The sequence below is a fragment of the Lactobacillus sp. ESL0701 genome (assembly GCF_029433445.1).
Lineage (GTDB): Bacteria > Bacillota > Bacilli > Lactobacillales > Lactobacillaceae > Lactobacillus.
Genome location: NZ_JAQTIC010000009.1, coordinates 1 through 57,671 on the forward strand (window position 1 = coordinate 1; position 57,671 = coordinate 57,671).

At 36.8% G+C, this 57,671-nt stretch carries 46 protein-coding genes, 6 tRNA genes and 1 riboswitch (1 of these 53 running past the window's edge); of the genes, 43 read left to right on the forward strand and 9 right to left on the reverse strand.

The genetic code is table 11. From position 1 onward, the window contains the following. Positions 1–85 precede the first annotated feature (85 nt). The 7 genes from PT281_RS07165 to PT281_RS07195 all read left to right on the forward strand — a co-directional run bounded on the left by PT281_RS07165 (position 86) and on the right by PT281_RS07195 (position 4,087). A tRNA-Asn gene (locus PT281_RS07165) sits at positions 86–158 on the forward strand. A gap of 6 nt (positions 159–164) precedes the next feature. Further along, positions 165–256: transfer RNA gene (locus PT281_RS07170), tRNA-Ser, on the forward strand. A 654-nt stretch (positions 257–910) separates the two neighbouring features. After that, positions 911–983 (forward strand) — tRNA-Val (locus tag PT281_RS07175). Between the two features lie 135 nt (positions 984–1,118). Then, positions 1,119–1,190, forward strand: a tRNA-Glu gene (locus PT281_RS07180). A gap of 4 nt (positions 1,191–1,194) precedes the next feature. Continuing rightward, positions 1,195–1,267 (forward strand) — tRNA-Val (locus PT281_RS07185). Positions 1,268–1,333: 66 nt separating this feature from the next. Beyond that, positions 1,334–1,421, forward strand: a riboswitch (SMK box riboswitch). Further along, positions 1,419–2,618 (forward strand): methionine adenosyltransferase, encoded by a 1,200-nt coding sequence (gene metK, locus PT281_RS07190; RefSeq protein WP_277153313.1) that lies wholly within the window; start codon positions 1,419–1,421, stop codon positions 2,616–2,618. Its footprint overlaps the riboswitch before it by 3 nt. A 17-nt stretch (positions 2,619–2,635) precedes the next feature. Further along, on the forward strand, positions 2,636–4,087 hold the full coding sequence (locus PT281_RS07195) for an MDR family MFS transporter (RefSeq protein ID WP_277153315.1): 1,452 nt from the start codon (positions 2,636–2,638) through the stop codon (positions 4,085–4,087). Positions 4,088–4,130: 43 nt separating this feature from the next. On the opposite strand, the gene PT281_RS07200 is transcribed toward PT281_RS07195, so the two are convergent. Continuing rightward, the gene (locus tag PT281_RS07200; RefSeq protein ID WP_277153317.1) at positions 4,131–4,769 is read right to left on the reverse strand and encodes a phosphatase PAP2 family protein; all 639 of its coding nucleotides are present in this window, start codon (positions 4,767–4,769) and stop codon (positions 4,131–4,133) included. 286 nt (positions 4,770–5,055) lie between these two features. Here PT281_RS07200 and leuS point away from each other — a divergent pair, with 286 nt between their 5' ends. Together leuS and PT281_RS07210 are read left to right on the forward strand one after the other, a co-directional pair. After that, positions 5,056–7,470, forward strand: a complete 2,415-nt coding sequence (gene leuS, locus PT281_RS07205; RefSeq protein ID WP_277153319.1) for a leucine--tRNA ligase — start codon at positions 5,056–5,058, stop codon at positions 7,468–7,470. A 97-nt stretch (positions 7,471–7,567) separates the two neighbouring features. After that, positions 7,568–9,211, forward strand: coding sequence for a polysaccharide biosynthesis protein (locus tag PT281_RS07210; protein WP_277153321.1), 1,644 nt, complete (start codon positions 7,568–7,570; stop codon positions 9,209–9,211). Positions 9,212–9,335: 124 nt separating this feature from the next. Here PT281_RS07210 and PT281_RS07215 read toward each other — a convergent pair whose 3' ends face one another. Together PT281_RS07215 and PT281_RS07220 are read right to left on the reverse strand one after the other, a co-directional pair. Beyond that, complete coding sequence (locus PT281_RS07215) at positions 9,336–9,557, reverse strand: PspC domain-containing protein (protein ID WP_277153323.1); 222 nt, start codon at positions 9,555–9,557, stop codon at positions 9,336–9,338. A gap of 69 nt (positions 9,558–9,626) precedes the next feature. Beyond that, positions 9,627–9,710 (reverse strand) — tRNA-Leu (locus PT281_RS07220). 100 nt (positions 9,711–9,810) lie between these two features. On the opposite strand from PT281_RS07220, the gene PT281_RS07225 reads away from it, so the two are divergent. The 10 genes from PT281_RS07225 (at position 9,811) to PT281_RS07270 (ending at position 19,664) form a co-directional block, all read left to right on the forward strand. Continuing rightward, positions 9,811–11,100: a serine hydrolase gene (locus PT281_RS07225; RefSeq protein ID WP_277153325.1), complete on the forward strand. Its 1,290-nt coding sequence runs from the start codon at positions 9,811–9,813 to the stop codon at positions 11,098–11,100. A 2-nt stretch (positions 11,101–11,102) separates the two neighbouring features. Beyond that, positions 11,103–11,945, forward strand: coding sequence for an NAD(P)H-hydrate dehydratase (locus PT281_RS07230; RefSeq protein WP_277153327.1), 843 nt, complete (start codon positions 11,103–11,105; stop codon positions 11,943–11,945). A gap of 63 nt (positions 11,946–12,008) precedes the next feature. Next, on the forward strand, positions 12,009–12,653 hold the full coding sequence (locus PT281_RS07235; protein ID WP_277153329.1) for a L,D-transpeptidase: 645 nt from the start codon (positions 12,009–12,011) through the stop codon (positions 12,651–12,653). A 258-nt stretch (positions 12,654–12,911) separates the two neighbouring features. Continuing rightward, positions 12,912–14,597: an arginine--tRNA ligase gene (gene argS, locus PT281_RS07240; protein ID WP_277153331.1), complete on the forward strand. Its 1,686-nt coding sequence runs from the start codon at positions 12,912–12,914 to the stop codon at positions 14,595–14,597. 107 nt (positions 14,598–14,704) lie between these two features. Beyond that, complete coding sequence (gene fba, locus PT281_RS07245) at positions 14,705–15,619, forward strand: class II fructose-1,6-bisphosphate aldolase (RefSeq protein WP_277153333.1); 915 nt, start codon at positions 14,705–14,707, stop codon at positions 15,617–15,619. Between the two features lie 194 nt (positions 15,620–15,813). Then, entirely contained in the window at positions 15,814–16,569 is a 756-nt protein-coding gene (locus PT281_RS07250) for a MerR family transcriptional regulator (RefSeq protein WP_277153334.1), read from the forward strand. A gap of 247 nt (positions 16,570–16,816) precedes the next feature. Next, positions 16,817–17,362 carry a histidine phosphatase family protein gene (locus PT281_RS07255; RefSeq protein ID WP_277153336.1) on the forward strand — a complete coding sequence of 182 codons (546 nt, stop codon included), beginning with the start codon at positions 16,817–16,819 and terminating at the stop codon, positions 17,360–17,362. 208 nt (positions 17,363–17,570) lie between these two features. Then, positions 17,571–18,326, forward strand: a complete 756-nt coding sequence (locus PT281_RS07260) for a hypothetical protein (RefSeq protein WP_277153338.1) — start codon at positions 17,571–17,573, stop codon at positions 18,324–18,326. Then, complete coding sequence (locus tag PT281_RS07265) at positions 18,326–18,967, forward strand: ABC transporter ATP-binding protein (RefSeq protein WP_277153340.1); 642 nt, start codon at positions 18,326–18,328, stop codon at positions 18,965–18,967. The genes PT281_RS07260 and PT281_RS07265 overlap by 1 nt, the downstream gene beginning before the upstream one ends. Beyond that, positions 18,960–19,664 (forward strand): hypothetical protein, encoded by a 705-nt coding sequence (locus PT281_RS07270; protein WP_277153342.1) that lies wholly within the window; start codon positions 18,960–18,962, stop codon positions 19,662–19,664. The genes PT281_RS07265 and PT281_RS07270 overlap by 8 nt, the downstream gene beginning before the upstream one ends. A 66-nt stretch (positions 19,665–19,730) precedes the next feature. Here PT281_RS07270 and PT281_RS07275 read toward each other — a convergent pair whose 3' ends face one another. Then, positions 19,731–20,585, reverse strand: coding sequence for an RluA family pseudouridine synthase (locus PT281_RS07275; RefSeq protein WP_277153344.1), 855 nt, complete (start codon positions 20,583–20,585; stop codon positions 19,731–19,733). An 87-nt stretch (positions 20,586–20,672) separates the two neighbouring features. Between PT281_RS07275 and PT281_RS07280 the strand changes: the two genes are divergently transcribed. Genes PT281_RS07280 through PT281_RS07300 form a run of 5 tightly spaced genes read left to right on the forward strand, consistent with a single transcriptional unit; the run spans position 20,673 to position 27,770 of the window. Then, positions 20,673–22,730 carry a PBP1A family penicillin-binding protein gene (locus PT281_RS07280; protein ID WP_277153346.1) on the forward strand — a complete coding sequence of 686 codons (2,058 nt, stop codon included), beginning with the start codon at positions 20,673–20,675 and terminating at the stop codon, positions 22,728–22,730. 17 nt (positions 22,731–22,747) lie between these two features. Then, the gene (locus PT281_RS07285) at positions 22,748–23,098 is read left to right on the forward strand and encodes a YlbF family regulator (RefSeq protein ID WP_277153348.1); all 351 of its coding nucleotides are present in this window, start codon (positions 22,748–22,750) and stop codon (positions 23,096–23,098) included. Between the two features lie 8 nt (positions 23,099–23,106). Beyond that, positions 23,107–24,318 (forward strand): DNA repair exonuclease, encoded by a 1,212-nt coding sequence (locus PT281_RS07290; protein WP_277153350.1) that lies wholly within the window; start codon positions 23,107–23,109, stop codon positions 24,316–24,318. After that, complete coding sequence (locus PT281_RS07295) at positions 24,305–26,800, forward strand: AAA family ATPase (RefSeq protein ID WP_277153352.1); 2,496 nt, start codon at positions 24,305–24,307, stop codon at positions 26,798–26,800. The genes PT281_RS07290 and PT281_RS07295 overlap by 14 nt, the downstream gene beginning before the upstream one ends. Next, positions 26,793–27,770: an HD domain-containing protein gene (locus tag PT281_RS07300; RefSeq protein WP_277131444.1), complete on the forward strand. Its 978-nt coding sequence runs from the start codon at positions 26,793–26,795 to the stop codon at positions 27,768–27,770. Before PT281_RS07295 ends, PT281_RS07300 begins: the two co-directional genes overlap by 8 nt. Before the next feature lie 307 nt (positions 27,771–28,077). On the opposite strand, the gene PT281_RS07305 is transcribed toward PT281_RS07300, so the two are convergent. The 4 genes from PT281_RS07305 to PT281_RS07320 all read right to left on the reverse strand — a co-directional run bounded on the left by PT281_RS07305 (position 28,078) and on the right by PT281_RS07320 (position 30,295). Continuing rightward, the gene (locus PT281_RS07305; RefSeq protein WP_277153354.1) at positions 28,078–28,239 is read right to left on the reverse strand and encodes a hypothetical protein; all 162 of its coding nucleotides are present in this window, start codon (positions 28,237–28,239) and stop codon (positions 28,078–28,080) included. Positions 28,240–28,505: 266 nt separating this feature from the next. Continuing rightward, a complete protein-coding gene (locus PT281_RS07310; protein ID WP_277153355.1) occupies positions 28,506–29,405 on the reverse strand; it encodes a peptidylprolyl isomerase PrsA in 900 nt (299 codons plus the stop codon). A gap of 115 nt (positions 29,406–29,520) precedes the next feature. Next, positions 29,521–29,853 (reverse strand): hypothetical protein, encoded by a 333-nt coding sequence (locus PT281_RS07315; protein WP_277153357.1) that lies wholly within the window; start codon positions 29,851–29,853, stop codon positions 29,521–29,523. A gap of 10 nt (positions 29,854–29,863) precedes the next feature. Continuing rightward, a complete protein-coding gene (locus tag PT281_RS07320; RefSeq protein ID WP_277153359.1) occupies positions 29,864–30,295 on the reverse strand; it encodes an HIT family protein in 432 nt (143 codons plus the stop codon). Between the two features lie 91 nt (positions 30,296–30,386). On the opposite strand from PT281_RS07320, the gene PT281_RS07325 reads away from it, so the two are divergent. From PT281_RS07325 to ytpR, 5 genes are read left to right on the forward strand one after another with little or no spacing between them, the layout of a single operon-like run. After that, positions 30,387–31,127 carry an ABC transporter ATP-binding protein gene (locus PT281_RS07325; RefSeq protein WP_277153361.1) on the forward strand — a complete coding sequence of 247 codons (741 nt, stop codon included), beginning with the start codon at positions 30,387–30,389 and terminating at the stop codon, positions 31,125–31,127. Beyond that, positions 31,120–32,319, forward strand: coding sequence for an ABC transporter permease (locus PT281_RS07330; protein ID WP_277153363.1), 1,200 nt, complete (start codon positions 31,120–31,122; stop codon positions 32,317–32,319). The genes PT281_RS07325 and PT281_RS07330 overlap by 8 nt, the downstream gene beginning before the upstream one ends. Positions 32,320–32,322: 3 nt before the next feature. Next, the gene (gene trmB, locus PT281_RS07335) at positions 32,323–32,982 is read left to right on the forward strand and encodes a tRNA (guanosine(46)-N7)-methyltransferase TrmB (RefSeq protein ID WP_277153365.1); all 660 of its coding nucleotides are present in this window, start codon (positions 32,323–32,325) and stop codon (positions 32,980–32,982) included. A 35-nt stretch (positions 32,983–33,017) separates the two neighbouring features. Continuing rightward, the gene (locus tag PT281_RS07340; protein WP_277131460.1) at positions 33,018–33,338 is read left to right on the forward strand and encodes a thioredoxin family protein; all 321 of its coding nucleotides are present in this window, start codon (positions 33,018–33,020) and stop codon (positions 33,336–33,338) included. A 16-nt stretch (positions 33,339–33,354) separates the two neighbouring features. Beyond that, complete coding sequence (gene ytpR / locus PT281_RS07345; RefSeq protein ID WP_277153367.1) at positions 33,355–34,002, forward strand: YtpR family tRNA-binding protein; 648 nt, start codon at positions 33,355–33,357, stop codon at positions 34,000–34,002. Positions 34,003–34,064: 62 nt separating this feature from the next. On the opposite strand, the gene PT281_RS07350 is transcribed toward ytpR, so the two are convergent. Then, positions 34,065–34,898, reverse strand: coding sequence for an Rgg/GadR/MutR family transcriptional regulator (locus PT281_RS07350; RefSeq protein WP_277153369.1), 834 nt, complete (start codon positions 34,896–34,898; stop codon positions 34,065–34,067). Positions 34,899–35,706: 808 nt separating this feature from the next. On the opposite strand from PT281_RS07350, the gene PT281_RS07355 reads away from it, so the two are divergent. From PT281_RS07355 to thrS, 14 genes are all read left to right on the forward strand, one after another. Next, positions 35,707–37,431 (forward strand): ABC transporter ATP-binding protein, encoded by a 1,725-nt coding sequence (locus PT281_RS07355; RefSeq protein ID WP_277153371.1) that lies wholly within the window; start codon positions 35,707–35,709, stop codon positions 37,429–37,431. A gap of 14 nt (positions 37,432–37,445) precedes the next feature. Beyond that, positions 37,446–40,055, forward strand: a complete 2,610-nt coding sequence (gene lanKC, locus PT281_RS07360; protein WP_277153373.1) for a class III lanthionine synthetase LanKC — start codon at positions 37,446–37,448, stop codon at positions 40,053–40,055. Positions 40,056–40,187: 132 nt separating this feature from the next. Then, positions 40,188–41,504 carry a UDP-N-acetylmuramate--L-alanine ligase gene (murC, locus tag PT281_RS07365; RefSeq protein WP_277153375.1) on the forward strand — a complete coding sequence of 439 codons (1,317 nt, stop codon included), beginning with the start codon at positions 40,188–40,190 and terminating at the stop codon, positions 41,502–41,504. A gap of 131 nt (positions 41,505–41,635) precedes the next feature. Next, a complete protein-coding gene (gene polA, locus PT281_RS07370; RefSeq protein WP_277153377.1) occupies positions 41,636–44,308 on the forward strand; it encodes a DNA polymerase I in 2,673 nt (890 codons plus the stop codon). 12 nt (positions 44,309–44,320) lie between these two features. Further along, entirely contained in the window at positions 44,321–45,151 is an 831-nt protein-coding gene (mutM, locus tag PT281_RS07375; protein ID WP_277153379.1) for a bifunctional DNA-formamidopyrimidine glycosylase/DNA-(apurinic or apyrimidinic site) lyase, read from the forward strand. After that, positions 45,148–45,762 (forward strand): dephospho-CoA kinase, encoded by a 615-nt coding sequence (gene coaE, locus PT281_RS07380; protein WP_277153381.1) that lies wholly within the window; start codon positions 45,148–45,150, stop codon positions 45,760–45,762. The genes mutM and coaE overlap by 4 nt, the downstream gene beginning before the upstream one ends. Further along, entirely contained in the window at positions 45,749–46,228 is a 480-nt protein-coding gene (gene nrdR / locus PT281_RS07385) for a transcriptional regulator NrdR (protein WP_277153383.1), read from the forward strand. Before coaE ends, nrdR begins: the two co-directional genes overlap by 14 nt. Then, the gene (locus tag PT281_RS07390) at positions 46,221–47,570 is read left to right on the forward strand and encodes a DnaD domain protein (RefSeq protein ID WP_277153385.1); all 1,350 of its coding nucleotides are present in this window, start codon (positions 46,221–46,223) and stop codon (positions 47,568–47,570) included. Before nrdR ends, PT281_RS07390 begins: the two co-directional genes overlap by 8 nt. A 10-nt stretch (positions 47,571–47,580) precedes the next feature. Beyond that, a complete protein-coding gene (dnaI, locus tag PT281_RS07395) occupies positions 47,581–48,480 on the forward strand; it encodes a primosomal protein DnaI (protein ID WP_277153387.1) in 900 nt (299 codons plus the stop codon). Positions 48,481–48,603: 123 nt separating this feature from the next. Further along, on the forward strand, positions 48,604–50,175 hold the full coding sequence (locus PT281_RS07400) for a type I restriction-modification system subunit M (RefSeq protein ID WP_277153389.1): 1,572 nt from the start codon (positions 48,604–48,606) through the stop codon (positions 50,173–50,175). Positions 50,176–50,193: 18 nt separating this feature from the next. Next, the gene (locus tag PT281_RS07405; RefSeq protein ID WP_277153391.1) at positions 50,194–52,020 is read left to right on the forward strand and encodes a restriction endonuclease subunit S; all 1,827 of its coding nucleotides are present in this window, start codon (positions 50,194–50,196) and stop codon (positions 52,018–52,020) included. An 18-nt stretch (positions 52,021–52,038) separates the two neighbouring features. Beyond that, complete coding sequence (locus PT281_RS07410) at positions 52,039–53,178, forward strand: AAA family ATPase (RefSeq protein WP_277153393.1); 1,140 nt, start codon at positions 52,039–52,041, stop codon at positions 53,176–53,178. Then, complete coding sequence (locus tag PT281_RS07415) at positions 53,171–56,209, forward strand: type I restriction endonuclease subunit R (protein ID WP_277153395.1); 3,039 nt, start codon at positions 53,171–53,173, stop codon at positions 56,207–56,209. The genes PT281_RS07410 and PT281_RS07415 overlap by 8 nt, the downstream gene beginning before the upstream one ends. A gap of 287 nt (positions 56,210–56,496) precedes the next feature. Beyond that, a protein-coding gene (thrS, locus tag PT281_RS07420; RefSeq protein WP_277153397.1) for a threonine--tRNA ligase crosses the window boundary here: on the forward strand, positions 56,497–57,671 show its 5' portion. Its footprint extends 757 nt past the window's final position; 1,175 of the gene's 1,932 nt are visible here — the first part of the coding sequence; its start codon is at positions 56,497–56,499; its stop codon lies off the right edge, out of view.

Below are 57,671 nucleotides of genomic sequence, written 5' to 3' on the forward strand. Positions count from 1 at the left end.
ACACAGTAGTTAAGCTTCTTCACGCCGAGAGTAGTTGGTGGGAGACTGCCTGCGAGGGTAGGACGCTGCCGTGCTTTTTTAATATTCCGGCTTAGCTCAGTTGGTAGAGCGCTTGACTGTTAATCAAGATGTCGTCAGTTCGAGTCTGACAGCCGGAGTATTTTGGAGCGTTGTCCGAGTGGCTTAAGGAGCATGATTGGAAATCATGTATACGGGTTTTAATCCTGTATCGAGAGTTCAAATCTCTCACGCTCCGTCATTGATTTTAAAAAGGCAGTTAAAATAATTAACTGCCTTTTTTATTTGTTTTTAATATAAATGGTGTACAAGGCAATGAATCGGGATTATTAGTATTAATCGTAAAAATGAAGTCATGCAAAAAGATCAGGGAAGACGTTGACCCGCATGAAGATTTTACCACGATTTTATCGCTTAGTTAGGATGCTTACCCAAGTCCAAGTAATGATAAATTAAAGTATAGTTTGCCAAATTAGGATAGGCAATAATCTCAAGCTTATCTAATATTGAGTAAAACATATTACGGTTGACATCCAAATATTCTACTTAAGATTAGTCAAAATCAATGTTTCTGATGAAAAATATTTTTTATTATCTGCAATTTTTGCTGGTTAATTTTTCAAGCGATTTTTTAGTCGTTATTTATGATATTTTATTATAATAATATTATGCGTTATAACTAAATCTTCCTTGAAAAACATGCTAACAGTCAATATTATTGCTGCTGATTGCTCTCTTTACTAGTGTTGTTAAATTATGTCAAGCTTACTAATTTTTTAATTATAGTGCAGTAAAAAATTACGAATTTTGCAAAAAAATGCTAAAAAAAGATAGACAAGACCACAACCTTTTGCTATAGTATTAAGAGTAGTCATGAGATGACAACGACCTCGGAGGATTAGCTCAGCTGGGAGAGCATCTGCCTTACAAGCAGGAGGTCACAGGTTCGAGCCCTGTATCCTCCATAATAATGGTGGTGTGATAATTGCACCGCCATTATTTATGGGATTAATTAAATATTATTTTTCCCAATTAAAAAAGAATTCTTGCATTTTACAATGTATCTAGTATACTAGTAAAAGTGCTTTGATTCAGGCTATGACCCGTTGGTCAAGTGGTTAAGACATCGCCCTTTCACGGCGGTAACATGGGTTCAAATCCCGTACGGGTCACTTTGGAGGATTAGCTCAGCTGGGAGAGCATCTGCCTTACAAGCAGGAGGTCACAGGTTCGAGCCCTGTATCCTCCATCGTTCTAAGACTACCGAATCTACGGTAGTCTTTTTTTATACAAAAGAACGAAAAAATTTAATATTTATCGGTTCAAGTCCTGAGAGGATCCACTAGATAAGTGGAGATGCCTTGTAACCGAATAGCTGTTGTCTATACAGGGGGACTATTATGGAAAAACGTTTATTTACTTCGGAATCTGTTTCTGAAGGACATCCGGATAAAATTGCGGATCAAATTTCAGACGCGATTTTAGATGCGATTATTGCTCAAGATCCAGATGCGCATGTAGCTTGTGAAACTATCGTTACCACGGGCATTGTGTATGTATTTGGTGAAATATCAACTAGTGCTTATGTTGATATTCAGTCGATTGTTCGCAAAACCGTTTTGCGAATTGGTTATGATAAGCCAGAGCTTGGTTTTGATGGCAATAATTGTGCGGTGTTAGTTGATATTGACGAACAATCGTCGGATATTGCTGAAGGTGTCGATCATTCGTTAGAAACACGTGAAAATCAGTCTGATGAAGATAATTTGGACCAAATTGGTGCAGGTGATCAAGGACTAATGTTTGGCTTTGCTGTTAAGGAAACGCCAGAGTTAATGCCTTTGCCAATTTCACTTGCGCATCGGTTAATGCGCCAAGTTGCTCAACTTCGTAAAGACGGAACATTAACGTGGCTGCGTCCAGATTCTAAGGCACAAGTTACTGTTGAATATGATGAAGCCGGCAAGCCAAAGCGGGTTGATACGGTTGTTATTTCAACTCAAACTGATGACCAAGTTACTAATGAAGAAATTCGCCAAGCAATGATTGATTTAGTCATTAGCAAAGTGATTCCTGCTAAATATTTGGATGAGCAAACCAAGTTCCTGATTAATCCATCAGGTCGGTTTGTTATTGGTGGACCTAAAGGTGACTCCGGATTAACTGGTCGTAAAATTATTGTTGATACTTACGGTGGCTATGCTCGTCATGGTGGTGGTGCTTTTTCAGGTAAAGATCCGACTAAGGTCGATCGCAGCGCTAGTTATGCGGCACGCTATGTAGCCAAGAACATTGTGGCTTCTGGTTTAGCAGACCGTTGTGAAGTACAGCTGGCTTATGCGATTGGTGTTGCCCATCCAGTATCCGTAATGATTGATACAGCAGGTACTGGAAAGGTTAGCGATGAGCTGCTAACTAAGGCAGTTCGTGAAATCTTCGATTTACGACCAGCCGGTATTATCAAGATGCTTGATCTGCGACGCCCAATTTATGAGCAAACCGCTGCTTATGGTCATTTTGGTCGTACCGACATTGATTTACCATGGGAGAAAACCGATAAAGTTCAAGCAATCTTGGATTTTGTAAAGAAAAATAAATAATTTTAAGGAGGAGCATTATGAAAAAAACAAACGTACCAGTTGTTACGCTTGCGATTTTTATGACAACTTTTATGGCTGCGATTGAAGGAACGATTGTTTCAACTGCAATGCCAACCATTGTTTCTGACCTCAACGGTTTAGAAATTATGAACTGGGTCGTTTCAATTTTCTTATTTATGACGGCTGTATCGACTCCTTTATACGGAAAACTGGCAGATAGCATTGGTCGCAAGCCAGTTTTTTTGTTTGGTATTGCGTTGTTTGTCATTGGGTCAGCTCTTTGCGGTCAGGCACACAATATGATGGAGTTAATCTTATTCCGGGTTATTCAGGGCCTTGGCTCTGGTGCAGTTCAGCCTGTTGCGATGACAATTATTGCTGATTTGTACACTTTAAAAAAGCGGACCAAGATGCTCGGACTTAATTCCGGCTTCTGGGGTGTAGCATCTGTTATTGCACCGCTTCTAGGTGGTTTTATTGTTCAAAACCTGTCTTGGCACTGGGTCTTTTATATCAATGTGCCGATCGGTTTAATTGCCTTTTTACTGGTTGTGTTATTTTTACATGAACCAAAAGAAAGAGTAGCAGTTAAACTGGATATTAAGGGGACTTGCTGGTTAACGATTTTATTATTAACTCTGATGTATGTACTGCAAGAATTAGGTTCGCTTAATTGGCTGATAACTGCTGCTCTGGTGGCTTTAATTGTTATTAGTGCAATTGCCTTTTATCGTGTTGAAAAGAAGGCAGACGACCCAATATTGCCGCTCTCGATGCTCAAAGGCAGAGAGTTCTTATCTTTGAACTTAATTACCTTGTTTATTGCCGGAGTTGTAATTGGTTTTGAATTTTACATTCCGACTTGGATGCAGGGAATTAAAGGAACAAGTGCCACAATTGCCGGCTTTGCGGTTACGCCAAGTTCTGTCATGTGGGTTGTTGGCTCATTCTTAATTGGTGGCATGCTCGGGCGCTTTGGCGTTAAGAAAACTTTCTTTGGCATGTTGGGATTATTAGTAATTGCAGACTTCCTATTGCTGATTGTGCCGCTGCAAACACCATTTTGGGTATTTTGTGTAATTGCAGCAATGAATGGTGTAGCTTTTGGGGCGATTTTAACCGCATCACAAGTTCGTTCACAAGTTCTGGTAGCCCCTGAAAATGTGGGTGTGGCAACCTCCTTTAATACGCTGATGCGGTATTTAGGGCAAACAATGATGGTTTCAATCTATGGAATTACCTTCAATACGATTGTTGCTGGTAAACTTGCTAAGCATCCGAATTTGACACAAGGCATGATGAATAAGATTGTGTCATCGGTTAAGGCTAAGGAGCTTGCTGCTAATCTTGTTCCGCAACTACGGCAAGTATTGTTTAGTGCCTTAAAGGGTGTCTACGTTGTTTCAATGGTGGCAATTGTGATTTCAATTTTGATTAACTTTTGCTATAAAAAACAAGAAGAAAATTAAGTAATAAAAAAAGTCGACTAAAGTCGACTTTTTTGTTAGCAATTTATTCTTTTAAGTAGTAATGATAGAGGACGGAATAACCAATTAAAACAAAGGTAATTCCCTCTAAGAATCCGCCCAAAACATCCGACGGATAATGAACATGTGTAAAAATTCTGGTGTAACCAATTAACAACGGAAAACAAGTCCAAATAATGCAAAGAATAGTTTTACCAGTTTTATTTTTGACCAATAAAATTGTTAAAACAATTAAGATTCCGAATAGCGTAGCACTACCAACTGAGTGACCGGATGGGAAACTATAACCGTGGGCTGTAACTAAGTGGTGCACATAAGGTCTATGGCGCGCAATCGCATGCTTGATAATCCAATTGTAACCGTTGGCTGCAATCATTGTTCCCGCCGTAAAGCAAGCGTAGGCGTACTTTTTAAAGACCACCAGAATGATAAATAAGACAATCGTCTCAAGCACGATGACACTTGTATTCCCCAAATTGGTAAAGGTCGTGGCGAATTTAATGTTAGCCGGATTGGTATTACAGATAATTCCAATTACAGCTTGGTCAAATTGGTGAATAATTTGTTTACCTGAAGAAACTAGAATTGCCCAAATTGTATAAAGAGCCAAAAAGATTGTTGCGGGCACAATTGTATCTTTTTTGGCATGTATTGTATTACTCAAATGTTTTTCTCCCCTTGTTTTTTTTAGCATTTGTGGTAAATTATAATCATTATTGATAAAAAAATAAAGGTCAGGAACTAGTAGCAAGGTTGTTTTTCCTTAGAGAAAAGTCGGTTGGTGCAAGACTAAAAAAACTAATTGTGAACTGAGCCTGAGAATAACCTTTCGTTGTGCTGCCGCGTTAAGGAGCGTTAGAGGGTCATGCTGCGGCATGAAACTTAGGTGGTACCGCGATTATTCGTCCTATGATTAGTTTCATAGGACTTTTTTTATGAGGTGAAGATAGATGTACAATCACAAAGTCGTCGAAAAAAAATGGCAAGATTATTGGGCCAAGAATGATACTTTCAAAACGGGCAACGATCCGAAAAAGAAAAATTATTATGTAATGGATATGTTTCCGTTCCCGTCAGGTAAGGGATTGCATGTTGGTCACCCAGAAGGCTATACGGCAACTGATATTACCGCCAGAATGAAACGGGCACAGGGCTATAATGTTTTATACCCAATGGGCTGGGATGCCTTTGGATTGCCAACAGAGCAATATGCGTTAAAGACAGGTAAGGATCCGGCTGTTGTTACTAAAGAAAATATCGCTACTTTCAAAAAGCAGCTGCATAAGCTGGGCTTTTCTTATGATTGGGACCGGGAAATTGCGACCTGCGATCCGAAGTATTACAAGTGGACGCAATGGACATTTGAGCAAATGTACAAGAATGGTCTTGCTTATGAAGCTGAAGTACCAGTTAACTGGTCGCCAGATTTAGGAACTGTTGTTGCTAATGAAGATATTGTTGATGGTAAAACTGAGCGGGGTGGTTTCCCAATTTATCGCCGCAATATGAAGCAATGGATGCTCAGGATTACGGCTTATGCTGATCGACTGCTTGCTGGTCTGGACAATCTTGATTGGCCGGAAAACGTCAAGGAAATGCAACGTAACTGGATTGGTCGTTCAGTTGGTGCGCAGGTTACCTTCAAGATTAAGAATTCTGATAAGACCTTTGATATTTTTACCACACGTCCTGATACTTTGTTTGGTGCCAGCTATGCTGTGTTAGCTCCAGAGAACAAGTTGGTCGAAGAAATTACGACAGCTGAACACAAGGCTGACGTTGATGCATATGTTAAGGAAATTGAATCTAAGTCTGATTTGGAAAGAACAGACTTGAACAAGCATAAGACTGGTGTCTTCACAGGTGCGTATGCAATTAACCCTGTTAACAATGAAGAAATTCCAATTTGGATTTCAGATTATGTCTTAGCAACTTATGGTACGGGTGCTGTTATGGCAGTTCCGGCTCATGACGATCGTGATTACGAATTTGCGCAAAAATTCAACTTGCCAATTAAGGCTGTAATTAAGGGTGGCGACATTACTAAGGAAGCTTATACCGGTGATGGTGTTCACTTTGATTCTGAGTTCTTAAATGGTCTGAATGTTGAAGATGCCAAGAAGAAAATGGTTGCTTGGCTGGAAGACCATAATGTTGGTGAAAAGAAAGTCAACTACAAACTGCGTGATTGGGAATTTGGTCGGCAACGTTACTGGGGTGAGCCAATTCCTGTCATTCATTGGGAAGACGGCGAAACAACCTTAGTTCCAGAAGATCAATTGCCATTAGTTTTACCACATGCAACTGATATTAAGCCATCTGGTACGCCTGAAAGCCCGCTTGTTAACTTGACAGATTGGGTGAACGTGGTTGATGAAAATGGTCGCAAGGGTAAACGTGAGACTAACACAATGCCTAACTGGGCTGGTTCATCATGGTACTTTATTCGTTACGTTGATCCGCATAATGACCAAAAACTTGCTGACTATGACCTGCTTAAAAAGTGGCTGCCAGTTGATTTGTATATTGGTGGGGCAGAACACGCTGTTCGGCATTTACTTTACGCTCGTTTTTGGAACATGGTTCTCTATGATTTGGGTGTTGTACCAAATGAAGAACCATTCCAACGTCTGTATAACCAAGGTTTGATTTTAAAGAACCACGAGAAGATGTCTAAGTCAAAGGGTAACGTTGTTAATCCAGATGATGTGATTGACGAATATGGTGCAGATAGCCTGAGAACTTATGAAATGTTCATGGGACCACTTGATGCTTCGATTGATTGGGATGACAACGGTCCTGCTTCAACTAAGAAGTTCTTAGATCGCGTTTGGCGATTATTTGTCAATGATTTAGATTTGAAGCCAATTCCACAAGAAAATATTGTTCCAGAAAATGATGGTGAGCTGGATAAAGTTTATGCGGAAACGGTTAAGAAGGTAACCGAAGACTTTGAGTCGCTGCATTTTAATACTGCAATTTCACAAATGATGGTCTTTGTTAACGCAGCCCAAAAGGCTAAGACAATTCCACAAGAATATGTAGAAGGCTTCATTACCTTAATGGCACCAGTTGCACCACATATGATGGAAGAAATCTGGCAGATCATGGGTCATGACGAATCAGTTACCTTTGCTAAATGGCCAACTTATGATCCTGCCAAGTTAGTTGAATCAACAGTTGAGATTATGGTTCAAGTAAATGGTAAATTACGTGGCAACTTCAAGGCTGCTAAAGATACAGCTAAAGATAAATTACAAGAGCAAGCTTTAGCATTGCCGCATGTTCAAAAGTTCTTGGAAGGCAAAGATGTTAAGAAGGTAATCGTTGTTCCTAACAAGATTGTTAACATTGTTGCAAAATAAAATTTAATTTTTCCTAAAATGGATAGTTATCTGATTGAGAATTATCAACTTTGCTTGCAAAATAGGATAGTTAGTACACTAGATTTAGGGAAAATTAATGAAAGAAAATAATTTAAAAGAGCAAAACACGCAGGATACCTTTATTAAGGGTAGTGCATGGATGACTTTTGGCTCGATTACGTCACGGATTTTGGGCGCACTATACATCATTCCGTGGTTTATCTGGATGCAGCCGTATGGTAACATTGCTAACGCGCTGACAGCTAGAAGTTATAATATTTATAGTATTTTTATCTTGATCTCAACGGCGGGAATTCCTGGGGCAGTAGCTAAGCAGGTTGCCAAGTATAATGCTCTTAATGAATACGGTGTTGGTCGCAAATTATTTCGTAAGGGTCTAATGTTAATGGTGGCGCTAGGGATTGTTTCGGCAATTATTATGTATGTTGCATCGCCGCTTCTGGCTTCTAATGGGTCACGCAGTGATCCGCGCCAAGTTGCGGTGATGCGCAGTCTGTCTTACGCCATCTTGATTATTCCAATTTTGAGTATTATGCGGGGCTACTTTCAAGGGTATGCGGATATGATGCCATCGGCAGTATCGCAGTTTATAGAACAGCTTGCCCGCGTTGTCTGGATGCTGTTAACGGCCTATGTGATTATGCAGGTGCAGCATGGCTCTTTTGTTGACGCGGTTGTGCAGTCAAACTTAGCAGCAGCGATTGGGGCTGTCTTTGGGATTGCAATTCTAGTTTGGTTTTTGTTCTCACGAAGACATAAACTTAATGACCTTGTTGCTAACTCAAATAATGAAATTGAAGTTTCAACAATGGGTCTGTTTGGTGAAATTGTTGCTCAAGCAATTCCGTTTATTATTATTGATGCGGGTATCCAGCTATTTTATTTAGTTGATCAGTATACTTTTCACCCAATGATTGCCAGCTTAGTGAAGGTAAGTTATAACACGATTGAAACCTGGTATGCCTTGTTTGCACTCAACGCTAATAAGTTAATTATGATAATTGTGTCGCTTGCTAGTGCAATGGCAGTTACGGCAATTCCGCTGCTTTCAGCAGCCCATGCTAAGCATGATTTCCACGGGATTTCAGAGCAAATTGGCAATACACTGGACTTGTTTTTATTTGTCATGATACCAGCGGCATTTGGGATGGCAGCAATATCGACACCGATTTATACAATCTTTTATGGCTATGATAAATTAGGTTCGAATATTCTGTATTTGTCATCATTTACAGCGATTTCGCTGGGGCTGTTTACGGTTTTAATGGCTGTTTTACAAGGCTTGTCAGAAAATGGCTTGGCAATAAAGTACCTCGTGCTGGGGTTAATTATTAAAATAATTGCGCAGTACCCAATGGTTTATATTTTCAAAGTCTACGGACCGTTAGTGGCAACCAACTTGGGGATGCTGGTGATTATTTTCTTGGCTTTGAAGCATTTGCAGGTAAGTTACAACTTTAATAGTAATCGAACCAGTCGTCGTTTTATCGGCATTACTTCCTTTTCTGTCATTATGTTTCTGCTTGTTTTAGCAGTTGAAAAGGGCTTGGAATTGGTGCTAAATCCGGCAGTTCGCTGGCAAGCATTATTAATTGTTGGTGTAGCTGTTTTTATTGGTGGTATTTTCTATGTCTTTGCGGCAATTAAATCTGAGTTAGCGCAAAAGATTTTGGGCGACAAGATTGTGCCTATTTTAAGAAAATTACATATTCAAGCGTAGAAAAAGACGCTATCACAATTAAGTGATAGCGTCTTTTTTGGTTACAAAAGTAGCTGATGAGCTATTTTTGTGCGCCCCTGCCAAGGAACCTTATTGTAACATAATACCGGGATTAATTACTGAATTAACGCTTAGTGTACTCGCCATTTAAGACATCGTCGTGTTGTCCTTTTTCTGGAATTGCAAAGGCGGCAATAATGTAAAGGATAAGTCCCCAACCAGTGAAGCAAATCAAAGCACCGCCAATAATTCTTGTCCATGCTTTGTCCCAACCGAAATATTCAGCAATGCCACCTAAGACACCAGTTAAAATTTTATCGCGTGACTTTGTTAAATGCTTTTTCATTATTTTGCTCCTTTGCTACAATTTTGTTTAATAAAAAAAGCTAATCATTACAGATTAGCTTCTACTTGATGCCCCGAAAAAGATTCGAACTTTCACTTAGTTACCTAAACAGCGACCTGAACGCTGCGCGTCTGCCAATTCCGCCATCGGGGCTTAAATATTTTTAACACAGTAATAATAATACCAAAAATTTGGTAAAATGTAAGCATAAAACGAAAAATATCTGAAAATTTTTTCTAACTAAGGAGGATTTATGACTTTTAAGCATAAATTTAACAAAATTATGGTTGCTCTGATAGCGGCGATGCTACTTATTTTGCCGGTAACACCGGTTTCTGCGGCAACACAAGTACCAAGTGATTATCATACTAATCAGCTGAAGTTAAATGTTAAGTCGGCGATTGCAATTGATAGTAAGACTGGTCAGTTATTATACGGTAAAAATATTAATCAGCCGTTGCCAATTGCTTCGATGACCAAACTAATCACGGTTTATTTAACCTTGACAGCAATCAAAGAGGGAAAATTAACTTGGCAAACTAAGGTAAAGCCAACCGATGCGATTATTCGGGTTGCAAACAATAAGGACTTTTCTAATGTTCCACTGCATGTTGGTCACGAATATAGCATTAAGCAGCTCTATCAGGCGACTTTGATTGAGTCAGCTAATGGTGCCGCAATGCTCTTAGCGCAAGCTGTCAGCGGTGCTCAAGAACCGTTTGTCAAGCAGATGCGTCAGCAGTTAAGCAAATGGGGCATTACTGATGCCCAAATCTATACGACTTGTGGACTACCAAATAAAAATGTGGGTGCAGATGCTTATCCTGGTGCTTCTGATAATTCAGAAAATGAGCTCTCAGCTAAAGATATGGCAATTGTGGGGCAACATTTGATAGCTGATTTTCCGCAAGTAATTAAGACGACTAAGATTGCTCACTTAGCTTTTGTTGATCAGAATACTAAGACGCCGATGGCTAACTTTAACTGGATGCTTAAAGGATTATCGCAGTACAATCCTCAATTAAAGGTCGATGGTTTAAAGACCGGTACAACCGATGCGGCTGGTGCGTGCTTTATTGCAACAGCCAAGCATAACGGAGCACGGATTATTACGGTGGTAATGGGGGCGGAGCACCGCGATGGCACCGATCCGTCACGGTTCATCCAAACCAAGAACCTATTAAGTTATCTTTATCGTAATTATCGACCAATTATTTTTAATAAAAATGAAGTAATCACGGGTCTTACCAATATGAAGGTTCACAATGGTAAGGCGCGGCAGATTAATATTGGAATGAAAGAAAATAGTGAAATCTGGGCACCAATGACAGGTTCTAAATTGCACGTTGAACTAGCCGATAAACAAGTCGAAGCACCTGTAACCGCCGGACAAACAGTAACAAATTACAAGTTTAAGGCGGGCACAGAGCAATTAATCTCACTGACTAATCCTGCTGGCATGCACCTGCCAGCTAAGTCATTTCAAGAAACAACACGGGTTAACTTTCTAGTTCGCTTCTGGCGCTGGCTCTTTGGAGGTTAAAGATGGTTGCAATTCCTGCAGATATTTTAACTAAAGTAATTAAAAAAAGACCAAGTGATACCCATAAGGGTAATTACGGTCGCGTGTTATTAATTGGCGGTTGTGAAAATTATGGTGGGGCAATAATTATGGCAACTGAGGGCACTTTAAATAGTGGTGCTGGTCTAGTGGCAGTGGCAACGCACTCGCTTAATTTATCAGCTCTGCACGCGCGTGATCCAGAAGCAATGTATATTGATTGGCATGACCATGATTTACCAGCGTTGATTAAAAAGATGGATGTGGTTGTCTGTGGTCCCGGGTTAGGACTAAGTAATTTTGCGCGAGAGTTAATGCAAATGTTGTGTAATACTTTAACCAATGAACAAACACTAGTTTTAGATGCCAGCGGTCTTGATTTAATTGCTGAAAAGCGAAGTTTAATTCCCCAGCATGTTGGCAAAATTATTTTGACACCGCACCAAATGGAATGGCAGCGATTGAGCCAGATTAAGATTGCCTTTCAGACTGATAGTGCTAATTTAACAGCGCTAAATGAGTTATTCCCGAAGAAAAATGCAATTTTAGTTTTAAAATCTAATCACACACATGTTTATTGTGGGGATGGATCGATCTTTGTTAATCCATTAGGCAATCCGGGGATGGCAACTGGGGGCATGGGCGATACGCTTGCCGGAATTATTGGCGGCTTTTGTGCTCAATTTGGTAATAATCTTGATTCGATTATGGCTGCTGTTTACATTCACTCTTTGGCTGGTGATCAGATTGCTCGAACAGATTATGTAGTCCGTCCGACTAAGGTTAGCAACGTGTTACCACAGCTAATGAAAAAATATGCAGATTAAAATAGTTATATAGAATTGGTTTTGTTGTAAAATAGGACTGCGTATTAGAAAGAAAGGATGAAAATGAAAAAAAGTCTATTGAAGCCGCTTACTTTTTGCTTTATAATTTTAATTTGCGTCATTAGTTTAGCTCGAATTTCAATGCCGCAAACTCATAAAGAAACAAGTAATGCCAAGCCAAAAGAAACTGTAGTTAAAAAGACAGCTGCTTCTTTTCGTCCTTATCAAGATCCTAGCGATTTGCGCCGGCCATATAATTGGCGAAAGTCAAGTGAACTTAAGCCATATCCTAAGATTAAGCGATTGGAAAATGATATTACGATTCGTGTTTCGCTTAAGGGCAATCGGGTATATATTTTGCGTAATAACAAGCGAGTCTATACTATGCTGGCCAGCGGCGGGATATTCAAAAAGGGCAAGTCGTTAACGCCAACAGGTACTTTTAAGATTCAAGATAATCGCGGGGAATCATTTTACAATCCTAATTTAAATGAGGGTGCCAACAATTGGACCAGTTGGGACAAAAATGACGTTTATCTTTTCCATTCAGTGCCAACTAAAGATAATGGCAAATATAATTTAAAAGAAGCTAAGAAGTTGGGGAAGCAGCAGGGGTCACATGGCTGTGTCCGTCTAAGTGTGCCTGATTCGCAATGGATAATGAATAATATTAGATCAGGTACCAAAGTAATTGTGAAGAATAATTAAATAAAAAGAGTTGGCGAAGACTCTTTTTCCTGTTATAATTTGTGCTGAGAACGATTAGAAGTAGTAGGCAATTTTCCATTTAGCGAGTCTGCAGATGGTGTAAGGCAGGTTGGTAAAATTGCATGAAGGCGTGTCTAACCGATAATTCAGTAAATTTAATAAGCGGATACTTTGTATCAAATAGAGTGGTACCGCGGGTAAGAACTCGTCTCTTTCTGCATGAGCAGAAAGGGACTTTTTTTGTAAAGTGAGGTAAAAATGAATTTCAAAAATGAAGTAGTCGAGCTATTGGCACCAAAAGTTGACTTGCCAAAGGAAAAAATCACGGCATTAATTGAACGACCAAAAAATGAAAAGATGGGTGATTATGCCTTTCCAGCTTTTGCATTAGCTAAAGTAATGCATAAAAATCCTGCTGAAATTGCTAAAGAAATCGCAGCCCAATTGTCTAGTCCAGCTTTTTCTAATATTCAAGCAGTTGGTCCGTACGTCAACTTTGCAATTAATCATGAAAAATTAATTGCACAGACATTGACTGAAGTTTTAACCCAAAAAGAACATTTTGGTGACCAAGAATTAGGTAAGGGTAATGTTCCAATTGATATGTCTAGTCCTAACATTGCCAAGCCAATGTCAATGGGTCACTTGCGGTCAACCGTAATTGGTAATTCAATTGCCAAAACCTTGCAAAAGGTTGGCTACACACCAGTAAAAATTAATTTCTTGGGTGATTACGGTACGCAATTTGGTAAATTAATTGCGGCTTATAAGCATTGGGGCAATGAAGAAGACGTTAAAAAAGACCCAATTATGAACTTGTTTAAGTACTACGTTAAGTTTCACGCTGAAGCTGAAAAGCATCCAGAACTTGATGATGAAGGTCGTGCTTGGTTTAAGAAGCTAGAAGATGGCGATCCAGAAGCCGTTGAGTTATGGCAATGGTTCCGTGAAGTTTCATTGGTTGACTTTAAGCGTATTTATAAAGATTTGGGCGTTGAATTTGACTCTTACAAGGGTGAAGCCTTCTTCAATGATAAGATGCAGCCAGTTATTGATGAGTTGAAGCAAAAAGGTTTACTGCATGAGTCACAAGGTGCGCAGGTTGTTGATATGGGCGAGGATGAGAATCCAGCTTTAATTGTTAAATCAGATGGTACTAGTGTATATTTGACACGTGATATTGCTGCAGCACTCTATCGGATGAAGACCTATAATTTTGTGAAGATGCTATATGTGGTTGGAAATGAGCAGTCACAGCACTTTGTGGAACTTAAGACAGTTCTAAAGAAGATGGGTTATGACTGGGCTGATGAAATTCACCATGTTCCGTTTGGCTTAATCACGCAGGGCGGTAAAAAGTTGTCAACGCGTAAGGGTAACGTTGTCTTCCTTGACAAGGTATTAAAGGATGCAGTCGCACTTGCTCAAAAGCAAATTGAACAAAAGAATCCTGACTTAGCTGAACAAAAGCAAGTTGCTCATGATGTTGGTGTTGGTGCTGTTATTTTCCATGATTTAAAGAATGATCGGACAGATAACTTTGACTTTGACTTAGAAGAAGTTGTTCGCTTTGAAGGTGATACAGGTCCTTATGTCCAATACACAAATGCTCGGGCACAAAGTGTATTGCGCAAAGCAGCAAAGATGGATCAAAAACCTGACTTGGGTAATTTGAATTTAAACGATGACTGGTCCTTTAGTGTGGCTAAAGCCTTAGCTGATTTCCCTCGAATTATTGCCCGCAGCAGTGACAAATTTGAGCCGTCAATTATTGCTAAGTATGCACTAGATTTGGCTAAAAAATTCAACAAGTATTATGCCAATGTCAAGATTTTGACCAATGATGAGCAAATCGCTTCCCGCTTAGCGCTAGTAGAGGCAACATCAATTGTTTTGACTGAATCTCTTCGTCTGTTGGGAGTTAACGCACCAAAGGAAATGTAGTTGAAAAATATTTTTCTAAAACAAGCGCTTACATAAAATAAAAGATTGTTCAATGATTAATTATTACGGTACAATAGCAGTGTAAGTTTATATAGGAGGTATTTTTAATGGCTTATTTAGATAATGGTAATCAAATCTTTAAAGACGCTCGTAAAAACCATTATGCAGTAGGTGCATACAACACTAACAACTTGGAATGGACTCGTGCAATTTTGCGTGCTGCTGAAGAAACTAGAACCCCAGTTTTAATTCAAGTTTCAACTGGTGCTGCTAAGTACATGGGCGGCTACAAGATTGTTAAGGACATTGTCGAAGACACAATGGATGCAATGAACATTTCTGTTCCAGTTGTTTTGAACTTGGACCACGGTGACTTTGAATCAGCTAAGGAATGTATTGCACTTGGCTACTCTTCAGTAATGTTTGATGGTCATGCACTTCCAACTGATGAGAACTTGGCTAAAACTAAGGAAATCGTTAAGTTAGCTCATGAACGTGGCATTTCTGTTGAAGCAGAAATCGGTAAAATTGGTGAAAACCAAGGTGCCGATGGTGGTGAATTAGCATCTGTTGAAGATGCTAAGGCATTCGTTGCTGCTGGTGTTGACAAACTTGCTTGTGGTATTGGTAATATCCACGGCGTTTATCCAGAAGGCTGGAAAGGCTTGAACTTTGACCGTTTGAAGGAAATTGCTGATGCTGTTCCTGTACCACTTGTTTTGCACGGTGGTTCAGGTATTCCTGAAGACCAAGTTAAGAAGGCTATTTCTCTTGGTATTTCTAAGGTTAACATTAATACTGAATTCCAATTGGCCTTCCAAGGTGCTACTCGTAAGTACTTTGAAGAACACAAGGATGAAGACAAAGCTAACAAGGGTTATGATCCTCGTAAGTTATTATTGCCAGGTACTGAAGCCATTACTGATGCCATGAAAGAAATGATTGGTTGGCTTGGAACTCCTTCAATCGACGAAGAACTTAAGAATGCTGCTTTTGACAGAAGCTCATTGAACGAAGAATAATTTAGCTTAATAATTAATAAAAGTCCTATTTGACTAATGAAGTCAGGTAGGGCTTTTTAGCACTTGAGAAATGGTCATTAAACCTTTTTGGAAAATAAATCAGGCTTCTAATAATGATTATTTGAATTCTTTTATGTTCTTGTTGACTCTAACCTTGCGTCAACCTTTATAGTTATGAATAGGAGGTATAAATATTGATTACTAGCAAAAAAATTCAAGAACTAACGGGTTTGTCTGCACGAACTTTACGTTATTATGAGCAACTTGGTTTGATTAAGCCTAAACGTGATTATACGTCAAATTATCGTCTATATAAGGAAAAAGATGTAACGATTTTGCAACAAATCCTGGTCTTCAAAAAAATGGGTTTTAAATTGAGCGTCATTAAAGATATTTTACAAAATCCAAAGTTTGATCTTGATAAAGCCTTAGAAATGCAATTGAAGTTGCTGAATAAACAGAAGCAAGAATTAGAACAAGTAATCAATAATGTTAGACGTACTATTCAGGCAAGAAAAGGAGAAATCACAATGTCAGATACAGAAAAGTTTGCTGGATTAAAGGCAACATTATTACAGAAAAATGAAGCAAACTATGGCAGTGAACTTAAGCAAAAATATGGTGAAGATATCTATGAAGCAGCTCAAGAAAAATTTGCTAAAATATCTGAAAATTCATATCGTGAGTTAGTTAATAATGAAACAAAGTTAATTCAAAATTTGCATACTGTGTTGCTTAATCCTGAAAAAGAGGATAAATTAAAGGCAAGTATTTTTGCGGAACACCAAGCATGGCTTAAACAATTATTGCCGCAGTATACGACTAAAATTCACTCTGGGATTATCCAACTTTACCAATGTGACAGTCGTTTTAGTGCTTATTATGATAAGCAAGCTGGCTTGGGTGCAACTGACATATTAGTAAAAATTTGCCAATCATTTTTAGCATAAAAAATGCTTCGTCTAAATTTGACAGAAGCTCATTGAACGAAGAATAATTTAGCTTAATAATTAATAAAAGTCTTACTTGACTAATAAAGTCAGGTAGGGCTTTTTTTGATATAACATATATTAAGCTGCTTTTTGAAAATGATTATCGCTGCTAGCAGTAATTTAACTATTATGTATTGGGTTTCGGCTGCATATTTTGCTTTAATTTTATTAGCTATCCCATTATTGAAAAAAGGTAAAAATTAAGATGACTACAATTTATTTAATTAGGCATGGTGAACCCGACACAAGCGTACATGATGATTGGACAAGACCATTAACTAGACTAGGACAACAGCAAGCGCAAGAAATTGCTGATAAATTTAAGAATGTGTCGTTGACCGCTATATATTCAAGTCCGTTTAATAGAGCAGTGGCGACAGTAACACCTTTGGCGCAGCAACAAAATTTAATAGTACAAACAAGTAATTTGTTAATTGAACGTAGAATGCCTGAGTGGTTTAGTGATGCTCAAGCTTTTGATGAATATACTAGGCAGCAGTGGCGGGACTTTACTTATACTGCAAAGGGTGGTGAATCCTTGGCAGAAGCACAGACAAGGTATCTTGATTTTTTAATGAAAATACCTGAATCGGGGACAGTTGCAATTGGCACTCACGGGACAGTGATGAGTTTGGTCTATGATGCGGCACATCATGGTCAAGGCTTTAATTTATGGCAAAATTTACCATATACAGCAATTTTAAAGCTAAAAGTATTTGCAAATAGCATTGTTAATTCAAGCTTTATTTAAAAAATACCGACTATAAAAATTGATGAATTTATTGTTGATTTATGTAAAGAATATATTTATAATAAAAAATTATAAATATTATTTAGGAAGAAATATGAAAAGAAAATTTAAAAGGTAGTAAATTGAGAGCAGGTTTTAGAACCAATGGATATAATCTTCGTACCACAGAAGCCAATCTTAAATGGAGACCATAGAGAGATGAATTTAAATGAAAAAGTCTTTGAATAAGCCTGAATGCATTACTTTTTGGGCTAGCGTATTACTATATATTTTGATTTCTATGTTCTGTCAAATTGGAGTTCCCCAAGAGCCTGTGTATTACAAGGCTCTTGAGCAAAATTTTTATTTTAACAGTATTATAACTTATTTAATTCCGTTAATTGTTATCTTTATGGGTTGGCAAATGACATCAAGATATTGGTTTTCTAGTTTTAGAGAGTGGCAACTTTTAAGAAATAAAAAGAAGTATTGTTGGCAACAAGTAAAGCGATTATTTATAGTTGCAGTATTGTTCACATTAATTAGCTGGATTCTTACGATGCCATTTGTTAAGTTAACATCATTTATTGGGGTTACTGCTCAAGACTATCAAGAGCCGTTTACTTTTAGTAATGGTCTACTATATATTTTTGGTCATGGTATGGGAATGCTTCTTGCGATATTAATTGTAATACTTCTTAATTTTGAGATAATGATGGTCCCCTTGATTAGTAATTACTGTTTCAAGAAGCAATGGCAAGTATTCGCGTTTTCTGTTTTTATAGTTACTTTTTTACCGATACTGTTATTTGGATTAGGAATCATACCAGAGCAATGGGTTAGTTATAACTTGATCGGACTTTTTGATATTGCTGAGCGAGTAAGTCAACTGCAAGCACCTTTTTGCTTTTTGGTTTTGGTATTAATAATCGAAATAATATTATTATGTTTGATAAATAAGTATCATGAAAGGACAAGTTATTAATGAATCAAGCAGTTATACTTGAAGATGTTGCCATTTCTTTTAAAAATCGTCCTTTGTTAACTAAGGTTAATTTTAAAATTTCTGCAGGAGATATTGCATTACTTAGTGGTGAAAATGGTTCAGGCAAATCAACTTTACTAAAAGTAATATGTGGACTAAGACAGCCTAAAAGTGGTCGTGTTAATGTATTTGGAAAAGAATTAGGTCCTGGAAAGTTTGCCCAGCAAACGGCAGTATTAATTAATTCTCCTAGATTTATTAATGATATGTCAGGATTTGATAACTTGTGGGCTTTGGCACAGATTAAGCATCAGATTAGTCAAGAAACAGTTAGGTTGTGGATGAATCGTGTAGGATTAGATCCTACAAGTAAGGTAAAGGTAAGAAAGTATTCCTTAGGGATGAACCAAAAACTAGGTTTAGCACAAGCTTTAATGGAAGATGAGGACTTAATTTTGTTGGATGAACCATTAAATGGCTTAGATAAAAGCTCAAAACAAAAAATTGTTAACTTAGTTAAAGAAGTTCATTCAGAAAACCTACAAAAAATCTTTATAATTGTTTCCCATGATAATTATTTCAATACGATAGCCAATCGCTTTTTTGAAATTAATGGGGAAGAAGTTATCGAAAATGTTTAAATTCTTAATTAAAACAAGTCACAAAAAGATTGCTAGATTGATTATTGGATTGGTTTTAATCGCCCTTTGTGCTAGCATTTTTGGCTATATTGGACCTATTTATGGCAAACCGAGTATCTGGTCTACTTTTTTTAACTTATCTGTAGGTATGGAAATGGCGGCTTTTGTCTTGCCACTAGTAACTTTATTTGTCGGGTTTAGTATTTTTGAAATTATCGGAACGAGTTATTTTGAGGTAATTGAAATTCGTGCAGGTGAGCGAAAAGATGACTTAAATGCATTCATGGTATTAGCGTTTTTTGTGGCATTTTTAATTGAATTAACATTTCTTGTAACTGTAGTTATTAAGGGAGTATTAACTGGCATTAGTACTGATTCCAAATATTTGGGAGCGGCCTTAATTGAATTTTGGTTGCAGTTAATTGATATATATGTATTCTTATTATTTATGTTGTTAATTCAACTGATTTTTAAAAAGACGGGGTTAACTTTTTTATTTGGTTCTGTATATACAATATTAGTGTTCGGCAGTTTAAAAGGTCTGTTACCTTTTAATCGCCCAATAATTGCTGGCACGGAATTGTTCTTTTTAGGGCGTAAGTTAATTAGTCCGGCATATTCATTTTTAGGATTAATTTGGTTGATAATAATGGTAATTGCAATTAAAATTACCGCAATTAAACTGTATGAAAAATGATCAAGTTCTTAAAGCAATGTAAATATAAGTAAAATTATGAGATATTAAAAATCGCTAGACAAAAGTCTAGCGATTTTTTCCTAGTGGCAATTTAACTTGAACTTTATCAAACGAAAAGGGCTTATTAAATGACATTTGGTAGGCAGTTAAATTTAAAAATTCATCTGGTCTGCATTCCGGATTATAGAGCGGATCGCCAACAATTGGGCAGCCAATAGCGGCTAAGTGGACACGAATTTGGTGTGTGCGGCCAGTTTCAAGCTGCAATTTAATTAGTGCTGTGTCCGCTGATTTGGTTAAAACTTGATAATGGGTGATTGATGCCAAGCCATCTTCACGAACCATTCTTTTGCGTTGGTCATTGGGGTCTTGACCAATAGGCAGAGCAATTGTATCACTTGCCCGCAATTTTTCTGGGTGACTAACAACGGCGAGGTATTCGCGATGGAAAATTTTCGTGGTTAATTCGCGATTAAGAATTGGCACGACCGCTGGATTTTTTGCGACTAGCAATAAGCCGCTGGTTAACATATCGAGCCGGTGGACAACAAAGGGACTGAAGCCTAAGTAAGTAGCACAGTCGTTTAGTGCAGTATTGGTTTCAGCTAAATTTGGGTGCGTCTTTTGTCCAGCTGGCTTATTAATGACTAATATGTCTTGGTCTTCATAAATGATGTCGGGCAAGTTGCCGCTAGCTGGATAGATACCCTGCTGGGAATCAACACAGTCCAATTCCAATTCGATTTTATCATCGGGATAGACTAACTGGTTAAAATGTCGGTAATTGCCATTGACACGAATTTTTTGTTCAATTCGTAAGAAATGACGCCATTTGCGCGGCACCAAAAGTTGGCGCAGCAAGTCACCGACAGAACATGGTTTGAGATTTTTAGGATAATTAAGTGTAAAATAATAGCTCATAAATATTTATTAAGTCTTTTTGTAAATAAAACTAATCCTCTTCTAATATGATACAATTCTAAGTGTTTCTAAAAAGGAGCAGAATTCATGGACAATAATGAACCAAAGAAAAACGGTTTAAGTAGGGCGTGGCATCGCTTTGACAACCGTTTTTATATCGGTCGCTGGATTATTTTAATCCTGCTTAGCGTGATCCTTTTGGTTTGTACGTATTATACCGTTAAAGTAAAAACTTCGAATATATCTAATTTAAAGGCCTCTTTGTCAACAACGACTGCCATTTATGATTATAAAGGTCAGAAGGCAGGCTCGCTGTATTCGCAAAAAGGTTCCTTTGTCGAATATAATAAAATTTCGCCAAATGTCAAGAATGCCGTGATTTCGACTGAAGATCGGACATTTTGGACCAATCCGGGCTTTAGTGCCAAAGGAATGGCACGGGCAGCATTGGGACTTGTTATTCATCACGGGCAAATTTCTGGTGGGGGATCAACCATTACCCAGCAGCTTGCCAAGAACGCACTGTTAACCCAGCAGCAAACATTTTCACGTAAGTTGGAAGAATTATTTTTTGCTGTTGAAATTACGCATGTTTATTCCAAAAAAGATATTTTAACAATGTATCTTAATAATGCCTATTTTGGTAATGGTGTTTGGGGTGTTCAAGATGCCAGCAAAAAATATTTTGGCAAGGATGCCAGTCAGTTGACGGTTGGTGAAGGTGCAACTCTAGCGGGAATTTTGCGTAATCCTAGCCAGTATAACCCAATTGACCACATGTCGTATGCATTATCGCGGCGGAATTTGATTTTGAATTTGATGGTTGCTAATAAGAAACTGTCGCAATCAGCTGCTAATGCGGCGCAAAAGCAAGGCTTGACTTTAGTTGATGCTTACCATAACCAAGATGGTTATCGTTATCCGTACTTTTTTGATGCTGTGGTTGATGAAGCAATTGACCGCTACGGCTTAAAAGAAGAAGACGTAATGAACAAGGGTCTGAAGATTTATACGACGCTAAACCAGAATTATCAAGGACAGTTGCAGGACAAATTTAATCAGGACTGGTTATTCCCACAAAACGCTGCTGATGGCACTAAAACTCAGGGAGCTAGTGTAGTAATGGATCCGGCAACTGGTGCTGTGCGAGCAGTTATTGGGGGACGCGGCAAGCATGTCTTTCGTGGATACAATCGAGCAACGCAAATGAAACGCCAGCCTGGGTCATCCATTAAGCCACTGGTTACGTATGCCCCAGCACTGCAGGAGGGTTATCACTATGACTCGCCGTTATCTAATAAATTGCAGCGGTTTGGCAAGAATGGCTACGAGCCTCACAATGTAGATAATGGCTATTCTGATAAAATACCGATGTATACGGCAGTAGCACAAAGTAAGAATGTACCGGCAGTTTGGCTTTTAGATAAGATTGGGGTTGCCAAGGGCGTTCAGTCAGCTAATAATTTTGGCTTAAAGGTACCAAAATCTGACCAGAATTTAGCTTTAGCACTTGGTGGTTTATCCAGCGGGGTCTCGCCACTGCAAATGGCTAGAGCCTACTCTGCCTTTGCCAATAAAGGAAATTTGCCCAATAATTCATACTTTATCACTAAGATAACTGATGCTAGTGGCAAAGTTTTGGCCGAAAATCATAATCCTGGAACCCACCGGATAATTTCAACTAATACTGCCAAAGAAATGACTACCATGCTTCTTGGCGTTTTCAGTAATGGTACTGGGGTTTCGGCACAACCAAGTGGTTATCGTGTCGCTGGAAAAACTGGCTCAACAGAAGTACCTAATTCTTATGGCTTTGGTACTAAGGATCAATGGATTGTTGGTTACACCCCTGATGTCGTCATCGCAACTTGGGTTGGCTTTGATCGAACTAACAGAGAGCATTATATGCATGGTATTTCAGAAACGGGGATTACGAGGCTGTATAAGGCTGAAATGGAAGGTATCTTGCCGTATACCGCACAAAACCAATTTACCGAGCAGGCACCTAACCAAATTGTTAAGCAAAATGGTTCCGGAACAGATTGGACCGGTGGTATTGGCGATAAAATTGAAAAAGGTTTTGGTTCGGCGAGTCAAAAGCTCAATGAATGGTATAATGATATCAAGGGCCTAATCGGCCATTAATTTAGGAGGACTTTTATATGGTAAACATCTACGACTCAGCTAATCAATTAGCTTCTGACTTGCAAGAAATTGACGAATACAAGGCTTTAGAAGAAGCAATTGAAGGCGTTAAAAAGAATGCTGATAGTTCTGCCTTGTTTAAGGAAATGGACAAGATGCAAGCACAAATTATGCAAGCCCAGGCTCAAGGTCAGGATATTTCAAAGGATATTCAAGACGAATATAACCAATTGAACGAAAAAGTACAAAAGGATCCACAAATTTTGAAGCTGCTGCAAGCAGAACAAGGTTTGTACAAGACAATTGACGATGTTCAAAAGGCAATTACTAAGCCGATTAATGATCTTTATGAAGGTCTTAGAAATTAGAAGTAATTATGAAATTTATCCACTTGGCGGATGCACATTTAGATAGTCCATTTTTGGGGCTATCTTTTTTGCCATCTAAGCGATTTTCTCAAATAGAGCAAGCACCAAACCAGTCTTTAAGTAAGATTGTTGACCTAGCGCTAGCGGAACAGGTTGATCTGGTTTTAATTGCTGGCGACACCTTTGATAGTAATCGACCTAATCCCAGCAGTCAGCTTTTTTTTGCTAAACAAATTGAACGTTTGACAAAAGCAGAAATTCAAGTTGTGATGATTTTTGGTAATCACGACCACATGCATGCGGCCGATTTGTTAGTGGCAGACAGTCCCTACTTTAAGTTATTGGGTGATAGCGAACAGGTTGAAACCGTGTCCTATCAGACTAAAAGTGGTTTTGATTATGACATTAGCGGCTTTTCTTATCTTAATAATCATATTACTTCTGATCTTGTGCCGGATTTTCCTGCAAAAACTGCGCATTATACCTTTGGGATCATGCATGCGCAAGAAAAGGCAGGACAGGCTAACCAAAATGTTTATGCGCCATTTACCTTAAGTGAATTGAAAAATCTGAATTACGATTACTTTGCTCTTGGTCATATTCATTTGCGGCAGGTTCTGTCAGAGAAGCCATTAATTGTCTATCCTGGCAATATTCAGGGCCGTCATATTAACGAATTGGGTGCTAAGGGCTGTTACATGGGAACGATCAATGAGCAAACTAAGAAGACTCAAATTGAATTTGTTCCAGCTAGTCCGATTACTTGGGCTAAAGCTAAGTTGACTTTAACTGCCGAAATTAGCCCTAATGACTTGCATATGCATCTTTTGTCAAGCCTTAAACCACAGACAACAACTTATTATAGTCTGCAAATTATTGGTGCGGAATATTTGAATGAGCAAGAACGTGAATTGATGCAGGATACCGATTATTGGCAGTCAGTTTCGCAAGAATTGGCTTTTGATTCGCAACTAGTGGATGTGCGTTTTACGGCTAATAGCCGATTAGAGATTGCTGCCAATGACCAGGCTTATTTTACCCAGGCAGAAAGTGAAATTTTTACGCCAACAACGTTTGCCAAGTTAAGTAAAGATTGGCTTAAAAAAGATGATTTAGCTGCTAAACTTGCACAAGATCCCGAGTTTTTACAAGAAGTGAAGGATTTGGCCGCGGTTAAGTTAAATAATGAATTAAAGGGGATTAATGATGAAGCTGATTAAGATAAAAATTGTCAATTTTGGTCAGTTTTCGAATTTTACCTTTGATTTAGGCAATGAAAACTTGAGCGTCTTTTTTGGGGCTAATGAGGCGGGCAAGAGCACGGTCGTGGCATTCATTAAGCAAATTTTGTTTGGCTTTCATTTGGATAAACGCAAGAGTGACTTCTTTGAAGATTACAAGCCGTTAGCACGTGTAAGTCCGATGGGCGGGTCACTATTTTTTATTGCTGACAATGGTCAGCAATTTGAACTGGAGCGTCTTTATGCTAGCGGCAAAGGGTCAAAGCTGGGGACACTAACTGTGAAGTGTGACGGGCAGATTGTTCCTGAAAGTATCTTTTTTGACCAAATTAAAAATATTGATGGTGATTTTTATGCCTCAAGCTTTATTTTTAATCAGGATATGCTAGCCAAGGTAATTGATATTAGCCAGACAGACTTATTGGAGCGGATTTATTATTTAGGAGCCGCCAACAGCGACCAATTGATTGACTTGCGTGATAAATTTGCTAAAGAAGCGGATAAGTTATTTAAAAGCCGCGGTTCCGTGCCGCCAGTTAATAAGCTGCTGAAAAAGATGCAGGAGCAAAAAACAAACTTAGCTGCAGTAGAAGATGAATTTACAGATTATCAAGCCTTAGAAACGGCTGCAATTAAGCAAAAAAATTCGCAAGAAAATAGTGAAACTGAATTACGTAAATTGCAAGCCGAGTTAAATCAAATAGAACAATTACGCAAGCAGCTGCCTAATTACCAAAAATTGCAGGCTTTGAAACAGCAGGTAAAAAAAGTTAAGTTTGATCCGGAGCAGTATCAAATAGCCCAAAGATTGGACATGCAGCAGCAAAGTTTACAAAAGACAATTGCGGAATTGAAAAAGCAGCTAACGCAGTTAACGGATGTTGCGGAAGATACTGCGGCAGCTAAATTAATTCAAAAAAAGCCCGAATTACTGCAATGGCAAGCAGAATATCGTGCATGTGTGCAAAAAGCAAAGCAAATAGAGCAGGCTAAGCAGCAGTTATTAGCGCTCAGTCCAGATTTAGCAAAGATTGCTGAATTTAATCAAGCTGCAATTGTTAAATTACAGCAGGATTACGAAGAATTAACGCCAAAAGAGCCAGTAGCGCAAAAGAGTAGCACCAATCAGGGATGGCTACTTGCAGGTGGTGTTTTGGCAATTATTGGCGTGATTTTGCTAGCCACGGGTTCTAAGATTATTGGCGGTTTGTTATTAGTCAGCGGAATTATTGGCGCAGGCTGGGGCATAAAGGAGCAAAAACAACAACAGCAGAAGCAGGTTGCTTTGCGAGCAAAGCAGGCTAAAATTAAGCAAAAACAATCGGCCTTCAGTCAAAAATACGGTCTTAATCCAGAGAATTTGGATTTAGCTAATTTGCTCAATCAGTGGCGCCAGTATCAATTGCAGAAGCAAAATGAGCAAGCTAACCAAGAGCAGCTAGGCAGTTTACAGGAACAGGTGGACCAATTAGCCCAAGAGCTTAGCATGGCCTTGCACCAAAATGTGGCTACTGACTTTGCTTCAGTAATTACGGCAATTGATTCATTAGCTGAACAAAAAGCGCAAGAGCAGCGTCAAGAAGAAAAAAGGGCAACACTTGAAAACAATTTGACAGAAGATACAAGGCAATTGCAGCAGTTACAATTAAAATTAAAGGCTATATTAGCAGAAGCTGGTGTTAAGACGTTAGCTGATTACGCGCAATTGCAAATTAACAAGCAGCATCAGGAAACAATTAAAACGCAGATTACGGCTTTGACTGCTAATTTACAAGAAGACTTGCCAGAGTTAGAACAATTCTTACACAATGAGTTAAAGGTTCAAGAAAAAGAAACAGCTTTGCAGAAAGAAATTACGGCAGCCCAAGAACGAAATCATGTATTGCAAGGTCAAATAGCTGAAAATAACGTGCAAATGGCTAATCTTGCCAGTTCAACAGCTGTATTCACGGCTAAACAAGAATTAGCCAACACGCAAACGCTGTTTCGCAATCAAAGTGCTGAATATTTGGCTGATTTACTTGCCAGCAAGTGGATTGGACGAGCTCTTGACCTTGCTTCTAATGAACGTTTTCCAAAAATGTTAGCTGATGCCAAAGAATATTTGCGACTGTTAACAAATAACCGGTATAATAATATTAAAATTGATAAAAAAATGTCAGTTACGCGTGCTGATGGCAAATCTGTTAAGGTAAAATACCTCTCGCGTGGTACTCAGGAACAACTTTACTTTGCCCTAAAATTAGCTTTTGTACAGCAGGTTAAGGACCAAATTAAATTACCGATCCTAATTGATGATTCGTTTGTTAATTTTGATGATCAAAGAACGGGCCAAATTGAACAGCTCTTAAAGCAAATTGCGCAAACTACACAAGTTTTGATTTTTACGGCACAAAATAAGTTAGTTGAGCAGTTACAGCTGCAACCGCTGACTTTTACGAAAGGAACCGAAAATGTTTAAACGCCTACTGGATTACAATGATGGTGAAGAATTAGAGTTAGTAGTTTTAATTAAAAATTCCCAATTGCGCCACACTAAAAAGGGCAAGCTATACTTAGCAATGTCTTTTGGCGATAGTTCTGGTGAAATCCGTGGTAATTTTTGGGATGCAAATAATCAAGATGCCGCGACCTTCAGTGCTGGCACGCTCGTTGAACTTAATGGTAGACGTGAGGAATATCAGGACCAGCCGCAAATTAAGATTTACAGCTTACGGGTTGTTGGTCCTGAAGAAGGTTATGATCTTCAGGAATTTATTAAGTCGGCTCCCGAAAAAATTGCGGACATGAAGGAAGAAATCAACCAATATGTGTTTGAAATCCTGAATCCAACATGGAATCGGATTGTGCGTTACTTATTGAAAAAGTGGGATAAACGGTTCTTTGATTATCCAGCAGGTAAGAGCAACCACCATGCTGTCCGTGGCGGGTTAGCCTTTCATACAGTATCAATGTTGCGGGATGCTAAAGGAATTGCAGATAATTATTCGCAAGTTGACCGGTCGCTATTGTATGCTGGTTGTATCCTGCACGATATGGGTAAAGTCCTAGAGCTGACAGGACCTGCGGCAACCCAATATACGACAGAGGGCAATTTGGTTGGGCATTTGGTATTGATTGATGAACAAATAATGATGGCTGCCCAAGAGATGAAAATTGATCCTGAATCAGAAGATCTGTTGCTATTGCGGCACATGGTTTTATCGCATCACGGCAAGTTTGAATATGGTTCGCCAAAATTACCAGCCTTGCTTGAAGCGGAACTATTGCACCGCATTGATGACATGGATGCGGCGGTTTATGCCATTACTAATGCCTTACAGCACACGCGTCCGGGTACTTTTACTGATAATATTATGAGCCAAGGTGGGCGCAAATTTTACCGCCCGAAGGTCGATGAAGCTTTAAGCAAGTCGCATAAATTGGAATAAAACAAAAAAGAAGTTCACTGGAACTTCTTTTTTATTGACTAAGCAAGGTGGGTGCACGAAAGGAGTCATATTTACTGCCTTTTTTATTTATCCAAGTAGACAAAGACAGTAGCCCCCCCGTAACTATAGCACGGAAGTTTATTTTGCGTTGTAATTGCTCTATATTTGTAAAAATGCTAGAATTACAATGTAAATAAAAAAGAAGTCCTACTGGAATAGGACTTCTCAACATGAGTTTCCGCATAAAAGCGGTGACTTACTAACATTTTTAATAATTAAATAATCGCTAGGGTCTTAAGCTAGGCGGTTATTTTTTAACTTTAAAATTCTTTAAAGCAGCTCGTAGTTCATTAAGTGCGCTGACTAATTTGGTGGCATTATCAGTTAATTTAATGAAACTACTGATAATCTCTGCCAGTACCCAAATAATTGCTGCAAATGATAAACCAAAAGCAATAACAATATCCAAGGTGGATACCTGACTAATCCTTTCTGTAAGATTCTAAGCGTTACAGTTGTTACACCATAAGCACCACTTCCTCAGTTTAGAAATTAGTCACCGCAATCTAGCTTTTGCTCATACTTATTAATGATAACTTGAGGCTAATCACTAGTTCAAGAATAAAAAGTAAATATTATAATAATTTTAGTCATAGTAAAACCCCGAAACTAGGACAACTAATTTCGGGGTTCACGTTAATATTGAACTTCTTTTTTAACTTTTATAATTCAAGATTATTTGCTTGAATCACTCTTAGAAACGTATGATGCCAGAACATTCTTCAAGTCATTATCCTTAATTGAAACATCAGCCTTCTTCAAAACTGTTGCGATTACATCACGCATTGTTTCTTGGTCTTGTGACATTGATTGGTAAATTTGGTCATCAATTTCCTTCTTATGTGAAGCAAATGAACCCTTAGCTGGGTGGTTAATCATCTTGATAATATGGTAACCATATTGTGACTTAACTGGAGTCTTAGTGATTTCACCAGTCTTTAATTGGAATGCAGCCTTCTTGAAGCCAGCATCTAAACTAGTATCAGTTGAATCGAATGCAGGCAACTTACCAGCGTTTGACTTGGTACTAGTATCTGTTGAATACTTCTTAGCTAAAGTCTTAAAGCTCTTACCATCCTTTAATTGGCTGATAATGTCTTCGGCTGTTGACTTCTTAGCAACCAAGATATGTTGAACAGTAACTTTAGGTTGGTATGATTTCCAAGCCTTGTCTTCTTGACTCTTAGAAACTTTCTTGATGTCTTTCAAAGCTGCTTCGGAAAGCAGAGTAGTCTTCAAGTTATCCTTAAAGCTTGATTCAGTCATGCCTTGTTGTTGCAAAACGGCGCTGAATTGAGAACCGTATTGCTTCTTATAATTGTTAAATTGTTTGTTAACTTGATCCTTAGAAACCTTGCTGCCGTATTGTTGGTCCAAAACATGGTTAATAATCATGTTAGCCAAAGCTGATTGACCAGCTTGCGACTTCTTCATTTCGTTGTAGTAATCATTTTGAGTAATTTTACCACCCTTGTATGAAGCAACGGTTTTGCCGCCGTTAGAACAAGCAGCAGTTGATAATGCGATTCCAGCTACAGCGATTACTGCAGCTGCCTTTTTCAAATATTTTTTCATAAAATAACTTCTCCACATCCTTAATAAAATTAAGTCATCGACAACTAATATAACATAAATTAACTAGCAACGTTTTCTATTTTTCTATTTTCACAGAAAATTCAAACTTTCTTTACTATTTTTTAGTTTTAGCAGCTAAATCACTGGTTAAGTTGTTATTTTGCTTTTTCAAATCCTTGATTAAGCGGTCCAACTTCATTTGGTAATATTCAATGTCTTTTTGCAAGGCAATAATTGACTTTTGGGCTTGAGGAATAGCATCAGCTAATTCTTGCTTAGCATCTTTTAAATTGGCAATAGCTGTTAAAAAGTTACTTGTATCTTCTTTAGTCTCGTCGACTTCACGCTTAATTGGCGCACCAAAACGGCTGCCTTCTTTATCCGTTAATAATGACAAGACAATACCAATTACGGCACCTGCAGCAGCACCTAAACTAAAATGTTTCATAATTTACTCCTTAGAATTGTGCTTTAATTTCATCAGCAATCTTTTGGTAATCTGCTTCACTATACTTGTCGGCATTATTGCGGGTGGCAAGTTTAAGACCGTCACCTTCAAACCGAGGAACAAAGTGAATGTGTGAGTGCATGACAACTTGATTGGCACTAGCACCGTTATTGGTGTTAATGTTCATGCCGGTAATTTTGGGATCAAACTTTTTAATAGCATTAGCAATTTCTGGGATATATTGCAAAAAGCGTCTGGCATCTTCTACTGTGTAGTCAAATAGGTTAGTAATATGCTTTTTGGGTACCATCAAGGTGTGACCTGGATTAACTTGTGACAGATCTAGAAAAGCCTTAACGTCATCATTTTCAAAGACAGTGTAGCTGGGTACATCGCCACGAATAATTTTACAAAATAAACAATCTTCGTCTAATTGATTCATTTTTTTACCTCTTTTATTTCAAAATTTAGTTTCTTTTAATATCATGCTATCATATAAAATGAGTAAATTCATTAAAAGAAAGACAGGAAATATGGTTCTTAAAATTGAACACTTAACTGGTGGCTATACAGGAGTGCCAGTAATTAAAGATATTAATTTAGAAATTAAACCAGGTGAAGCATTAGGCTTAATCGGACTCAACGGCGCGGGCAAGTCAACAACGATTAAGCATTTGCTGGGCTTGTTAAGACCGCAGAAGGGAACAATTGTCCTTAATGATGTGGAATTAACTAAACAGCCGACTAAGTTTAAGCAGCAGGTTGCCTACATTCCAGAAACCCCAGTCTTGTATCCAGAATTGACCTTAGCAGAACATTTGGAATTGACAATGCTGGCTTATCAGCTTGATGAGCAAACAGCGTGGTCACGGGCAAAGGAATTGTTAAAGCTGTTTCGTTTGGATGACAAGTTGGATTGGCTGCCCGTTCACTTTTCTAAGGGAATGAAACAAAAGGTAATGATTGTGACGGCCTTTTTAGCTGATACTAGCTTACTAGTGATTGATGAGCCGTTTACGGGTCTTGACCCGTTAGCCGTTGCCAATCTGATTGATTTAATCAAAAAAGCAATTGCTAATGATAAGATGGTCTTGATGACGACCCACGTATTGGCAGATGCCGAGCAGGCAATTTCTAACTATGCGGTTTTGAATAATGGCACGATTGAGGTAATTGGCAGTCTTGATGAAATTCGGGCTCATTATGGTTTGAAGTCAAGTGATGCATTTGATAAACTTTATCAGGTTTTGAATCAGGAGCAGCAACATGCGTAAATTGGCTCAAAATAGACTTCAGGATAATTTGCGGCAATCCCTCAAATATTTAATGCTGGTGTTCAACGACTTCTTTATCTTGGCGTTAATTTTTCTTTTTGGTGCCTTGATGTATTGGTATGCTCAAAGCATGAAGACAATGCCGCAAGGTCGCTGGTTTTACCGTCCGTTAGTCGCTGTCTTATTATGGCTGCCGTTATTAACAGGCAACCTTGTTACGCTTCTGCAAGAGGCAGATTTACAATTTTTATTGCCGCAGGATGAGCAGATGGGCCAGTACCTAACGCCCCTAATTAAGTACAGTATGGTGCTGCCAACATTATTAATTGCCTTATTGGCAGGAATTTTGTTTCCTTTTGCGACACTTAAGGCGGGACTAGCACCAGCAAATTATTTGCTGTTTGTAGTTGCCATTTGGCTGGCTAAATTTTTACAATTAAAAATTACTCAGCAGAATCTTTATTTCGGCCGAAAAATTTCGCTTGTCTTAGTTAATTTAGTATTATTGGTTGTACTGAGCTTGGCAATAATGCAGCCAGTATTAATCTGGATTTTGCTAGTTTTATTGGTAGTTGGCATTATTGCGATGCACTGTATACTTAAACGCAAAACATTATTTGATTGGCGTTATGCGGTAGCCCAAGAAGAAAAGCGTAAGAATCAGGTCTATACGGCTTTTAGCATGTTTACTGATGTTAAAGAAAAGCAGGTAACGATCAAGCGGCGCAAGTATCTGGACTTTTTATTGCCCAGGTCTTTAGCTAAGGAAAATCCCAACCGCTTTTTGTATCGGCGTTCATTGCTTCGTAATCCCGAGAATTTAAATTTATTGGTTAGAATGACGGCATTTGCGGTACTTATTTCGTGGTTGGTACAAAATTGGGCATGGGCACTTGGATTATCATGTTTAGTGATTTTTTTGACAGCCTACCAATTATTACCCATGGCTGACGAATTTGATGATAATATTATGTATCGGGTAGCACCGATTACGCGCAAAAATCGTGGCCGCGACTTAATTGTTGCTTTGTCAGTGCCGATGTTATTACAATGGCTGATTATAAGCGTGTCGTGGTTGTTATTGTTGCCGCTTAACTTGCAGTTGTGGGAGGCAATCGGATTACTAATTTGCTTTAGCATTTTGGTTGTGCAGCTGTATTTACCATACAAGATTAAGAAGAGGAAGATTTAATAAATGAGATTACGAAATAAGCCGTGGGCGGTTGAGTTAGTGAAGAATCATCCGGAGAGTGTTCTTGACAGACCAGATCCAGATGTGAAGATTGACTGGGCTGCCCGCTTTCCTAAGCCTGACCAGCCACTTGAAATTGAAGTAGGTTCAGGTAAGGGTCACTTCATTACTACTTTGGCTGAAATGCACCCAGAGAAAAATTTTGTGGCGGTTGAATTACAGATCACGGCTGCCGGTATTATTTTGCGGACGAAGCTTGATAAAAAGCTTGATAATTTACAAATTTTATGTGCGGATGCAGCCGCAATTGATGCCTTTTTTGCACCAAATTCAACTGATGTAATTTATCTTAACTTTAGTGATCCGTGGCCAAAAACCCGGCATGAAAAACGCCGGCTGACATACCAGTCATTTTTAAACAAGTACGAAAAGGTCTTGACTAATGCTGGACAGATTGAGTTTAAGACGGATAATGCGGGACTATTTGCGTATTCACTCAAGAGTATGAATAATTACGGGATGCACTTTGACTTTGTATCGGTTGACTTACACCATGAAGCAGAAGAGATTGTGGCGCAAAATGTGGAAACTGAATACGAACACAAATTTGCGGCTAAAGGTAATCCAATTTATGCTCTTCATGCTGATTTTGGAGTAAAATAATTAGGTATCGGTTAACAATAAAAGGGGTTTTACTGATGGAACAAATTAAAGAATTAACGCAAACAAAATTAACTGAAATTACTAAAAATGGTCGTACTGTCTTGGAATTTTCTGCTGATTGGTGCCCAGACTGCCGCTTTTTAGATCCATTTATGCCGGCAATTGAGCAAGATTTTGCCGATAGCAAGTTTTATCAAATTGATCGTGATGGCTCAATTGATTTAGCTAAAGAATTAAATATTATGGGAATTCCATCATTTGTTGTCTACCAAGATGGCGCAGAAATTGGTAGACTAGTAAATAAGGATCGTAAGACCAAAGATGAAGTTGAGGACTTTTTGCGGTCACTTGACTAATTAAGGAGATTATTTAATGATTACTAGTATTAATAAACGCAGTTATCCTAATACATTAATCGTGATTTTGGGTCAAGATCACGGTAAGAGCGAATACGTGGAAAAGGGCGACATTACTCAAGTTATTGATGAACAAGGTAATGTTACTGGTTACAACTTTTTTAACGTTGATAAGGTAATTGACTATGCTAAATTGCCAGATGGTCAAGTTAAGTTGACAGATGCTGATTTGACAGCTTTGAACCAAAAGCTGACTGAAGCTGGCTTTGATACTGAATTAGCTTACGGCAAGCCAACTCTTGTTTATGGCTTAGTTAAGACTTGTGACAAGCACCCAGATTCTGATCACTTGCATGTCACCACGATTGAAGTTGGCGATGGCGAGGAACACCAAATCGTTTGTGGTGCACCTAATATTGCTCAAGGTCAAAAGGTAGTTGTTGCCTTGCCTGGTACGTTGATGCCTAATGGCCAACAAATTTGGCCTGGCGATTTGCGTGGAGTTGACTCATACGGCATGATTTGTTCAGCTCGCGAATTAGGCTTAGAACATGCAGAGCAAAAGCGCGGTATTATGGTTGTGCCTGATGACTTTACAGTCGGCGCTGCTTTTGATCCAGAAGTCTGTGATGAATTGCTAGCTAGCGGCAAGATTAAGTTATAAGATAAAGCTAAATATTAATTAAAAAGGCTGTCATGATGTGACAGCCTTTTTATGTGTACTTTTTAAAATTGATTGTTAAATTTTGTTATTTCTTCGCTTAATGCCTGGTGGACATTATCGGCTCCCATTTCCTTTAGAACATTTAAACAATGTTGAGCTTCTTTTTTATTTTTATTACAGATAGCTAATCTACCCTTTGCTAAAAAAAGTTTGTCATAACGAAAAGAATGCTTAATAAGTGGCAGTGCCCTATTTAAACTAGTAATTGCACTGTTGAAATCTTGCCGTTCCATATAAAGAATAGCTTGATTAAGAAGAAAACTAGATTCTAGTGACTTTAAGAATTGATAATTATTTTCAATTGTCTGAATTGCCTGTTCCGATATACAAGCCATAGTTTCTTCATCAAAAATAAAGAAAATCAAATTAATAATGCAGAGGTCTAATATTGTCCAAGTTTCAATCTTAGATAAATAATCATTCCAAACAGGCATAATAAGCTTTCTTGCTAATGCTAAGTTGTTTGCATTAGCTGCCTTAAAACCCTTCAAAATTGGGATTAATCTGGATATCGTTGGATCATAAGATAGGGTTGCGCAGTGTTCAATTATCTGGTCAATTTTATTTGTTTCTGTGCTGTAAGCAATATTGAGAATATCATATATTATCTTGTCACGTGCATTAAGCTGATAGTTATTGCAAATATAAGAAAATTCATCTGGTGTAATTCCTAGAGTTCTAATCAATTTAACAGCACTTTCATAAGCAGGTTCTTCAGTTGAATGTTCAATCTTAGAGATAGTTGATCTATTTAATAAATTATTATCTGCTAATTGTTGTTGAGTTATGCTTCGTGAATTGCGAATTTGTTTAAGGGTTTCGCCAAAGGCTTTCATAGTTTCTCTTTCCGAAAATATATAAATGTGAAATTTGGCAACAAAATAACACTTATATTTATAGCCCTGATTTAATAATAATGTCAATGAAAATTATTAAATTGAAAGGAGAAAAACATGTTGAAGATATTTTTAGTAGGTTTTTCATTACTAATTGGCTAATTTCATCGTTAATGAAAGAAAATGATGAAAATGTATGATTTGTTTTAAAGTAATTGAATAAAGTTAATCGTAAAAAATAGTAAATTTTAAGGAGAAAAATTATGAATAGTGTTTTAGATTTACAATCATCAGATTTATTAAGAAAAGCTAAAAAAGGAAAGAAGTCATCAAAAAATCAGCCTAGACCAATTACATATATTTGTAATAATTCTATAGGTACCGTATATTTCCCTGCATACTAAGGAGATATATGTTTATGCTTGAATGTATTTTAGCCCTACAAAAACATGCTTTAAAGCATAAGAGGCATAAAAATAAACATGTAAGATGTTCACTCTTATGTGGCAATGTAGTTCATGGACATAAGGTTTCCGATATTTTTATTGATTCGGCAGGTGATAGCAATGAGTAATAATATTTTGCAGCTACAAAAAAAGCATAAATGTCATAAGAAAAAGAAAAAAATGAAATTTCATGTTTGCGTAGATGCAGATGGTAATACATATACATCCTTAATTTGTGGTCATACATTGGAAAGTATAAAATTGCCACCTATATTATAAATTTTGTTTTAAGTTTTAAGGGCACATCTTTAGGTTATTTTAGGATGTGCCTTTACTAGTTGAAATAGAATGAGAGTCTAGTTATGGAAAAGAAGATAACTTTATATACCTTATCGTGGGGATTTGTTTTTGGAATATTGCTTAGTGTTTGTGGGACCTTTGTTAATATTTGGGTACCATTAGTTATTAAGCAATTAGTAGATGCTAAGACCAAAATTGTTCATCATTTAAATATCAATTTGGCGTTAGTAGTTGCTGGTTCGATTATTCTAAGTGCTATTGTGAGTGCAATTAGTGAGTATCTTATCAGTGTAGCAGGTGATCGCAAGATTGCTGCTGTGAGAATGCAGGTTGAGCAGCATTTACTTACACTGCCAATGAGCTTTTTCGCTGATAAAAGAAGTGGTCAACTTTCAAGTCGAGTAATTAATGATGCTGAGGTTGTACAGGATTTTATGACTAGTAGTATTCCAACGACCATTAATAGTTTGATTACGATTGTTGGTTCATTTTTGATTCTCTTTAGTCTTGATTGGCGATTAACGTTATTTATTATTTTGTCTTTTTCATTAATTATTTTTATTGCCATTCCCATCGGAAAGATTAGTGAGAAGTTGTCAGTAATCACACAGAATAAGCTGAGTGAACTGTCAGGTCAGAGTACAGAAAATCTCTATAATATTCGTAGCATTAAGTTAAATAATGCCTATCGGCCAGTTTTAGCTAATTTTAAAGACGTTGTTAATAATCTCTTTAAGGTATCTAAGAGAACTGACAAGATTTTTTCAATTGTTGGGCCAATCCAAACCGTTTTTACTCTTGGAATCATTCTAATGATCATTATTTATGGTGGTATTCGTGTCCAGCAGCAGAGTTTGAGTATTGGAACATTGGTTTCTTTTTTAATATATCTTTTCCAGGTAATTGATCCTATTAACTCTTTAGGCAACTTTTATGCGGGATATAAGCAAGCTAAAGGTGCGACTGTCAAGCTTAATAAGATTCTAAATACGCAAGGTGAACAGGATGTTTATACAAAACAAATATCACAATTACCTGTATGTGGCGATTTAGTTTTACAAAATGTGTCTTTTTCTTATAACGATCAGGAACCAGTTTTACAAAATGTGTCACTTGAGTTTGCGTCAGGTAAGAAGACAGCAATTGTTGGCCCATCTGGTGCAGGAAAAACAACAATTATTAATCTATTGGCAAGACTGTATGAAATAGAGCATGGAAAATTACTTTTGGGTCAAGAACAGGCATCAGAATATAAGTTAAGTACTTGGCGAGATATGTTTGCTGTTGTGACGCAAGAAAATACAATTATTTCTGGAACAATTTATTTGAATTTAACCTTTGGTTTGTCCCAAAAACCAAAAGATAGTGAAATTTGGTCGGCACTTGAAAAGGCGAACTTAGCTGATGAAATCAAAAAATTACCGCAAGGATTGCAAACTGTTGTTGGGGAGCAAGGTGTAGGGCTATCTGGTGGTCAGAGGCAGCGTCTGCAATTAGCACGTGCATATTTAAGAAACGCTAACTTTTTAATTTTAGATGAAGCAACATCCAACTTAGATCCTGATTCCGAAAAAATTGTCTCGGATGCTTTGAATAAAATTATGATGGGGCAGAAGACAACTTTAATTGTGATTGCACACAGACTGTCAACAATTGTCGATTCCGACAAAATTTACTTTTTGGATCAACATCACGTTATTGGTAGTGGCACGCATAAAGATTTAATACAAAAAGTTCCTAAGTATCAGCAGTTTGTTAAGGAACAAATTTTAGCGGTTAATGAATAGAAAGTAGGGTAATAATGGAATTAACGGGTAATGACTATCTCGGGTTTATTAAGGATGACAAGACATTATTTTATCAACCAAACGATAGTCATCATAATGGTTTTAAATATATTAAGCCAACTGGCAATTTTTATGATTATAGTGATAATTATTGGCATTACATTTTGTTTAATCATCAATTGCCTGAGCAAGGTTGGAAAATTCATATTTCAGCAAATGTTAAGGATGCTCAGCAACTCTTATTAGCTGTCAGTGAATATTTAACTGCTAAAAAAGTAACTTATAAGTTTGTGAATACTTTGGATGAGTTAATTTTAAGCAATTCGAAATATGGCGATCGTGCAAGCTCTGGGAAATTCATTACCATTTATCCAAGAACTGACAAAGAATTTGTGTGGCTACTTGATGAACTAGCGCAAGTTACAAGCAATTTTTTAGAGGGCCCATATATTCTAAGCGATAAGGAATGGCACGATACTCATATTTTCTATCGCTATGGTGCATTTAAAGAAATAAAAGCAAAAATTAATGGTAAGGAAGTATATTGCATCAAGGATAATCATGGAAATCTAATTGAAGATAAAAGAACACCATACTATCAAGTGCCTGAATTCATTGTGGAGCCTACTGAATTGCAGTCTAATGTTCAACAATATAACAAATCTGAATTTAAACAATTAATGAAGTATCAAATTGACTCTGCGCTGCATTTTAGTAATGCTGGTGGGGTTTATCATGCGACTTTAAATGGTAATGAGTGTGTCTTAAAAGAAGGTCGTGCTCATGCCGGTCTTGATGCTAATGGTCTTGATGGCTTTGAACGAGTAGAATGCGAGTACAATGCTTTGGCAAAGTTGCATGATGTTCCAGAGACAGTTAATGTCTATGAAAAATTTAAGGCATGGAAGCATTTATACATGGTAGAAGAGTATCTTGAAGGAGATACATTGGCTGATTTTATTGATAGTCAGTATCCGTTTATTGCAAGTAAGGCTGAAAAAAAGAAGTATGCAAAAAAATGTGTTGCAATTATTAATGCGCTGACAGTGGCAGTTGAGCATGTACATAGTTATGGCTTAGCGATTGGCGATTTACAACCAGATAATGTTATTTTACTTAATTTAACAGACAACATTATTAAATTAATTGACTTTGAAAACTCGCAAAAATTGACTGCTAAATATCAACCGGGGATGGCAACACCAGGTTATGCTGATGTTAATGCTCATACGTTTGGTGAAGCTGATAACATCGCTTTATATAAGATTGCACGTTATATGATTTTACCAATAGCCAGTGGTTTTGATTGGGCTCCTGAAATGGAACAAGAACAGGATAAAAATATTGCTAATGAATTTGGTCCTGAAATTGTAGACTTCTTTCATTGCTTGAAAAATAAGTTGAGCCTGAATTTTAATATTTCTACACGCCACCCACAACATTATCAAGCAAATTTGTTTAAGCCAAAAACAAGTTTTGATATAGATAACCTTGATAAAAATATTTCAGAAATAGCACAGGGGATTATTCAACACCTTGATTTTGATTTTATGGGCTTAATTCGTGGTGATATTACTGAATATGATTCTCAAATTAGTTATTATTCAGTAGCTAACGGTGCTTTTGGTGCAATTATGGCATTGACAAGGTCTAATTGCTTAAATAGCAAAATTAATCACCAGATTCATAATTGGATTGACCATCAGATTACCAATATTAAAAAATTGCTAGATAATCAGGATAATAATAGCGGGTTATTTACAGGACTTACGGGTATTGCGGTGGTTTTAGCTGAACAGGGCTATCAAGAGTTGAGCAAATTAATTATGGACAAATTGTTGTCTTGTAAATTAAACCAAGATATTTCAATTTATTCTGGAATCTCTGGTGTAGGTCTAGCTTACTTAACGTTTTATTTGCAGAATAATAATGAAAAATACTTACGCCAAGCACAATTATTAGCTAAGAAAGTTAGTGAACTTACTCAATCAGAAAAATATACTAAAGAATGTGATAGTGGCTTGTTAACTGGCTGGCTAGGTGCAGCTCTGTTTTTATGGAAAATGTATGTTGCTACTCAGGTTGAAAAATATCGAATAGAAGCATTAAGAATATTGCATTTGGTATTGAACAATTCACTCGAAATTAGTCAAACAGTTGCTTATATTAAAGACAATACATTATCTTATGAACGGTTGATGCCGTATGTAAATCATGGTAATGCAGGGTTGGCGCTATTATTAATAGAATTTATTCAAGACAGCCCCGAAAGTATTAATCAGAATGAAAAAGCTATATTACAAAAATTAATTAAAGCCAATGATGTTTTTGTAACATATTTAGATGGTTTGTTTGATGGCTTTATTAGCTTAATAGTTTTGGATACTGCAGTTGAGAATTTAACTGATGATAATCGATTAGCGCATAAGCTAAAATTGCTTAATAATTATATTGTGGGTCAAGGGGATGCAGCTTTTGTTCAAGGAAGGTTTGGTTATAAACTGTCACTTGATTTGACAACTGGTAATAGTGGCTTATTACTAGTACTCAATGATATTAAGCAGCATAAGTGGGGATCATGGATGCCACTTTTTAAAAGCGATAAATTTAAACTGTTCTGTTAAATAAAGTGAAACAGCAAATTAAATTTCATAGTTCCTGATGCTCTATTGATTATATTCGTCACTTGTTACTCTTTTGCCTGTAATAATGGTAAAATAATAAACGATTATTGAATAAAATTTGGAGCAAATGAAATGTTAGATAAGAACAAACAAATTTGGTTTATTGGAATTAAGGGTACAGGGATGGCTTCTTTGGCCTTGTTGTTGCACGACTTAGGCTATAAGGTTGCCGGCAGTGATATTACTAAGTACACTTTCACGCAAGTACCGTTAGAAAAAGCTGGGATTGAAGTTGCTGACTTTGCGTCTGCTAATATTAAGCCTAGCGGTCAAATAATTGTTAAGGGTAATGCTTTTAAAGACGATAATGTTGAAGTCAAGGCATGTGAAGATCAAGGCATTACTTGGCAGAGCTATCCCGACACAGTTGAAGAAGTTGTAGCGATGCATACCAGTATTGGTGTTTCTGGAACTCACGGCAAGACTTCGACGACAGGCCTATTAGCTCATGTACTCGGTGAAGCTGCACCAACTTCTTATTTAATTGGTGATGGTGAAGGTAAGGGCGTCCAAGATTCGCGCTTCTTTGTTTATGAAGCCGATGAGTACCGCCGTCACTTCTTAGCTTATCATCCAGATTATCAAATTATGACTAACATTGACTTCGATCACCCTGATTACTTTAAAGATCAGGACGATTATACTTCAGCCTTCCAAACAGCTGCCGATCAAACTAAGAAGGGTCTGTTTGTTTGGGGCGGCAACAGTCGTTTGCAAGCTTTAAAGACCAGTATTCCTAAGTATACTTATGGTTTTGAAGACACTGATGATTTCCAAGCGGTTAATATTGACCGAACAACAACTGGTTCAACCTTTGATGTTTTAGCTCATGGTGAAAATATCGGTCGCTTCACAGTTCACTTGTTTGGTGACCATAACATTTTGAACACGACGGCAGTTGTGGCAGTTGCTTATACTGAACAAATTCCGCTGGCAGATATTCAAGAAGGTTTGTTGACTTACCGTGGTGCCAAACGCCGGTTTACTGAAACTGACTATGGCGATATTAATGTAATTGATGATTACGCTCACCACCCAACCGAAATGAAGGCTACCATTCAAGCTGCCCGCCAAAAATTCCCGGGCAAACGGCTAGTTGTTGTCTTTCAGCCGCATACATTTTCACGGACTAAAAAATACGCTAAGGATTTCGAAGAAATTTTGCGTGATGTTGATAAAGCTTATATAACGCCGATTTATGCGTCTGCTCGTGAGAGTGCTGGCGATATATCAAGTGAAGACTTAACTGCGCAAATTCCAGGCTCAGAAGTCATTGATTTGGCTAATATTGCTGATTTAACCCAAAATCATGATAGTGTTATTGTCTTCATGGGTGCCGGTGACATACCAAAATACGAAGATGCCTTCGCAAAATTATTGCAAAAATAAAATTAACTAAGAAACTAGTTGCAACGCGACTAGTTTTTTTAAATTATAAGTAAGTCAGTAATCTGCTAGAAACCGTTAAAACTGTTAGAATGGTATGTGAATTAACTGACGATTTAATAACGAGGAGAATTATGGCTGATCAAAAATTACTTTTAATTGATGGTAATTCCGTTGCCTTTCGTGCGTTTTATGCACTTTACCGGCAGCTTGAAAACTTCAAAAATGCGGAAGGTCTGCACACTAATGCCATTTATACTTTTAAAAATATGCTGGATGTTCTACTAAAAGATGTTCAGCCAGACTATGTCTTGGTTGCCTTTGATGCTGGCAAGACAACTTTTAGAAATAGCATGTATGATGACTACAAGGGCGGTCGCCAGAAAACACCGCCGGAATTATTAGAGCAGTTGCCATATATTCAAGAAATGCTGCATGATTTAGGAATTGCGACTTACGAACTAAAGAATTATGAAGCCGATGATATTATCGGGACTTTCGCGCGCCTTGGTGAAGAACAAAATATGGCGGTAACAATTGTGACTGGAGATAAGGATTTAACTCAACTAGCTTCAGAAAAAACAACGGTCATGGTAACTAAGTCTGGCGTTTCAGACCTAGAAGCATATACGCCAGAGCACATGAAGGAAGTTAATGGCGTGACGCCAACTGAATTTATTGATATGAAGGCACTGATGGGGGACAATTCCGATAATTATCCTGGGGTAACTAAGGTTGGTCCTAAGACAGCTTCACGTTTAATTCAGCAGTATGGTTCAGTTGAGGGACTTTACGAGCATGTAGCTGATATGAAGAAGTCCAAGTTAAAGGAAAACTTAATTAACGACAAGGATAAGGCCTTTTTAGCTAAAAAGTTAGCGACGATTAACTGTGAAAGTCCAGTGACCATTGACTTAGCTGGTGTTAAGCGGCAAAAGGTTGACCAAGACAAATTGCGGCAGTTTTACGAAAAGATGAATTTTCGTAAATTTTTAAATCAATTGGATGCAGCAGATACTGCTTCTGGTGAAAATGCGCCTGAAACAGAAGTTCAGATTGACTATGTTGAACTTACTAAAAAGCTGATGGAACAAATTAAGGTGACTGAAGGAGATACTGTCAGCTTTTATTTGGGGATGCTCGGCGCCAATTATCATTTGGCAGAATTTATTGGCTTTGCCCTTAAAGTTGGTGAGCAAACCTATGTCAGCCGCGATGTTGAACTTTTACAGACTGAGCAATTAAAGCAACTTTTAGAAAATGATAAAATTCAAAAAGATGTCTTTGACCTTAAACGAACAATGGTTGGTCTCAATCGGTTGGACATCCAAGTTCAAGGAATTGATTATGACATGCTGCTGGCATCATATTTAGTTAATAACGAGAATAATTCCAATGACATGGGGGAAGTTTGTCATTTATACGGTGACTATTCAGTTAAAAGTGACTTTGAAGTTTACGGCAAGGGCAAAAAGGAACACATTCCCGACGATGACCAAATCTTATTCAGCCACCTTGCCAGCAAGGCCCAGTCGATTGTTAGATTGAAGGATGAATTATTAAAGCGTCTGAAGGATCATGAACAAGACGACTTGTTTGCCAGTATTGAAATTCCAGTAGCGCGCGTTTTAGCCGTGATGGAAATGAACGGTATTAAGGTTCAGGCAGGTACTTTAATTCAATTGCAGAATGAATTTGCCGTGGAATTGCAAGACCTTGAAAACAAGATTTATCAAGAAGCTGGAGAACGTTTTAACCTCAATTCTCCTAAGCAATTAGGGCATATTCTGTTTGAAAAGATGGGTTTGCCGCCAATTAAAAAGACAAAAACCGGTTATTCAACCTCAGTTGACGTTTTGAACCAGTTAAAAGACCAAAGTCCAATTATTGATGAAATTTTGACTTACCGGCAGATTGCTAAAATTCAATCGACTTACGTTAAGGGGCTGCTTGATGTTATTCAAAAGGATAGTCGCGTTCATACGCGTTATTTGCAGACGCTAACAGCGACAGGACGTTTGTCTTCAGTTGATCCTAACTTGCAAAATATTCCGACTAGAACAGAAGAAGGTAAACAAATCAGAAAGGCCTTTGTCCCAAGTACGCCGGATGGCTACATTTTCTCTTGTGATTATTCTCAAATTGAATTGCGGGTTTTGGCACAGGTTTCTGGTGATGAGAACATGCAGGAAGCCTTTAAGACAGGCTATGATATTCACTCACACACGGCAATGAAGATATTCCACTTAGATTCTCCAGATGAAGTGACACCGTTAATGCGCCGCCGAGCAAAGGCCGTTAACTTTGGGATTGTTTATGGGATTTCCGATTACGGTTTATCTAAGAACTTGGACATCAGTCGAAAACAAGCCAAGGAATTTATTGATAATTACTTTGAACAATATCCGCAAATTCGTGACTATATGGACAAGGCTGTTCAGGAAGCACGTGAAAAGGGTTATGCCGAAACAATTATGCACCGTCGCCGTTACTTGCCTGATATTCATGCTAAGAATTTCAATGTGCGGTCATTTGCGGAAAGAACCGCGATAAATTCACCAATTCAGGGGTCAGCTGCTGATATTATTAAGATTGCCATGATCAACATGCAGAAGAAGTTGGATGAATTACACCTCAAGACAAAAATGGTAGTTCAGGTTCATGATGAGCTGATTTTTGATGTGCCTAAGGATGAACTGGAAACGATTAAGAAGATTGTTCCCGAGGTTATGCAGTCAGCAGTCCAGCTTGATATTCCGTTAATTGCTGATTCCGGTTGGGGTCACAATTGGTATGATGCAAAATAAGGAGATAAATTAATGCCAGAAATGCCGGAAGTCGAAACAGTGCGCCGCACGTTGCTTCCCTTAATTAAAGGAAAAACAATTAAAGAGGTCACCTTGTGGTATCCTAAAATTATCGCCAGCGACCATGATGAGTTTGTTAAACAAGTTACGGGACAGAAAGTTTTAACCATTGACCGTTATGCTAAATACTTGTTAATTCGCTTAAGTGGCGATTTAACGATTGTGTCGCACTTGCGTATGGAAGGTAAATATCGGCTGACAACAATTGCCGCACCTAAGGATAAGCACGATCACGTGCAGTTTACTTTCACTGATGATACAGCTTTGCGCTATAATGACGTGCGTAAATTTGGCCGCATGCAGCTAGTTGCAACGGGAACAGAAAAGATTGTCACTGGAATTAGTAAACTTGGTTTTGAACCTAATTCTACCGAGTTTACGGTGGAATTTTTAGCAGCAGGACTTAGCCGCAAGAAGAAAAATATCAAGAGTACCTTGCTTGACCAAAGTATTGTTGCCGGGTTAGGCAATATCTATGTTGACGAGGTCTTGTGGCAAACGAAAATTCACCCGTTAAGTGTTGCTAGTCAAATTCCTAGGGAAAAAGTGGCAGAACTGCATGACAATATTAACGCACTAATTACCTTAGCGATTGCCAAACGTGGTACTACTGTGCATACTTATCTTGATGCTAATGGTGAAACCGGCGGCTTTCAAAAAATGTTGCGGGTCTATGGTCATCAGGGTGAACCGTGCGCGCGCTGTGGCAATTCACTTGAAAAGATCAAGGTTAATGGTCGGGGGACGACTTTTTGTCCTGAGTGCCAGGTGGTTTACAAATGACACTAGTGTTGGGCTTAACAGGTGGAATTGCCAGCGGTAAAAGTACCGCCGATGCCTTTTTTAAAAAGCAGCAATTGCCGATTATTGATAGCGACCTAATTGCTCATGATATTTTGAATGTTGGCGAAGCTGGTTATCATCAAGTTGTCCAGCAATTTGGCAGCAAGTTTTTAAATTCAGACCAAACGCTTGATCGTCACAGGCTTGGCGAAGTGGTGTTCAGTAACCCTAAGCAATTGAGTATCTTGAATAAAATTACCCACCCGTTGATTTTTGAAATAATTCAGACTAAAATTACGCAAAATAAACAAGCTAATGAAGAGCTGGTTATTCTGGATGCGCCAGTTTTATTTGAATCGGGCGCACAGAAATATTGCGACAAGACATTGCTAATTACAGTTCCTGAAAAAACGCAGATTAAGCGACTGATAACGCGTGATGGCTTAACGCGTAAGGCGGCACTGAATCGGATTAACAGCCAAATGCCACTTGCACAAAAAATCGAGTTGGCCGACTATGTAATTACAAATACTGGTACAATAAAAGAGTTAGAGGTCCAATTGGCCCAGTTGCTACTTAAATTAAAAGGAGAGAAGAATGGAATGTCCTAATTGTCGGCAAAATGCCTCGCGCGTAATTGATTCTCGTCCTAGTGATGAAAATCGGGCAATTCGCCGTAGACGTGAATGTGAAAATTGTGGTTTTCGGTTTACAACCTTTGAACGCATGGAAACTACGCCATTGTTAGTCATTAAAAATGACGGTACAAGAGAGCCATTTAGCCGCAAAAAGATTTTGCATGGTGTGATGGCTGCTGGGCAAAAGCGTCCAATTACTAGTGCTCAATTTGAGCAGCTAGTTGACCACGTTGAAAACAAGGTTAGAAAACAAGGCGTCAGCGAAATTTCATCAAAGAAAATCGGTCAAATTGTCATGGACGAATTGGCTGATATTGACGATGTTGCTTACATTCGATTTGCCTCCATTTACCGCGAATTTAAAGATATGTCCAGTTTTATGAAGACGATGGAAGATATGATTGCTAAACGTGAGGAGAAGGGAACTACTGATGTTTGAGACCGCTAATCCCAAACAACCTTTTTTTATTATTAATCAAGTAACGGTTTTTCCGCAGGATTTGCAAGTTTTAATTAAATTGTACCAACCACTAGTTGGTGCTAGTGGTATTGCTCTTTACTTAACTTTGGTGGCTGATTATGATGCGGCGGCAATTTTGTCTGACAGTAAGGGCATTTACCATCTGCAAGAGCAGCTTGACTGCAGTTTGAAAGAATTGTTCCAAGCACTGCATAAGCTAGAGGCAGTAGGACTTGTTAAAACGCGCATTATTAAGAATGAAATCATGGGGCAAGTGCTGCTGTTTTCTTTAACTTGCGTGCCCACTAGTAGTGAATTTTTTGCGACAGCCTTGCTGGCTAGTTTATTAAAAGAAAAAGTCGGCGTGACAACTTTTCAATCGTTGAGTCATGCTTTTGCTCGGGAAAATAAGCGTAGGGAGAATCAGGTTAACGGCATGCAAAATGCTAAGGATGTTTCCGCATCATTTATGGATGTTTTTCGTTTGCCAGATGAGGAAGCAATTAGTCCCTCGCAAGATGTCCAGCAAGCAGCCCAAGAAAATCAAGCTCAGCCAGCTGCTAAGGCCAGGGTTAACGAGCAAGATACGATTGACTGGCAGTTTATGAAGGAGCAGTTTGAAATTTACCAAATTGCTGCAAGTGAAATTGACAAAAATCAGGCGGCGATTAGGGGAATAATGCGCACTTACGGCTTGTCGGAGCAGGAATTTGTTGACGAAACCTTGCCATGCCTGCATGACAGTTATGAACTTAATATGCCGCAGATTAAGCGAACCATTGCGGAAAATATTCACGCTGAAGGCACGCGCAAAAATTTACAGCAAACACAAGATCAACAAGCTTCAATTCAAGACAATTCTAGTTTGAGCCTGCGTGACCAGCGAATTTTGCAGTTAGCGCAGACGAAGTCACCGGCGCAATTTTTGTACCGCTTGAAGACTGACAAGCATGATTATGTTGATGCCAGTGAATATAAAGTGCTGGATAATCTGTATAATCAAAAAGATATTCCAGCAGAATTACTCAATATCTTGACCTATGCCTGCTTGAACAGTGGACCGTCGGTGTCTTATCGTTTGGCTAATACAATTCTGCATGATTGGCTGCAGCATGGTGTTAAGACAGGCAGTCAGGCTTTGGAATATATGGAGAAGCGTCAGCAGAAGAAGAGTTACTATCCTCGTTATTCGACAAAAACTAAAAAGGTTGAAAAGGGTACCGACTGGAGTAAGCATGATAAGACAGTTCAAACTGATAAGACGGCTAGTGAGTTGAAGGATTTTCTTAAGAATTTAGAGGATCAAACTGGACTTAGGTAGGTATTATACAATGCAACAAATAGGCGATATTTTAAATAAAGTTAATCCTGAAATTAAAGAAAAATATAATTTAAATAAGATTTACCAACAAGTATTAACTGATCCGGATATTCAAAAATTTATTCATGAAAATGAAAATAAAATTACTCAGAAAATGATAAACCAGAGTTTGTCAAATTTATATGAATATTATTCACAACGACATAATCAAGATCCTGTTATAACCGGATATCGGCCTGAATTGTTTTTGAATCATAATGCAATTGATCTGCGATTTGTACCTGATTCAAATAAATTGATTCGAGATCGTGAAAACAATACTAAACTACATTTGAACTTAATCGACTTGCCTGAAAAATTGCGTAAAGTTCATATAAGCGAAATTGATTTGACTAATGAGCGAAAAGGCGTGGTTGACTTAATAATTAAATTTTTATCTAAATATAGACGTAATCCTCATCAGAAGGGACTTTATTTAGAGGGAAATTTTGGAGTAGGTAAGACATACATTTTAGCAGGACTTGCTAATCATGTAGCTGCTATGAACAAGAATGTTGTCTTTTTACATGTACCAACATTTATTGCAAAGTTATCGAGTCATTTTGAAGATAATAGTTTGCAAAATGAAATTGATCGTGTGAGTCAGTGTGATTTATTAATTTTAGATGATATTGGTGCAGAAACTTTGAGTCAATGGTCACGTGATGATGTGTTAGGTGTTATTTTACAAGCGCGTATGGATAATGTTCTGCCAACATTTTTTTCATCTAATATAGATATGGATAAACTTGAAGAACATTTTAAGGTGACTAAAAATGCTGTTGAGCCAGTTAAGGCAGCTCGTTTAATGGAAAGGATAAGAACTTTAGCCAAAGAAGTAGAAATTAAAGGAAAAAATAGAAGAAGATAAAATATAGTTTCAAAGTATTTTTAACCTACCAATTGAGAAAAACTTACTTGGTAGGTATTTTTATTGATTTTTGTTTTATAATTAAAATTATAGATTTACGTATCAAGTGGAGAAATGATAAGAATGACAAATAATAGAGAATCTCAAGAGACAGTTCAACGACAGGAATTACATCGAAAAATTTGGGCAATTGCTGATAATGTTCGTGGAGCAGTAGATGGATGGGATTTTAAACAGTATGTTCTTGGAATTTTGTTTTATCGCTTTATTTCAGAAAATATGACAGAATTTTTTAATTCAGCTGAGCATGAAGCTGGAGATGATGATTTTGATTATACTGAATTATCTGATGAAGAGGCACGAGAGGATTTTGAGCCAGGAACAATTGAAGATAAGGGCTTTTTTATTTTACCTAGTCAATTATTTGCTAATGTTTTAAAAGCTTCAAAAAACAATGAGAATCTAAATACTGATTTGGCTAATATTTTCAAAAGTATAGAAAAAAGTGCTGAAGGTCATCCATCTGAAGATAATATTAATGGCTTATTTGCTGATATTGATACTACTAGTAATAGATTAGGCGGAACTGTTAAAGAAAAAAATGATCGTTTAAGAAAAATTCTTCAAGGTATTGCTAATATTCAATTTGATAATTTTCAAGATAATGATATCGATGCTTTTGGTGATGCTTATGAATACTTAATTTCAAATTACGCTAGTAATGCTGGAAAATCTGGAGGGGAATTTTTTACACCACAAACTGTATCTAAATTGCTTGCTAGAATAGTTACTGATGGTAAAACTGAAATTAATAAAGTATACGATCCAACATGTGGAAGTGGCTCTCTACTACTACAGATGAAAAAACAATTTGATGATCATGTAATTAAAGAGGGGTTTTTTGGTCAAGAAATTAATATGACAAATTACAATATGGCACGCATGAATATGTTTTTACATGATGTCAATTATAGTGATTTTTCAATTAAGCGCGGTGATACGCTTTTGCATCCAATGCATGAAAATGATAAACCATTCGATGCAATTGTTTCTAATCCACCATATTCTCAAAAGTGGCCTGGCAATAATGATCCAACTTTGATTAACGATCCACGTTTTGCACCAGCTGGTAAATTAGCACCAAAGAATTATGCTGATTATGCCTTTATCTTACATTGTCTCAGTTATCTTTCTTCACAAGGATTGGCAGCAATAGTTTGTTTTCCAGGTATTTTTTATCGTAAAGGTGCAGAAAAAACTATTAGACAATACCTGGTTGATAATAACTTTATTGATTGTGTAATTGCTTTACCAGAAAATTTGTTTTTTGGTACAACAATAGCAACTTGTATTATGGTGCTGTCAAAACATAAGAAAGATAATACAACACTTTTCATTGATGCCAGTAAAGAATTTCAAAAAGAAACAAACAATAATATTTTAAATAATGATAATATTACTCATATTGTTCAAGAATTTCGTGAACGTAAAGATATTGATTACTTTGCTAAAAATATTAGTCATGATGAAATTGCTAAAAATGACTACAATATGTCGGTTTCAACTTACGTTGAAAAGGAAGATACACGAGAAAAAATTGATATTGATGTTTTGAATAAGCAAATTGATCAAACTGTTAAAAAGATTGATCAATTAAGAGCTGATATTAACAAAATAGTTAAGGAATTATTGTAAGTAAAGAAGGTGAGGCAAATGTCAAAGATTGATGAATTGCTAAAAGATGAACATGTTGAATGGAAAAAATTGGGAAGTGTTCTAAATTATGAACAACCAACTAAGTATATTGTTAGTTCTACCAACTATGACTCAAGTTATAAAATACCAGTCTTAACTGCAGGTCAAACTTTTATATTAGGATATACAAATGATAAAGACGGAATATATATTGCTTCAAAAGATGAACCGGTAATTATTTTTGATGACTTTACAACTTCTAGTCATTGGGTTGACTTTGACTTTAAGGTCAAATCGTCTGCAATGAAATTACTTAGACCTAAAAATAATGAGATAAATTTGAGATATTGCTATCATTATATAAAAACAATAAGTATAGATATAGCGGAACATAAGCGAATGTGGATTTCCAAATTTTCACAAATAAAGATACCAGTTCCTTCTCTTGAAGTTCAACAAAAAATAGTAGAAATACTTGACAAATTCACAGATTATGTTACTGAATTACAGTCTGAATTACAGTCTGAATTACAGTCTAGACAACAACAATATTCTTATTATAGAGACAAATTATTATCTGAGGAATATTTGACTAAACTCTCTGAAAAGCTTGATAAACTAGGGGGGAAGAAGCAAGAAGTTAATTGGGTTCTTCTTTCTGACGTTGCAAAAATAAAAAATGGAAAAGATTGGAAATCTCTTGGCAAAGGTAAAGTTCCAGTTTATGGCAGTGGTGGAAAAATGAATATTTCGGTTAATAAATCTGCATATTCTAAACCAACTGTATTAATTCCACGAAAAGGTTCAATAGATAATGCTTTTTACCTTGATGAACCTTTTTGGAATGTTGATACTATTTTTTATACTGAAATTGATGAAACTAGAATTATACCAAAGTATTTTTTCTATTTTGTTCAGAGCTTTGATGTATCTCGATTGAGTACTAATCCTACTAGACCTAGTTTAACGCAAACAGATTTAAATAAAATACAGATACCAATACCACCTCTATTGATTCAAAATCAGGTTGTTTCGGTACTAGATAGATTTCAAGATTTGTTGAATAATACAGAAGGATTATTACCAGAAGAAATAGACCAAAGGCAAAAGCAATACGAATATTATCGTGATCAGCTCTTGACATTTGACTTTAATATGATAAGAACGAACGAACGAACGAACGAACGAACGATAACTAATTACTTCTTTGATATTTTAAATGCTGCCGCTAAAGCAGTTGGAATAAGACTAACTGGTGGCGTGGAATGGAAAACATTAGGAGAAATCACTGAAAGAGTTTCAACAGTTAAGTTTGAAAATGACACTAAATCATATTTTTATATTGACTTATCTTCTGTTGATAGACAAAACCATGTAGTAGTAACTGCTTCTTTAGTTAATAGACTAACAGCTCCAAGTAGGGCAAAACAGTTGATTAAGGAACATGATATTCTATTTGGTGGAACTCGCCCAATGTTAAAAAGATTTGCATATGTTAATAAAAAATTTGATGGTCAGATTGCAAGTACAGGATATACAGTACTAAGATGTAATAATTCAAATGTTATTTCTAAATTTATTTATTATCAAATTCAAACAAATAAATTCTTTAATTATATTAAAAATATTCAGAAAGGAACAAGTTATCCATCAGTAACAGATAATCAAGTGAAAAAATATAAAGTGCTAATTCCGACATATACAATTCAAGCCGAAATAGTAAAAGCATTAGATAGATTTAATACTCTAGTTAATAATATATCTGAAGGCTTACCTAAAGAAATTGAATTGAGACAAAAGCAGTATGAATATTATCGGGAACAATTATTTGATTTTAAGAAGTAATAAATTAAGGGAGATGCAATGAAGGATAAAGAGTTTGCTTCGCTAAATGACGTAGCAAAAGATCTCAAAAAAAGTAATAAGAAAGTTACATTATTGTATGCGTTTAATGCAACGGGCAAGACAAGACTTTCTATGAAATTTAAAGATCTTGTAAATGAGACTGATGATAGTGGAGAAGAAGTTAAGCATATTATTTATTTCAATGCATTCACCGAAGATTTATTTTATTGGGATAATGATTTAGAAAATAATTTAGAACGTATTTTAAAAATAAATACTTCTTCAGCTTTTATTACATTGATTAAAAATCAAGGCATGGAGAATAGAATAGCAGAAAAATTTCGTGAATTTGCTTCCTCAAAGATTGAGCCACAAATAAATGTTGAGACTGGTGAAATTACTTTTAGTATTCCAACTGGTGATAATGAAGCGGTTGATAATATTAAAATTTCAAAAGGTGAAGAAAGCATCTTTATTTGGTCAGTTTTTTATGTTTTGTTAGAAACCATTATTTCTGAATTAAATGAAGATAAAGAAGATCGTAGCACTAATGAATTTAATCAAATTCATTATATTTTTATTGATGATCCAATTTCATCTTTAGATGATAATAATGCAATTGATACAGCGATTGACCTAAAAGAATTAATTGTAGGTTCCAGAAATGAAGATTTGCACTTTATTATTTCCACCCATCATGCTCTATTTTATAATGTTTTGTTTAATGAACTTAGGCGTGATCGAAATATTAAAGATAATAAAGTTTCTTTCTTTTCTCTGCAGAAAAAAGAAAATGAAATTGGTTATGTTTTAAATAGTCAAAATGATTCACCTTTTGGTTATCATTTGATTGTAAAAGAAGAAATAGAAAATGCAATTAAAGAAAACCGAATTAAAAAATATCATTTTTTGTTGTTTAGAAATCTTTTAGAAAAAACTGCTACTTATTTAGGTTACAAAAATTGGAGTGAGCTTATAATTGGCGATGATATTTCAGAAGATAATAGGAATGGATACGTTCGTAGAATTAACTTATACAGTCATAGTAAACAGGCAGACCTTGAATATAAAGAATTGCGGCCTGAAGAAAAAAATATGTTAAAACTACTCTTTAATAATTTTATTAAAGAGTTTAAGTGGGAGGTAAAAAATGACTGAATCACATTTGAAATATAAAGTGAAGGTACCAGTTGCAGAATTACCTAACCAAATTATTCTCGCTGAATTTAAACCTAGGGAGCATGTACAAAAGAGTTATCAAACAGAAGCTGAATTAGAAGAAAATTTGCTTATTAGATTACAAGCTCAAGGCTATGAATTCTTATCTGCAAGTTCTTCTGCGGATTTATATGTTAATTTGAAAAAGCAAATTGAAAAGCTAAATAAAGTTGAATTTACGTCAAAAGAATGGCAACGCTTTTTGAATGAATATCTTGATAAGCCCAATGACGGAATGATTGAGAAAACACGTAAAGTCCAGATTGATAGCGTCAAAGATTTTATTTTTGATGATGGTCATTTGAAAAATATCAAAATAATTGATAAAAAGTGTCTTAGTAACAATTATGTACAAGTAGTTCATCAGATTAGCCAAACTGGGACGCATCATAATCGTTATGATGTAACTATTTTAGTTAACGGGCTTCCCTTAGTGCATATTGAGCTAAAAAAGCGTGGCGTCAACCTTCACGAAGCATTTAATCAAATTCATAGATACAGTAAAGAAAGTTTCAATTCAGATAATTCTTTATATAAATATGTTCAGCTTTTTGTCATTTCTAACGGAACATACACAAGATATTTTGCCAATACTACCGCACAGGATAAAAATCATTATGAATTTACATGTGAATGGGCGGATGTTAAAAATCGACCAATTAGAGATTTAGAAGATTTTACAGCTACTTTTTTTGATAAGACTACTTTATTGGAAATAATTACAAAATATTGCGTTTTTAATTCTGATAACAAACTTTTGGTTATGAGACCATATCAAATTGCAGCAACTGAACGAATTTTGTGGAAAATTCGTTCGAGTTATTTATCAGGAAAAGCTGGAACAATTGATGCAGGTGGGTATATTTGGCATACTACGGGTTCTGGTAAAACCCTAACTTCTTTTAAAGTTGCTAGGTTGGTTACTCAATTAGATTACATTGCTAAAGTGTTTTTTGTTGTAGATAGAAAAGATTTAGACTATCAAACAATGAAAGAATATCAAAGTTTTGAAAAAGACAGCGTTAATGGTAGCAAAAATACTAAAGCATTGAAGCAAAATATTGAAAAAGAAGATAATAAAATTGTTGTTACGACAATTCAAAAACTAAATGAGTTTGTAAAAAAGAATCCTAATCATGAAATATATCAGAAGCATTGCGTTTTAATTTATGATGAATGTCATCGTTCACAATTTGGTGAGGCGCAAAAAAATATTAGGAAACATTTTAAATATTATTATCAATTTGGTTTTACAGGAACACCGATTTTCCCTGAAAATGCTGCTGGTGCAGAAACTACAGGTAGCATTTTTGGAGCACAGTTGCATAGTTATATTATTACTGATGCAATTCGCGATAAAAAAGTATTAAAATTTATGGTTGACTACAATGATAGTAGGCCAATTTTTAAATCTGCAGAAATTGAACAAGATGAAAATGAGTTAGCTAAAATAAAAACTAAAAAGTTATTACTGCATCCTGATAGAATTCATGAAATTACTAAATATATTCTCAAAAATTACGATCTCAAAACACACAGAAATGAGCAATATGATATTAAGAGTAAACGCTTGAATGGTTTTACTGCTATGTTTGCTGTACAGAATATTGAAGCTGCAAGGTTATATTATGAAGAATTTAAAAAGCAGCAAAAGAATATACCTGAAGATAAGCGATTGAGAATAGCTACTATTTTTAGTTTTGCAGCTAATGGTGAGCAAGATGCAGTTGGTAGTATTGCCGATGAAAATTTTGATCCTAGTAAACTAAATTATAGTGATAAGGAATTTTTGGATGAAGCGATTAAGGATTACAATAATTTCTTTACTCCTAAAAAAAATTACTCAACTGATGGCAAGTTATTTCAGAATTATTATCAAGATTTATCCAAGGAAGTAAAAAATAGAGAAATAGATTTGTTGATTGTAGTTGGTATGTTTTTGACTGGATTTGATGCACCAACTTTGAATACTCTATTTGTTGACAAAAATCTTAGATATCATGGATTAATTCAAGCTTTTTCTAGAACTAACCGGATTTTAAATAAAGTTAAAACTTTTGGTAACATTGTTTGTTTTCGTGATTTACAAAAACCAACTGAAGATGCAATTAAGATTTTTGGTGATAGTAATAGTGTTAATGTGATTCTTGAGAGAAGTTATCAAGATTATTTAAATGGTTTTGTTGAAGAAGAAACTGGGAAAGTTGTTAAAGGATATAAAGACCTATGTAATGAAATGATTGACAAGTTTCCTGAACCAACAAAAATTGAAACAGATTCTGATAAAAAGGAATTCGTCCAATTGTTTGGGGAAATTTTGAAATCTGATAATATTTTAAAAAATTATGATTCATATCAAGATTTTGATCAAATTATTTCTGATAGACAATTACAGGATATGAAGAGTACATACGCGGATATTCGCGAAGAGGTTTTGGAAGAGAAGCACAATAAAGCTGCTAGTGATACATCTTCAAAAATTGATTATTCTGATATTGAATTTCAAGTTGATTTATTGAAGACAGATGAAATTAATCTTGATTACATTTTAAAATTAATTTTTGAAAAGTCTAAAAAGAACAAAGATATTGGTTCGTTAAAAGTTGAGGTAAAGCGAATTATCCGGTCAAGTCTAGGTATTCGTGCTAAGGAGGATTTGATTTTGGGTTTTATCAATCATACTGATTTATCCAAATTTGAAAATTCTTCTGAAATTCTTGATTCATTTTATTCTTTTGCTAAAAAACAAAGAAAAGAAAATGTACAAAAACTGATACAAGATGAACATTTAAAGGAAGGTGCGAATAACTTTATTGGAGATTCCATTGACAAGGGTTATGTTAATTATAATGGCTCTGAACTTGATAATATTTTACCTCCAGTTTCACGTAGACATGGTGCTCGTGAAGCAAAAAAACAGAGTATTTTAAGGAAAATACAAAAAATAGTAGAGGTCTTTTCAGAAACATAATATAAGTTTTCTATTAAAAAGTTCTTGCATTTAAATGTCGTTTGCGTATAATTAAGTGCAACGAATGAACATGATGTTACTCAACTCAGAGAGAAGGACGTTTTTCTGGAAGTCTTTCATGAGCAAGACCCCACTCATTCTACTAATAAAGGTTTTAACAAAGGCTGGATTCCATTATCAATCTTAAGAGAGGGTTAGAGGTACTCTAATCTATTTGGGTGGAACCGCGTTAATATACGTCCCAGTGCTTAATTGCACTGGGGCTTTTTTTGTTTATGGAGGTAAACATGAGTTTTTCAATTACTTTGCCTGATGGGTCAAAACGTGACTATGACCAAGCTATTTCAATTGCCGATTTGGCACATGATATTTCGACCTCACTTGGTAAGGCTGCCTTGGCTGGAAAAGTTAACGGCGAATTAAAGCCAGTTGATTACGAATTAAATGATGATGCAGAAGTAGCAATCATTACTGATAAAGATGAAGACGGTTTGAACGTTTTACGTGCAACTGTTGCCTTTGTTTTTGAAGCAGTAGCTAAGAAGGCTTATCCAGAATTGCGGTTGGGTGAACACGCTGCTGATCGTGATGGCTTTTTCGTTGATACTGATAAAGAAAACCAAATCAAAATTGGTGAATTGCCACAATTAGAAAAGGCTATCCAAAAGGCAGTCAAGAGTGGTGCCAAGATTGAACAAGTAGAGATGTCCAAGAGCGAATTAGAAAACATTTTTAAAGATGACAAGTTCAAGCTTGAATTGTTAAAGGCTGAAGGCGACACCGTTGAAGCATATAAGTTAGGTGACTTCGTTGACTTAGGTTTTAGTGCACTTTTGCCAAATACCGGTAAAATTAAGCAATTTAAGTTGCTCAGTGTTGCTGGTGCTTATTGGCAAGGTCAATCTTCTAATCCAATGCTGCAACGGATTTCTGGAACTGCCTTTTTCAAGAAGGCTGATCTTGATGCTGATATTAAGCGTCGCGAAGAAATTAAGGAACGCGATCACCGGACAATCGGTCGTGACCTTGACTTATTCTTCGTTGACCCGAAGGTTGGTGCAGGTCTTCCTTACTGGATGCCAAAGGGTGCCACTATTCGCCGCGTGATTGAACGCTACATCATTGATAAAGAAGTTGCTCGTGGTTACCAACACGTTTACACACCAGTATTGATGAACTTGGATGCTTATAAGACTTCTGGTCACTGGGCACACTACCGTGATGACATGTTCCCACCAATGGACATGGGTGATGGTGAAATGCTTGAATTAAGACCAATGAATTGTCCATCACATATTCAAATTTACAAGCACCATATTCGTTCATACCGTGAATTACCAGTACGGATTGCCGAACTGGGGATGATGCACAGATATGAAAAGTCAGGTGCTTTGTCAGGTTTGCAACGAGTTCGGGAAATGACTTTGAATGATGGTCACACCTTCGTTACTTTGGACCAAGT

Excerpts from the sequence above, each read along its gene's own strand:
- PT281_RS07235 (WP_277153329.1), top strand. The coding sequence starts at position 12,009 with ATGAAAAAAAGTCTATTGAAGCCGCTTACTTTTTGCTTTATAATTTTA.
- leuS (WP_277153319.1), top strand. The coding sequence starts at position 5,056 with ATGTACAATCACAAAGTCGTCGAAAAAAAATGGCAAGATTATTGGGCC.
- polA (WP_277153377.1), top strand. The coding sequence starts at position 41,636 with ATGGCTGATCAAAAATTACTTTTAATTGATGGTAATTCCGTTGCCTTT.
- argS (WP_277153331.1), top strand. The coding sequence starts at position 12,912 with ATGAATTTCAAAAATGAAGTAGTCGAGCTATTGGCACCAAAAGTTGAC.
- PT281_RS07225 (WP_277153325.1), top strand. The coding sequence starts at position 9,811 with ATGACTTTTAAGCATAAATTTAACAAAATTATGGTTGCTCTGATAGCG.
- murC (WP_277153375.1), top strand. The coding sequence starts at position 40,188 with ATGTTAGATAAGAACAAACAAATTTGGTTTATTGGAATTAAGGGTACA.
- PT281_RS07275 (WP_277153344.1), bottom strand. The coding sequence starts at position 20,585 with ATGAGCTATTATTTTACACTTAATTATCCTAAAAATCTCAAACCATGT.
- nrdR (WP_277153383.1), top strand. The coding sequence starts at position 45,749 with ATGGAATGTCCTAATTGTCGGCAAAATGCCTCGCGCGTAATTGATTCT.
- PT281_RS07320 (WP_277153359.1), bottom strand. The coding sequence starts at position 30,295 with ATGAATCAATTAGACGAAGATTGTTTATTTTGTAAAATTATTCGTGGC.
- PT281_RS07280 (WP_277153346.1), top strand. The coding sequence starts at position 20,673 with ATGGACAATAATGAACCAAAGAAAAACGGTTTAAGTAGGGCGTGGCAT.
- PT281_RS07295 (WP_277153352.1), top strand. The coding sequence starts at position 24,305 with ATGAAGCTGATTAAGATAAAAATTGTCAATTTTGGTCAGTTTTCGAAT.
- mutM (WP_277153379.1), top strand. The coding sequence starts at position 44,321 with ATGCCAGAAATGCCGGAAGTCGAAACAGTGCGCCGCACGTTGCTTCCC.
- PT281_RS07325 (WP_277153361.1), top strand. The coding sequence starts at position 30,387 with ATGGTTCTTAAAATTGAACACTTAACTGGTGGCTATACAGGAGTGCCA.
- PT281_RS07350 (WP_277153369.1), bottom strand. The coding sequence starts at position 34,898 with ATGAAAGCCTTTGGCGAAACCCTTAAACAAATTCGCAATTCACGAAGC.
- lanKC (WP_277153373.1), top strand. The coding sequence starts at position 37,446 with ATGGAATTAACGGGTAATGACTATCTCGGGTTTATTAAGGATGACAAG.
- ytpR (WP_277153367.1), top strand. The coding sequence starts at position 33,355 with ATGATTACTAGTATTAATAAACGCAGTTATCCTAATACATTAATCGTG.
- dnaI (WP_277153387.1), top strand. The coding sequence starts at position 47,581 with ATGCAACAAATAGGCGATATTTTAAATAAAGTTAATCCTGAAATTAAA.
- PT281_RS07265 (WP_277153340.1), top strand. The coding sequence starts at position 18,326 with ATGAATCAAGCAGTTATACTTGAAGATGTTGCCATTTCTTTTAAAAAT.
- PT281_RS07410 (WP_277153393.1), top strand. The coding sequence starts at position 52,039 with ATGAAGGATAAAGAGTTTGCTTCGCTAAATGACGTAGCAAAAGATCTC.
- PT281_RS07285 (WP_277153348.1), top strand. The coding sequence starts at position 22,748 with ATGGTAAACATCTACGACTCAGCTAATCAATTAGCTTCTGACTTGCAA.
- PT281_RS07260 (WP_277153338.1), top strand. The coding sequence starts at position 17,571 with ATGAAAAAGTCTTTGAATAAGCCTGAATGCATTACTTTTTGGGCTAGC.
- PT281_RS07310 (WP_277153355.1), bottom strand. The coding sequence starts at position 29,405 with ATGAAAAAATATTTGAAAAAGGCAGCTGCAGTAATCGCTGTAGCTGGA.
- PT281_RS07355 (WP_277153371.1), top strand. The coding sequence starts at position 35,707 with ATGGAAAAGAAGATAACTTTATATACCTTATCGTGGGGATTTGTTTTT.
- PT281_RS07415 (WP_277153395.1), top strand. The coding sequence starts at position 53,171 with ATGACTGAATCACATTTGAAATATAAAGTGAAGGTACCAGTTGCAGAA.
- PT281_RS07215 (WP_277153323.1), bottom strand. The coding sequence starts at position 9,557 with ATGAAAAAGCATTTAACAAAGTCACGCGATAAAATTTTAACTGGTGTC.
- PT281_RS07340 (WP_277131460.1), top strand. The coding sequence starts at position 33,018 with ATGGAACAAATTAAAGAATTAACGCAAACAAAATTAACTGAAATTACT.
- PT281_RS07405 (WP_277153391.1), top strand. The coding sequence starts at position 50,194 with ATGTCAAAGATTGATGAATTGCTAAAAGATGAACATGTTGAATGGAAA.
- PT281_RS07330 (WP_277153363.1), top strand. The coding sequence starts at position 31,120 with ATGCGTAAATTGGCTCAAAATAGACTTCAGGATAATTTGCGGCAATCC.
- PT281_RS07230 (WP_277153327.1), top strand. The coding sequence starts at position 11,103 with ATGGTTGCAATTCCTGCAGATATTTTAACTAAAGTAATTAAAAAAAGA.
- PT281_RS07210 (WP_277153321.1), top strand. The coding sequence starts at position 7,568 with ATGAAAGAAAATAATTTAAAAGAGCAAAACACGCAGGATACCTTTATT.
- PT281_RS07255 (WP_277153336.1), top strand. The coding sequence starts at position 16,817 with ATGACTACAATTTATTTAATTAGGCATGGTGAACCCGACACAAGCGTA.
- PT281_RS07195 (WP_277153315.1), top strand. The coding sequence starts at position 2,636 with ATGAAAAAAACAAACGTACCAGTTGTTACGCTTGCGATTTTTATGACA.
- PT281_RS07300 (WP_277131444.1), top strand. The coding sequence starts at position 26,793 with ATGTTTAAACGCCTACTGGATTACAATGATGGTGAAGAATTAGAGTTA.
- PT281_RS07390 (WP_277153385.1), top strand. The coding sequence starts at position 46,221 with ATGTTTGAGACCGCTAATCCCAAACAACCTTTTTTTATTATTAATCAA.
- coaE (WP_277153381.1), top strand. The coding sequence starts at position 45,148 with ATGACACTAGTGTTGGGCTTAACAGGTGGAATTGCCAGCGGTAAAAGT.
- metK (WP_277153313.1), top strand. The coding sequence starts at position 1,419 with ATGGAAAAACGTTTATTTACTTCGGAATCTGTTTCTGAAGGACATCCG.
- trmB (WP_277153365.1), top strand. The coding sequence starts at position 32,323 with ATGAGATTACGAAATAAGCCGTGGGCGGTTGAGTTAGTGAAGAATCAT.
- PT281_RS07290 (WP_277153350.1), top strand. The coding sequence starts at position 23,107 with ATGAAATTTATCCACTTGGCGGATGCACATTTAGATAGTCCATTTTTG.
- PT281_RS07400 (WP_277153389.1), top strand. The coding sequence starts at position 48,604 with ATGACAAATAATAGAGAATCTCAAGAGACAGTTCAACGACAGGAATTA.
- PT281_RS07315 (WP_277153357.1), bottom strand. The coding sequence starts at position 29,853 with ATGAAACATTTTAGTTTAGGTGCTGCTGCAGGTGCCGTAATTGGTATT.
- PT281_RS07270 (WP_277153342.1), top strand. The coding sequence starts at position 18,960 with ATGTTTAAATTCTTAATTAAAACAAGTCACAAAAAGATTGCTAGATTG.
- fba (WP_277153333.1), top strand. The coding sequence starts at position 14,705 with ATGGCTTATTTAGATAATGGTAATCAAATCTTTAAAGACGCTCGTAAA.